At 37.3% G+C, this 57,671-nt stretch carries 47 protein-coding genes (2 of these 47 running past the window's edge); 16 read left to right on the top strand and 31 right to left on the bottom strand.

Annotated elements, in window-relative coordinates:
* The 6 genes from FNN09_RS01515 to FNN09_RS01490 form a co-directional block, all read right to left on the bottom strand.
* Positions 1-630: the start of a hypothetical protein gene (locus FNN09_RS01515; protein ID WP_143299702.1), read on the bottom strand. The gene continues 861 nt to the left of window position 1, outside the view; only the first 630 of its 1,491 coding nucleotides appear in the window; the start codon lies at positions 628-630; the stop codon falls past the left edge of the window.
* Between the two features lie 30 nt (positions 631-660).
* Positions 661-1,608, bottom strand: coding sequence for a PKD domain-containing protein (locus FNN09_RS01510; RefSeq protein ID WP_143299701.1), 948 nt, complete (start codon positions 1,606-1,608; stop codon positions 661-663).
* 21 nt (positions 1,609-1,629) lie between these two features.
* Positions 1,630-3,105 (bottom strand): RagB/SusD family nutrient uptake outer membrane protein, encoded by a 1,476-nt coding sequence (locus FNN09_RS01505; protein WP_143299700.1) that lies wholly within the window; start codon positions 3,103-3,105, stop codon positions 1,630-1,632.
* 15 nt (positions 3,106-3,120) lie between these two features.
* Complete coding sequence (locus tag FNN09_RS01500) at positions 3,121-6,201, bottom strand: TonB-dependent receptor (RefSeq protein WP_143299699.1); 3,081 nt, start codon at positions 6,199-6,201, stop codon at positions 3,121-3,123.
* 241 nt (positions 6,202-6,442) lie between these two features.
* Positions 6,443-7,150 (bottom strand): FadR/GntR family transcriptional regulator, encoded by a 708-nt coding sequence (locus FNN09_RS01495; protein ID WP_143299698.1) that lies wholly within the window; start codon positions 7,148-7,150, stop codon positions 6,443-6,445.
* Between the two features lie 244 nt (positions 7,151-7,394).
* Complete coding sequence (locus FNN09_RS01490; RefSeq protein WP_143299697.1) at positions 7,395-9,164, bottom strand: polysaccharide lyase 6 family protein; 1,770 nt, start codon at positions 9,162-9,164, stop codon at positions 7,395-7,397.
* A 720-nt stretch (positions 9,165-9,884) separates the two neighbouring features.
* On the opposite strand from FNN09_RS01490, the gene FNN09_RS01485 reads away from it, so the two are divergent.
* From FNN09_RS01485 to FNN09_RS01465, 5 genes are all read left to right on the top strand, one after another.
* Entirely contained in the window at positions 9,885-10,565 is a 681-nt protein-coding gene (locus FNN09_RS01485; protein ID WP_143299696.1) for a succinate dehydrogenase cytochrome b subunit, read from the top strand.
* Between the two features lie 22 nt (positions 10,566-10,587).
* Positions 10,588-12,528 carry a fumarate reductase/succinate dehydrogenase flavoprotein subunit gene (locus tag FNN09_RS01480; protein ID WP_143299695.1) on the top strand — a complete coding sequence of 647 codons (1,941 nt, stop codon included), beginning with the start codon at positions 10,588-10,590 and terminating at the stop codon, positions 12,526-12,528.
* Positions 12,529-12,558: 30 nt separating this feature from the next.
* Positions 12,559-13,314 carry a succinate dehydrogenase/fumarate reductase iron-sulfur subunit gene (locus FNN09_RS01475; protein ID WP_143299694.1) on the top strand — a complete coding sequence of 252 codons (756 nt, stop codon included), beginning with the start codon at positions 12,559-12,561 and terminating at the stop codon, positions 13,312-13,314.
* Between the two features lie 206 nt (positions 13,315-13,520).
* Positions 13,521-15,764, top strand: coding sequence for a heparinase II/III family protein (locus FNN09_RS01470; protein WP_143299693.1), 2,244 nt, complete (start codon positions 13,521-13,523; stop codon positions 15,762-15,764).
* Between the two features lie 332 nt (positions 15,765-16,096).
* Positions 16,097-16,795: a hypothetical protein gene (locus FNN09_RS01465; protein WP_143299692.1), complete on the top strand. Its 699-nt coding sequence runs from the start codon at positions 16,097-16,099 to the stop codon at positions 16,793-16,795.
* Here FNN09_RS01465 and FNN09_RS01460 read toward each other — a convergent pair whose 3' ends face one another.
* Genes FNN09_RS01460 through FNN09_RS01445 form a run of 4 tightly spaced genes read right to left on the bottom strand, consistent with a single transcriptional unit; the run spans position 16,796 to position 21,021 of the window.
* Positions 16,796-17,701 carry a CPBP family intramembrane glutamic endopeptidase gene (locus FNN09_RS01460; RefSeq protein ID WP_143299691.1) on the bottom strand — a complete coding sequence of 302 codons (906 nt, stop codon included), beginning with the start codon at positions 17,699-17,701 and terminating at the stop codon, positions 16,796-16,798.
* A 33-nt stretch (positions 17,702-17,734) separates the two neighbouring features.
* Positions 17,735-18,754 carry a PEGA domain-containing protein gene (locus tag FNN09_RS01455; protein WP_143299690.1) on the bottom strand — a complete coding sequence of 340 codons (1,020 nt, stop codon included), beginning with the start codon at positions 18,752-18,754 and terminating at the stop codon, positions 17,735-17,737.
* A 53-nt stretch (positions 18,755-18,807) separates the two neighbouring features.
* On the bottom strand, positions 18,808-19,740 hold the full coding sequence (locus FNN09_RS01450) for a glycosyltransferase family 8 protein (protein ID WP_143299689.1): 933 nt from the start codon (positions 19,738-19,740) through the stop codon (positions 18,808-18,810).
* A gap of 21 nt (positions 19,741-19,761) precedes the next feature.
* Positions 19,762-21,021, bottom strand: coding sequence for an O-antigen translocase (locus FNN09_RS01445; protein ID WP_185968811.1), 1,260 nt, complete (start codon positions 21,019-21,021; stop codon positions 19,762-19,764).
* 117 nt (positions 21,022-21,138) lie between these two features.
* Here FNN09_RS01445 and FNN09_RS01440 point away from each other — a divergent pair, with 117 nt between their 5' ends.
* Entirely contained in the window at positions 21,139-22,086 is a 948-nt protein-coding gene (locus tag FNN09_RS01440; RefSeq protein ID WP_143299687.1) for a glycosyltransferase family 2 protein, read from the top strand.
* On the opposite strand, the gene FNN09_RS01435 is transcribed toward FNN09_RS01440, so the two are convergent.
* The gene (locus FNN09_RS01435) at positions 22,083-22,487 is read right to left on the bottom strand and encodes an FdtA/QdtA family cupin domain-containing protein (RefSeq protein WP_143299686.1); all 405 of its coding nucleotides are present in this window, start codon (positions 22,485-22,487) and stop codon (positions 22,083-22,085) included. The genes FNN09_RS01440 and FNN09_RS01435 overlap by 4 nt on opposite strands.
* 57 nt (positions 22,488-22,544) lie before the next feature.
* On the opposite strand from FNN09_RS01435, the gene FNN09_RS01430 reads away from it, so the two are divergent.
* Entirely contained in the window at positions 22,545-23,666 is a 1,122-nt protein-coding gene (locus tag FNN09_RS01430; protein ID WP_143299685.1) for a DegT/DnrJ/EryC1/StrS aminotransferase family protein, read from the top strand.
* A gap of 48 nt (positions 23,667-23,714) precedes the next feature.
* Positions 23,715-24,368: a uracil phosphoribosyltransferase gene (gene upp / locus FNN09_RS01425; RefSeq protein WP_143299684.1), complete on the top strand. Its 654-nt coding sequence runs from the start codon at positions 23,715-23,717 to the stop codon at positions 24,366-24,368.
* On the opposite strand, the gene folK is transcribed toward upp, so the two are convergent.
* Positions 24,365-24,856 (bottom strand): 2-amino-4-hydroxy-6-hydroxymethyldihydropteridine diphosphokinase, encoded by a 492-nt coding sequence (folK, locus tag FNN09_RS01420; protein WP_143299683.1) that lies wholly within the window; start codon positions 24,854-24,856, stop codon positions 24,365-24,367. The two genes, upp and folK, sit on opposite strands and share 4 nt — an antisense overlap.
* Positions 24,857-25,108: 252 nt before the next feature.
* Between folK and sppA the strand changes: the two genes are divergently transcribed.
* The 3 genes from sppA to FNN09_RS01405 all read left to right on the top strand — a co-directional run bounded on the left by sppA (position 25,109) and on the right by FNN09_RS01405 (position 28,763).
* Positions 25,109-26,869 (top strand): signal peptide peptidase SppA, encoded by a 1,761-nt coding sequence (sppA, locus tag FNN09_RS01415; protein ID WP_143299682.1) that lies wholly within the window; start codon positions 25,109-25,111, stop codon positions 26,867-26,869.
* 69 nt (positions 26,870-26,938) lie between these two features.
* Positions 26,939-27,979, top strand: coding sequence for a tetraacyldisaccharide 4'-kinase (lpxK, locus tag FNN09_RS01410; RefSeq protein ID WP_143299681.1), 1,041 nt, complete (start codon positions 26,939-26,941; stop codon positions 27,977-27,979).
* Complete coding sequence (locus tag FNN09_RS01405) at positions 27,951-28,763, top strand: purine-nucleoside phosphorylase (protein WP_143299680.1); 813 nt, start codon at positions 27,951-27,953, stop codon at positions 28,761-28,763. The genes lpxK and FNN09_RS01405 overlap by 29 nt, the downstream gene beginning before the upstream one ends.
* A gap of 107 nt (positions 28,764-28,870) precedes the next feature.
* Here the strand turns inward: FNN09_RS01405 and FNN09_RS01400 are convergent, their stop codons facing one another.
* From FNN09_RS01400 to FNN09_RS01390, 3 genes are read right to left on the bottom strand one after another with little or no spacing between them, the layout of a single operon-like run.
* Positions 28,871-29,857 (bottom strand): class I SAM-dependent methyltransferase, encoded by a 987-nt coding sequence (locus FNN09_RS01400; protein WP_185968810.1) that lies wholly within the window; start codon positions 29,855-29,857, stop codon positions 28,871-28,873.
* Positions 29,858-29,896: 39 nt separating this feature from the next.
* Positions 29,897-30,889, bottom strand: a complete 993-nt coding sequence (locus FNN09_RS01395) for an NAD-dependent epimerase/dehydratase family protein (protein WP_143299678.1) — start codon at positions 30,887-30,889, stop codon at positions 29,897-29,899.
* Between the two features lie 9 nt (positions 30,890-30,898).
* Complete coding sequence (locus FNN09_RS01390; RefSeq protein WP_143299677.1) at positions 30,899-31,303, bottom strand: OsmC family protein; 405 nt, start codon at positions 31,301-31,303, stop codon at positions 30,899-30,901.
* Between the two features lie 126 nt (positions 31,304-31,429).
* Between FNN09_RS01390 and FNN09_RS01385 the strand changes: the two genes are divergently transcribed.
* Positions 31,430-32,038 carry a riboflavin synthase gene (locus FNN09_RS01385; protein ID WP_143299676.1) on the top strand — a complete coding sequence of 203 codons (609 nt, stop codon included), beginning with the start codon at positions 31,430-31,432 and terminating at the stop codon, positions 32,036-32,038.
* A 269-nt stretch (positions 32,039-32,307) separates the two neighbouring features.
* Here FNN09_RS01385 and FNN09_RS01380 read toward each other — a convergent pair whose 3' ends face one another.
* Genes FNN09_RS01380 through FNN09_RS01365 form a run of 4 tightly spaced genes read right to left on the bottom strand, consistent with a single transcriptional unit; the run spans position 32,308 to position 35,401 of the window.
* Positions 32,308-33,129 carry a purine-nucleoside phosphorylase gene (locus FNN09_RS01380; protein WP_143299675.1) on the bottom strand — a complete coding sequence of 274 codons (822 nt, stop codon included), beginning with the start codon at positions 33,127-33,129 and terminating at the stop codon, positions 32,308-32,310.
* Positions 33,130-33,181: 52 nt separating this feature from the next.
* Positions 33,182-33,862, bottom strand: a complete 681-nt coding sequence (locus tag FNN09_RS01375; protein WP_143299674.1) for a hypothetical protein — start codon at positions 33,860-33,862, stop codon at positions 33,182-33,184.
* 43 nt (positions 33,863-33,905) lie between these two features.
* Positions 33,906-34,664, bottom strand: a complete 759-nt coding sequence (locus FNN09_RS01370; protein ID WP_143299673.1) for an ABC transporter ATP-binding protein — start codon at positions 34,662-34,664, stop codon at positions 33,906-33,908.
* A complete protein-coding gene (locus FNN09_RS01365) occupies positions 34,661-35,401 on the bottom strand; it encodes an ABC transporter permease (protein WP_143299672.1) in 741 nt (246 codons plus the stop codon). Before FNN09_RS01365 ends, FNN09_RS01370 begins: the two co-directional genes overlap by 4 nt.
* Before the next feature lie 101 nt (positions 35,402-35,502).
* On the opposite strand from FNN09_RS01365, the gene FNN09_RS01360 reads away from it, so the two are divergent.
* Positions 35,503-36,582: a mannose-1-phosphate guanylyltransferase gene (locus FNN09_RS01360; RefSeq protein ID WP_143299671.1), complete on the top strand. Its 1,080-nt coding sequence runs from the start codon at positions 35,503-35,505 to the stop codon at positions 36,580-36,582.
* Between the two features lie 86 nt (positions 36,583-36,668).
* On the opposite strand, the gene FNN09_RS01355 is transcribed toward FNN09_RS01360, so the two are convergent.
* The 4 genes from FNN09_RS01355 to FNN09_RS01340 all read right to left on the bottom strand — a co-directional run bounded on the left by FNN09_RS01355 (position 36,669) and on the right by FNN09_RS01340 (position 42,262).
* Entirely contained in the window at positions 36,669-39,065 is a 2,397-nt protein-coding gene (locus FNN09_RS01355) for a penicillin-binding protein 1A (protein ID WP_143299670.1), read from the bottom strand.
* A gap of 79 nt (positions 39,066-39,144) precedes the next feature.
* Positions 39,145-39,786: an HD domain-containing protein gene (locus FNN09_RS01350; RefSeq protein WP_143299669.1), complete on the bottom strand. Its 642-nt coding sequence runs from the start codon at positions 39,784-39,786 to the stop codon at positions 39,145-39,147.
* 394 nt (positions 39,787-40,180) lie between these two features.
* Positions 40,181-41,035 (bottom strand): DUF6599 family protein, encoded by an 855-nt coding sequence (locus FNN09_RS01345; RefSeq protein ID WP_143299668.1) that lies wholly within the window; start codon positions 41,033-41,035, stop codon positions 40,181-40,183.
* A 9-nt stretch (positions 41,036-41,044) separates the two neighbouring features.
* A complete protein-coding gene (locus FNN09_RS01340) occupies positions 41,045-42,262 on the bottom strand; it encodes an aldo/keto reductase (protein WP_143299667.1) in 1,218 nt (405 codons plus the stop codon).
* Between the two features lie 663 nt (positions 42,263-42,925).
* Here FNN09_RS01340 and FNN09_RS01335 point away from each other — a divergent pair.
* Positions 42,926-43,534 carry a hypothetical protein gene (locus tag FNN09_RS01335; protein WP_143299666.1) on the top strand — a complete coding sequence of 203 codons (609 nt, stop codon included), beginning with the start codon at positions 42,926-42,928 and terminating at the stop codon, positions 43,532-43,534.
* 101 nt (positions 43,535-43,635) lie between these two features.
* On the opposite strand, the gene FNN09_RS01330 is transcribed toward FNN09_RS01335, so the two are convergent.
* Together FNN09_RS01330 and FNN09_RS01325 are read right to left on the bottom strand one after the other, a co-directional pair.
* Positions 43,636-44,925: a nucleotide sugar dehydrogenase gene (locus FNN09_RS01330; protein WP_143299665.1), complete on the bottom strand. Its 1,290-nt coding sequence runs from the start codon at positions 44,923-44,925 to the stop codon at positions 43,636-43,638.
* A gap of 148 nt (positions 44,926-45,073) precedes the next feature.
* Positions 45,074-46,708 (bottom strand): hypothetical protein, encoded by a 1,635-nt coding sequence (locus tag FNN09_RS01325; RefSeq protein ID WP_143299664.1) that lies wholly within the window; start codon positions 46,706-46,708, stop codon positions 45,074-45,076.
* 528 nt (positions 46,709-47,236) lie between these two features.
* Here FNN09_RS01325 and frr point away from each other — a divergent pair.
* Entirely contained in the window at positions 47,237-47,800 is a 564-nt protein-coding gene (gene frr / locus FNN09_RS01320; protein ID WP_143299663.1) for a ribosome recycling factor, read from the top strand.
* A gap of 206 nt (positions 47,801-48,006) precedes the next feature.
* On the opposite strand, the gene FNN09_RS01315 is transcribed toward frr, so the two are convergent.
* From FNN09_RS01315 to rsgA, 6 genes are all read right to left on the bottom strand, one after another.
* Positions 48,007-49,005 (bottom strand): beta-ketoacyl-ACP synthase III, encoded by a 999-nt coding sequence (locus FNN09_RS01315; RefSeq protein ID WP_143299662.1) that lies wholly within the window; start codon positions 49,003-49,005, stop codon positions 48,007-48,009.
* 332 nt (positions 49,006-49,337) lie between these two features.
* Positions 49,338-49,523 carry a 50S ribosomal protein L32 gene (gene rpmF / locus FNN09_RS01310; protein ID WP_143299661.1) on the bottom strand — a complete coding sequence of 62 codons (186 nt, stop codon included), beginning with the start codon at positions 49,521-49,523 and terminating at the stop codon, positions 49,338-49,340.
* Between the two features lie 8 nt (positions 49,524-49,531).
* A complete protein-coding gene (locus tag FNN09_RS01305; RefSeq protein WP_143299660.1) occupies positions 49,532-50,083 on the bottom strand; it encodes a DUF177 domain-containing protein in 552 nt (183 codons plus the stop codon).
* Between the two features lie 100 nt (positions 50,084-50,183).
* The gene (locus tag FNN09_RS01300) at positions 50,184-51,338 is read right to left on the bottom strand and encodes a HAMP domain-containing sensor histidine kinase (protein WP_143299659.1); all 1,155 of its coding nucleotides are present in this window, start codon (positions 51,336-51,338) and stop codon (positions 50,184-50,186) included.
* 63 nt (positions 51,339-51,401) lie between these two features.
* The gene (locus FNN09_RS01295; protein ID WP_143299658.1) at positions 51,402-54,206 is read right to left on the bottom strand and encodes a response regulator; all 2,805 of its coding nucleotides are present in this window, start codon (positions 54,204-54,206) and stop codon (positions 51,402-51,404) included.
* 26 nt (positions 54,207-54,232) lie between these two features.
* Positions 54,233-55,159 carry a ribosome small subunit-dependent GTPase A gene (gene rsgA / locus FNN09_RS01290; RefSeq protein ID WP_143299657.1) on the bottom strand — a complete coding sequence of 309 codons (927 nt, stop codon included), beginning with the start codon at positions 55,157-55,159 and terminating at the stop codon, positions 54,233-54,235.
* Positions 55,160-55,399: 240 nt separating this feature from the next.
* Between rsgA and FNN09_RS01285 the strand changes: the two genes are divergently transcribed.
* Positions 55,400-57,671, top strand: the 5' portion of a protein-coding gene (locus tag FNN09_RS01285) for a PAS domain S-box protein (RefSeq protein WP_143299656.1). Its footprint extends 713 nt past the window's final position; 2,272 of the gene's 2,985 nt are visible here — the first part of the coding sequence; it begins with the start codon at positions 55,400-55,402; its stop codon lies beyond the right edge, outside the window.

Below are 57,671 nucleotides of genomic sequence, written 5' to 3'. Positions count from 1 at the left end.
AGATGCTCCAACCTCGCTGCTAATACGAGAATATTGCATTACTTTATTTCCTGATTCCATAGTTACTTCACCCTGCTGAGCAGTTCCTGCAGTAAAATCAACTCCACCCGCTTTATATCTATATGAGATAAAAGCACCATCGTAAACAATCCCGTTAGAATAAATTGATAATACTTCCTCAAGACCTACCGTTGGTGAGTCAGGTGCTGAAGATACCGCTTTCACTTCGTGCTCAACTGTCAAATCTTGTATTTGAGTAACACTTTCCAAAACATCAGATTTAGCGGTTACTGTAATAGTATAAGTCGCTACTTCAACATCGTTAGGATAGTCGTAAGAAGCTGATTCTCCTGCTCCGATAGTTGCAACTGGGTCTCCGTTTCCAAAGTCTACATCATAAGAGTCAACTCCAATAGCTAAGGGCTCAACGGTTACATAAGTACCATCTTCCATACCATCTTCATCAGGGCCAGGTGTTGCAGTAAAACTAGAAAATGTAATTTCAGTTAAACCCTTTCCTACAGAATCTTCATCCTCTGGGAGAATTTCTTTATCCACTTCACATGATGATGCTATAAGAGCTATTATAAATAAGGCAGATATTCCTTTTTTAAATAAATTCATAATCAATTGTTTTATTAATTTTAACACACTACGAAATTATTTTGCTGCATAAACTTTAACATTGTCTACGTACAAATCCACATCGGTAACTGCATAAATCATTATGGCAACTTCACCACTTTCGTTCGTAGTAAATTCTTGTTCAACCAATGTAAAAGATGTCTTCCCTTTAACCTCATCACCAACATATTGACTAAGTGGAGTAGTAGCAACAGCATCGGCACCATCGTCAAAGTGACCATCTAAAATCTCAGAAATGACTCTATTACCTCCCGGCGCAACACCTGCTTGTTCTGTTGGCGTTTTTATCGCATATTCATATTCAAGAATATATTTGACATCACGCTCTACATTAGATGGAGAAACAATAATAGCCTGGTAAGCATATCTTGTATTAGAACTCAAATAGGCTCCAGCAGAAGTGGATTTAGTCCATTTTGCCCCTTTGGTTTTAGATCCATTATCTGTTCCATCGTAATTCAACCAAGAACCGTCAGAACTAGAGTTAAATGGGCTGGTGGTACCTCCAGTAAATGAGGTAAACTTCCAATCATTTTGACTGTCGGTAAAATCGCCATTAAAAATTGTGACTGGAAGCGGCACAAACTTATCTACTACATCAACCATCATGGTTAATGTGTCTGTCTCATCGTTGCCATCAGCAGCAATCAGTGTTACTGGATAAGAACCTTCACCGTCAACAAAAGTATAACTTGGATCTTTATCAGTTGAAGTATTTCCTCCTCCAAAGTCCCAAAAATATTTAATCGACTCTGTTGATAGGTTATTGAATTCTAAAGTTTTAAAATTCTCTGCATTTGGAATATAAGTAAAAGCCGCCACTGGCAAACTCGTATCTTCAATAGAACCAGCTTCTGGTAATTCATACTCAAAAGCGCTCTCACAGCTTACCGATAAAAAAACTACCGATAGGCACACCACCGCCATCATGGTGTATCTGAAAATATTTAATTGATTTTTCATAATTATAATGCTTATAAATTATTATTGAGGATTTTGAGTTAAAATACCATCACTTAAGTTAATTTCCCTTGCAGGAATTGGCAATATTAACCTCCTCATATTATAACTTGTATATCCCATTTCCTCAGCATGTGCACTTAACACATCGTGGGCTACTCCAAATCTCAACAAATCGAAGAAACGATGATTTTCAAAAGCCAACTCTACTCTTCTTTCCAGTAACAAATCATCTATCGTTAAAACATTTGGACGATCATCTACAGCATCAAACCCTGCCCTAGCTCGTACTTTCATATAAGAATCTATTGCACTAGCTTCTGTTGTATTTTGTCCTTCCATAATAGCCTCAGCGTGCATTAATAACACATCAGAGTAACGTAATATAATCCAGTCGTTACCAGCATTTGCAGGTGAATCTCCATAGGTTGGAAGGTCACTGTCAGAAATATCTGAACCATCTGGTAAGAACTTTATTACTTCTGCATTCTCAGGTACAGCTAGGTCTGCATCATCACCAAAAGCAGCATAAGAAACAGCTGTTCTATTTCCTCCATAGGCAATAAAATCTTCAGCAAGATTTGGGTTAACTATATTAAGTCCATCCTGACGGCCTTGGCGTTTATAAGAGGTGAATTCCGATGAAAAACCTTGGCTCTCATCTGGATTTCCAGATAAATACTGAATCGCAAAAATAATTTCGTTGTTTAATTCTTTGTAGAATACATCCCTGAAATTTTCTTCCAACTCTAAATTACCAGTACCAATAATCGCCTCGCATAATTCTTTAGCACCTGCGTAGTTTGGTGTTGGCAAGGTCAAATATACTTTAGCCAACATTCCCTGAGCTGCAGCTTTCGATGCTCTTGACTTATGTTTGTCATCAAGGTGCTGTACACCTTCTTGCAAGTCAGCTATTATTTGCTCATAAACTTTTGACTCTTCAACTCTAGTAAAAAGCAATTCCTTTTCAGTTGGCCCTACTACTGTAGTAACCAATGGAACAGCTCCATAAAGCCTTACTAAGTTAAAATAAGCGTAAGCCCTTAAGAATTTAGCCTCAGCAGAATATTTGTTAAGGTTTGCTTCCTCAGCATTATCTACATATTTTAAAACATTATTTGCTCTAAAAATTATCTCATACATCGACTGCCAATAATCTTCAGATTGAATATTATCATCCTCAACTATATAACGGTGAAAATCAGCTCTAGAACCTTCTAAGGTTTTACTTCTGGTGTTATCAGAACGGTGTTCAGTTAATAAGTACTCTAGCTGCACTCCTCTATTATACCTAGCATTACTTGATTCGGTATTTTCATTAACACCTTGCACAGCATCATAAATCCCTATAAGCCCAGCTAATACATCAGCATCTGACTGAAAAAAAGTTTCAGCAACAATAGCAGAGTCTGGCAATGGATTTAAGAACTCATCTGAATCACAAGAACTAAATAGAAATCCTGTGATAGCTACAATTAAAAATTTTATATATTTCATGATTTCGTTTTTTGATTAAAATTTAACATTTAAACCAAGTGAGTAAGTACTAAACAAAGGTGTACCTGCTCTTTGAGCACCATATGACGTAGGTGTATTATTACTATCAACAAACTCTGGGTTAAAACCATGATAATCATCAGACGTGATGTATAACACATTCTGACCTGTAGCATAAAGTCTTAATGATTCTAATCCTATTCTTGAGATTAAAGTATTCGAAAAAGTATAGCCAATATTTATATTTCTCAATGATAAATATCCTGCACTCATAACCACATCATTCGTGATAACTCTCGGCTTAAGGAAAGAAGCATCAGGTATAATACCAGCATCTACCACCGCTTGCTCATCAGTAGTAGCACCGTTCCAGTGAGAGAAAAAGTATTGATCGCCAATATTCCTCACTTCAGCTCCCTGGCTACCTTGAAACATAAAAGATAAATCGAAATTTTTATATTTGAACTCGTTAGTTATACTCCAGTTAATTTCTGGGTATGGATCGCCTAATATCGTTTTATCATCATCGGTAATTAAACCATCACCATTTAAATCTTTAACGATAACATCTTCTGACACCCCATTAATTGGAAGCCAAGGAGAATCCCAATACTCATCAGGCAATTCCTTACTTTCGTCAACAACAAATCCATAAAAAGAAGATATTGGACTACCCACAGAATTTATCCATTGAGAATTTCTGCCCCATCCATCCTCAGATAATGCGCCATTTGATTCACCGTAATCTAGTAGTTCATTTTTATTTGTTGAGGCTATAAAAGTAGTTTTCCAAAGGAAATTTGCATTTATAATATTTTTGGTTCTTAATTCTAATTCCCAACCACTGTTTTCAACTTTCCCTAAATTGACGATACCTTTATAAAAGCCGGTAACATAAGATACAGGATTGTCGAGTAACAACTTGTCGCTAGTTCTTTTATAATAGTCTAACGAACCTGTAAAACGGTTATTTAAAAACCCAAAATCTATACCAGGGTTAAATTCTTCAGAAGCTTCCCATTGTAATAGAAGGTTAGCAATATTTAAAGGAGAAACACCGGTTGTAATACCTCCGTTAATAATTGCATTGGTATTATCCAATTGCGCTAAATAAGGCCATGCATCGATGATTTCACTCCCTGTATCAAAGTTTTCAGAACCAGTCAGACCATAACTCACTCTAAGCTTTAATTTACTCAAAATGTCGCTTTCACTCAAAAATCCTTCATTATGCATGTTCCATCCCACAGATACTGCAGGGAAGTTACCCCACTTCGATTCTACTCCAAAAACAGAACTACCATCACGTCGAAACGATGCATTAACCAAATACTTATTGGCATAAGCATACGACACTCTACCAAAATAACCTATTTTATTCTTTTCAATATTGAAATCGTCTTCTGCAACTACTGTAGTTGCTCCTTCTAAGCTTTTAAGTAAATCGTTAGTATAACCTGTACCAACAATTTGACTTGTTTCTGATCTTCTTTTTTGTACGGTGAACCCTGCTAAAGCACTAATTTCATGATCACCAATTTGCTTGTTATATGATAAGGTATTATCCGAAATAATTCTCGTTCTATATCTGTTATTTAATAAATATTTAGCTCTACTACTTCCTGATGCATGGTGTTTTGTTCCATCCCATCTCGTTCTTTTTCGTTGTTCCAAAGTTACCCCTAAAGCAGTCTTAGCTGTAAGACCATCTATAATTTTATAACTCAAATAAGAAGAAGTTAATATTTTGGTGTTATACTCATAATGCTCTCTTTCGGCATATTGAGCATAAGGATTTGAATCTCCAGTAGTACGTGGTCTATTATCACTACCATTGCCATCTAAATCCAATTCAACTAAGTGATTTTCGTAAAAATAATCGCCCACTCCCACATTAGGGTAGGCGTCTCTATTTATAAATTGCAATGTTTCCTCGGTGTGATAAATAGGCAACCAAGGCGATTGTCTAATTGGATTATGAACAGAGGTAGGTAATGCTCTTCTTTTTGAGTAAGACGGTGTTGCACTCAAACCAAATTTTAATTTCTTACCTATTTTACTATCTAACTTCAACTTAGCAGAATATAGTTTGTAGTCATCTGTAAGAACAACACCTTCGTCAGATAGGTATCTTAATGAAGTAGAATATTTTGTATCTTTTGTTCCTCCACTTGCTGATATAGAGTGACTGTTAATGATTCCTCCATTGAAGAAAACTTCTTGCCAATCTCTATCAATACCAGTTACATCAACAATTTTTTGTGCATATAGGGTAGCTTCTGAAATTTGACCAGTAGCAGCTAACTCTTGAGCAGACCAATCTGATAGATTTTTCTTATAATCATCGCTTCCAAAGGCAGATTTATATCCAACAAACATGTCATATGAGAATACTGCGTCCCCCTCTTTACCAGTCTTTGTCGTAATCATTATAACACCATTTGACCCTTCACTACCGTAAATTGCTGCAGATGCGGCATCTTTTAGCACCTCAAATGACTCAATATCATTCATATCCAGATTTCCAAGAAAACTTGCATCAACCACAACTCCATCAACAACTACTGCTGGTCCAGAATCTGCTGTTATGGATCCAAAACCTCGAATTGTAATTGTAGGAGCAGCACCTGCCTCAGCAGAGGTTGCCTGAATATTTACACCAGAAACTTGCCCAATCAATGCATCGTCTACCCTTGCAACAGCAACCTGGTCTAGGTTTTCATTCACCACTTTAGAGATTGCTCCAGTAAGATGACTTTTTTTCTGAACACCATAACCCACTACAACAACCTCATCAAGGTCTGAAGCATCTGCTACAAGTTTTACATCAATACTTGTTTGAGTACCTGCTAATACCTCTTGGCTTGAATAGCCGATAAAAGAGTAGACCAGAATACTTGCCTCGTCTTTAACTGTTAAATTATACTCGCCATCTAAGTTTGTTATTGTTCCGTTTGTTGTTCCTTTTTCATAAACATTCACCCCAATAATAGGTGATCCATCAGCTGCATCTGTTACTTTTCCTTTTATATTCACCTGAGCGAATATGGATGTACAAATACAAACCATCATTAAAGTTGATAATAGGATTTTCATTGTAATTTTTTTTCATCAGCTAGCATACGGCCATGTTATTTTAACATAAACTAACACTTGCGTGACAATTAGAAAAAATAGATTTATTAGCTTTGCAGAATCACAATACATACTCTATTCAAACTGTACGTTCCAAGTTAGCAGTTTGATAAAGAGATTCTTCTAAGAAAATTTGTATTGCTGTTGATAGTGCGTGCAAGCGCACTATTTTTTTTATCCAGAGTCTGATTTCATAGTTACGTTATAATTTCGATTTACTGAATTTTAATACTTCTTCAAGGTGCTTTGACATGTGAAGATTTGCCGCTTCAACATCTTGATTTTTAATCGCTTCTAATATAAGACGATGCTCATTAACTGTTTTTGTAAAAGTTGAATCATCACATACATTATCTCTACGATAAATACTCAAAATATCGGGCAAGATTATTAGCATCATTGTTTTAACAACTGAATTATGGCCCGCTTCAGCTATTCTTAAATGAAATGTAAAATCTTCATTTTCTGCAGGAACACCTGTCTTGATCTTTAACTCGTAGGCATTAAGAGCTTGTTCGAGTTTCTCTATATCGTCTTTTGTACGACGCAAGGCAGCTTGTTGTACTGAAAATTTCTCCATCATAACCCTAGTTTCCACGAGTGAAAAGAAGTCGGGTTTTTCAATTTTCATAACGTTTGAGAGTAAACCTTCCATAGCCGAAATATCAACTCCATTGATGATAACTCCACTTTGCGGCAATGTATTGAGTATACCCAAAAACTCTAATTTTTTGATGGCATCACGAATATAAGTTCTCCCTACACCTAATTTTTCCGATAATTTTCGTTCAGATGGTAACTTATCACCTGGCTTTAAATAACCACCTATGATTAGTCCTCTGATCTGACGAATAATCTTATCAACTGGCGTTTCAACTTCTATTGTTTTGAAATTTTCTAACAATTCCATTCTATATTTTTTTAAATATTCTGCCTTTCAAAATTTGGCAACCAAAGATATCAAACACTTGCAAAACAAAATATTTAATAATCGAATTCAAATGTTCTTCTTTAGTCATGAACTTAAGGCTTTTACTAACACTTAAGAAATTCCATAATAGAAATGCACTTGAAAGGTAGTTTAGGCTTGTGCAGCCATAGCTTTTTCGTTTTAGTTTTCATAACTCTAGATTTATATTAATGATTCAATGGTATTAATTTGATAGTCGATTTATTTGATTCTTCAGCAACTTATAGCGCTGAACGTATTGATTCTCCGAATAAAAAATTACTAGATACATCTGAATCTCTTTCATATCGATTGTTAGCTTTTGGCCAAGTTCACCTTGAGCAATTAATCGACCGCTTAGGTCGCTAACCAAATACTTAATTGGTCGATAGTGCTCTTTAAGTATTTTAAAATGACACTTCTCATTTTCCATCTGTGCAATTACCATATCATTTACTTCGGTAATACTTGCGATGGACACATCCTCTTCTTGAGTGCCAGAATAAGGGCCTACATCTTCTTTATTTAGCGGATACCAATCTGCACTTACCTCTCCGTTATCACAGCCAATCGTTTTATTCTCATCACGACTTTGTTCCTCGATATCTGTGGCAACATATTCATAATTCCCAACTGCACTACCCAACAATACATTAGAAGCAGATGGACGCCACATATACGCTTTGTTCTCTAAATTTGGATTAACGAAAGATATTCCACCATTAACGGACTCATCAGATGCGTCTGCATTAATAACATTGCCTTCCCAAAGCATATTTATCGGCTCATCTTCAATAGTGATGTTGTTACTACCTGAGGTTTTATCAATTACATTGTTAGCCATCACACAGTCAAGTGGAGGCAATGTTTTTTCTGAATCTTCACCAGTTCCAATAGATATTGGCATCTTACAATTAACAATGGTATTAAATGCAACCACTGCATCTTTAACCTGAAAATAGCGGTTAAGCGGAGAATTAGGCACACCATTCATTAAGCAAATAGCTGAACGATAATCATCACCCTTTAAACCTTCAAAGTAATTATTATACACCTTATGACGCTCGCCAATAATGCGCACACCCCCCGAAGACTTATTTTCACCAACAAAATAATTTCCATATACCTCACAATCATTACCATGACGCAAGGTTAAACATCCATCATTATTTCTAAATGTATTATAGCGATAGGTGTTAAAGCACGACTTGTTGGATATAATCTCTATCTCACCATCACAAGCTTCAAACAAATTATACTCCACAATGGTACGCGATTCTTTCATGCTATTGGAGCTTGTACCAATACGTATTGCTTCACCACCATTGTAACCTAAATCAGGTCGGGCCCCAAAATAATTATGGTCGATGCTATGGTAATTAGGCTCATCACCAATCCAAATAACCAAAGTAGTCCCAGAGTGTTCTTTACCCTCAAAATGACAATGATCAACGCGATTATTCACTCCATAAACCGATACCCACTTGTAATCTTCATCCTTATCGGCTGGATTATAATTTAAAATTGAAGTATTGGTTAAACGACAATTGGTAGCTAGCTGCGATGAACTCTTTCTAAATTCAACAACTGCTCCGCCATCACTGTATCCATTCTCAAAGCGTAATCCATCAACAGTTAAGTACTCACCATATATCCTTAGTTTTGACGAACCAGTTAGTATGGTTTGTTGCTTACTTTCTACGGATAGAACAATGTTATTTTCTTTTGTTCCTACTCCTGTAAATAATAATTCTTCATTTGTCCAGGTACGTGCACTAAGCTTTACAGTGTCACCAGGATTTAATGAAGATGAAATAGCACTTAATTCTGAAGAGGTATTAATTATATAATTCTTCGCTCCTAAAGAACCAAAATTAAGCAACATGAATACAACTAACGTTAATAGTACAAAATGCCTATTATCGCTTTTGTTCTTATTCACACTACTTAAATTATAATTTAATACTCGTTTCATAAAAATTTGACTTAGTTATAATCAATTGCTTCGACCAACTTACAGTTTGGCATTGCATGCAACTGATTTACCACTCAACTGGTCGACCAATTTATTAACTATTTTATACCTAAACAAATTTTAACACATTAATTTTATATTTAAGTATTGCTAAATCACTGACCAACAGCAATGGAAACCCTTTACACTAGCGCAACAGAAGCATTTACAACATTGTTCAAATTATTTTTTCAGCAACAATATAATTGGTCTACCAATTATTACCAGCATCAGCATCTTCAAATTTTCGAAAACGTATATAGTATCATCAACTTTTAAACGACAACAAATACCAACTTAAGCACATCTTCATCAAATAAAATCATAGCGAGAAAGAGCAATCTTGCACAATTTAAATGAGTAGAAACCATTCAACATTATAAATACACTTCAATTATGTTTTTTTTTAATGACCGTTGGACCATGAAATACTGGCAACTTATAATCAATTTAAATAGAGTAACGGATGTATATATCTTTTATATTTTTCATTAATTTGTAATAATGAATGTTAAAAAGATTTTAAAACAGAATGTATAAATGTGTGGTTAATTAGAATTGATATAAATATAGATTTAATTCTTTAATAAAATTTGCCCAGCGGCCGTTTCAGACCTACATTTGCAGCCTTATTGACAAACAAATTAGTATTAATATAAATAAATAAAAAAAGGGATTCCTATGAGTACTATTTTTGGTTCCTCAATTGGAAGAAAGTTACTGATGAGCTTATCAGGACTTTTTTTGGTGACTTTTTTAATAATTCACCTCTCCATTAACTTGTTGCTGCTTGTTCCAGATGGTGGGCAGATGTTTAATGTCGCTGCCAACTTCATGGCCATGCCATTGATTAAGTATGGTTTGCAGCCTGTTTTAGCATTGGGTTTTATTGTGCATATTGTATATGCAGCAATTATCACTCTGCAAAATAATAAGGCACGTGGTTCAGCCAAGTATGCTTCTGGCAACAATACTAAAGATGTTATGTGGGCTTCGAAAAACATGTTTGTTTTAGGGCTAACAGTAACGGCATTTTTAATTGTTCACCTAGTTGACTATTGGATTCCTTTACAAATTACACACGGAGCTGAATCAATTACAATTGATGGTGTGCAAATGCACAATGCATATGCCTTAGTTAATGCAGCTTTTAGCGAAGCATGGCGTGTAGCTTTGTATGTAGTTGGTTCATTAGGATTAACTATTCACTTAACACATGGTTTCTGGTCTGCTTTCCAAACACTTGGATTGAGTAACAGCATCTGGCGTTGTCGTTGGACAGTAGCAGGTATCGCTTTTGCATGGATAGTAGGACTTGGGTTCGCTGCAATTGCTATTTTACAATTTGCATTCTTTCAATAGTATAGCCTAAAAGTATCACGATATGATTAATTTAGATTCAAAGATACCACAAGGCCCAGTGGCCGAAAAGTGGTCTAATTATAAAGCTAACCAAAAACTGGTTAACCCTGCCAATAAGCGTAAGCTTGATATTATTGTTGTAGGAACAGGACTAGCGGGTGCTTCGGCAGCTGCTTCATTTGGTGAAATGGGGTTCAATGTAAAGAACTTCACTATTCAGGATTCTCCACGTCGTGCGCACTCTATTGCTGCACAGGGAGGTATCAACGCTGCTAAAAATTACCCTAATGATGGTGACTCTGTTCACCGTTTATTTTACGATACAGTAAAAGGTGGTGATTACCGTGCTCGTGAAGCAAACGTTCACCGTTTGGCTGAAGTAAGTAACGACATCATCGACCAATGTGTTGCTCAAGGTGTACCTTTTGCTCGCGAATATGGTGGTTTATTAGATAACCGCTCATTTGGTGGTGCGCAGGTAAGCCGTACTTTTTACGCCAAAGGACAAACTGGTCAGCAGTTATTAATTGGTGCTTACCAAGCCTTAATGCGCCAGGTAAACGCTGGTACTGTTGATTTACATACGCGTACTGAGATTGTTGACATTGTAATGGTTGACGGTAAAGCTCGTGGTGTTATTGCTCGTGACCTTGTAACTGGTGAATTCCAGCGTCATTTCGGTCATGCCGTAGTATTAGCAACAGGTGGATACGGAAACGCATTCTTCTTGTCAACCAACGCAATGGGTTCAAATGGTTCAGCTGCTATTAAAGCTTACCAAAAAGGTGCTGCGTTTGCTAACCCTTGTTTCGCTCAGATTCACCCAACATGTATTCCTGTTCACGGTGAGTTCCAGTCGAAATTAACCTTGATGTCCGAGTCATTACGTAATGATGGTCGTATCTGGGTTCCTGCTAAAAAAGAAGATGCTGAAGCCATTCGTGCTGGCAAATTAAAGCCAACCGAAATTGCCGAAGAAAACAGAGACTATTACTTGGAGCGTCGTTACCCTGCATTTGGTAACTTGGTACCTCGCGATGTTGCGTCTCGTGCTGCTAAAGAGCGTTGCGATGCTGGCTTTGGTGTTGGAACAACTGGTTTAGCTGTTTATCTTGACTTTAAATCATCAATCGAACGTTTGGGTGAAGATGCTATCCGTGCTCGTTACGGAAACTTATTCCAGATGTACGAAAAGATTGTTGATGACAATCCATATGAAACACCAATGATGATTTATCCAGCTATCCACTACACAATGGGTGGTATTTGGGTTGATTACGAATTGCAAACATCTGTACCAGGATTATTTGCTGCTGGTGAAGCTAACTTCTCAGATCACGGTGCGAACCGCTTAGGAGCTTCTGCCTTAATGCAAGGTTTAGCTGATGGATACTTTGTTCTTCCATACACAATTCAGAATTATTTGGCCGATGACATTTCAACACCTCGTATGACTGGTGATGAGAAAGAATTTGTTGAAGCTGAAAAAGAAGCTAAAGAAAAATTTGAGAAACTTCTTTCTATCAAAGGTGAGCGTTCGGTTGACAACCTGCATAAAGAGCTAGGATTAGTAATGTGGGATTTTGTTGGCATGGCTCGTAACAAAGAAGGTTTAGAGCAGGCTATTGAGAAAATTGCTAATATCAAGAAAGAATTCTACAGCAACGTACGTATCCCAGGTTCGGGCGAAGGCATGAATGTAGAGTTAGAAAAAGCATCTCGTTTAGCTGACTTTATTGATATAGGTGATTTGATGGCTCGTGATGCTCTGCACCGCGAGGAATCATGTGGTGGACACTTCCGCGAAGAATACCAAACTGAAGAAGGCGAAGCTCTTCGTCAGGATGATAAATTTGCTTACGCAGGATGTTGGGAATACCAAGGTGAGGACAAAGCACCTGTAATGCATAAAGAAGAATTGACTTTTGAAGTTGTTAAAGTTGCTCAACGTAACTACAAATAATATTAGGTCTTACTAGTTAAACAGAGAAAAATGGAAAATAATATAAGTTTGACTCTAAAGGTTTGGCGTCAGAACGGACCTAAAGAGAAAGGTCGTTTTGAAACTTACAAATTAGAGACAGTTTCTACCGATAGCTCATTCCTTGAGATGATGGACATCTTAAACGAGCAATTAATTAATGATGGTAAAGAACCTGTAGCTTTCGATCACGATTGTCGCGAAGGTATTTGTGGTATGTGTTCGTTATACATCAACGGTCGTCCTCACGGGCCTGATGATGATGTAACAACATGTCAGTTACACATGCGAAAGTTCAAAAATGGCGAAACAATTACCATTGAGCCATGGCGTTCAGCTGGATTCCCAGTAATCAAAGATTTGATTGTGAACCGTAACGCATTTGACACAATTATTGCTTCTGGTGGTTATACATCAATAAGCACTGGTGGTGTACCTGATGCTAACGCAATTCCTATTTCAAAAATTGATGCTGATGAAGCAATGGATGCTGCATCATGTATTGGTTGTGGTGCTTGTGTTGCTACTTGTAAAAATGGTTCAGCCATGTTATTTGTATCTGCTAAAGTAAGTCACTTGGCTTTGTTACCACAAGGGCAAGTTGAAGCAGCTCGCAGAGCTAAAAACATGGTGGCAAAAATGGATGAGCTAGGTTTTGGTAACTGTACCAACACTGGAGCTTGTGAAGTTGAATGTCCAAAAGGTGTTTCAATTTCTAACATTGCTCGCTTAAACCGCGAATTCTTAAAAGCTAAATTAGCTGATTAAGCTATTTTATTATAGAAGATTAAAACGGTCATCTCTTTTGGGGTGACCGTTTTTTTTGCCCTGTATCCTACTTTAAAGTCCTGCTCCACAAACTAAATTAATCCTAATCATTTCACAAAACCTTTGAGATTGTACTCAACATCCGCTATTTTAGCATAAAATCATTAAGGGAAGTATTTTAAAAGATTGAATCAAAAGCTAAGAGCATGAAAGAAATTTTAATTGCTGTGGTGCTAGCTATGTCTTTTTCTGTACTTAACGCTAAGGAAATTCCCACCAATAGAGTTGTTCAGCCAAAAGACTTGCTCAAGTACTTAAAAAAAGAAGCGAAGCAACAAGCATTCGGAAACAACAAAGTGAACGAAGCCAAACTGGCCGCATATTTTCGAAATACGTATTCTAATAGATATTTTTTCAATTGGAACAATTTTGAAGAACGATTTAAAGAATACCAAAGTATCTACCTCGATAAAAAGCAATCGCACCTTGATCGGGCAGAAGATCATATGCAAAAATATGCAGACTCTACCTTGTGGAAATTACCTTTTAACTACCTAAATGGAGAAGCGGTTAATGCTTATGCTCTTCGGCATTTAGCACGACAACACAAAATGGTGGATATTGCGTTTCGTTATTACTATGAGAACAAAAGGCCTGAGTATATCAATTACTTTACAGGCCAAATGCACTCGTTAAATGCAGCTTTAACAAACAATAAATACGAAACAATTGAAGATGGCAACGGCGTTTACGAAGCCTTTCGATCGGGCTACCGCGTTCTTAATTGGCTACAAATACATGGCATGTTCCTTTCTCAAAAACACTATAACGATAGCGACCAATTAACAACGATAGCAACACTTTTACAACACGGTGCTCATTTATACATTAACAACCAAGAGTTTAAATCGGGCAACCATCAAACGCGTGGCCTTTCAGCTCTGGCCATGTTGTCAATTTTATTTCGGGACTTTGAAGGAACAGATAAATGGTATGAAAAAGCCATGTCTCTTCTTGAAGAGCATCTGCAGAAAGAAATAAACGAAGATGGCTTTCAATTTGAACGCTCAGTACATTACCACATGAGCGACATCAACAATTTCTATTACGTTTATCGATTAGCTCAAATTAGCGATTTACCTGTTAGCGACATGTGGACCAACAAAATGGAGTCGCTATTTACAACGCTGGCAAAAATTGCTTACCCCGATAAAAGTGCACCAGTACTCCAAGATGACACAGATATTCCCTGGGGTGAAAAAAATGACATATCGGGTGCTATTACCTTAGGTTACCTTTTGTTTGAAGATCCTGTTCTTGGCCATTTTTCGAATGATAATGTTGATGCTAAAACATACTGGTTCCTGAATAAAGCACAGCTTACAAAGCTAGATAACATCCAATCGGAGGCACCGTCTATGGGCTCTCTATGTTTTCAACAAACAGGTTATTATATAATGCGACAAGGGTGGGATGCCAATGATAAAATGATGATTATAAGTGCTGGACTTGATGATAAAAAACCCGACCACCAACATGGCGACATGCTAGGCATACAGGCGATGGCTAATGGCTCGGTTGTTTTACCTAATTATCAAGTACGTTACTCCCTACCCGATTTGGAGCAATTCAAAAACTCATTAACTAAAAATGTGGCTTTGGTAGATGATGAACTACAAGGTAAAAAATACACATCTAATAAAGGTGGAAGTGGCTTCGGTAAATTTAAGGAGTTGCCAAAACCAAAAACCATTGCCTGGGCAACCAATGAAACATTTGATTTATTCATTGGCACACACAATGGTTTTAACAACGTAGGAGTAGATTATACTCGAAAAGTGATATTTGTGAAAGATGATTTCTGGATTGTGAAAGATGATTTTAAATCCAACAAAGAACATACCTATAAACAAGTTTGGCAGGGACACTATACATCTGAACATAGCCCGCAGATTTTAAGATCATCCTTTGACAATGGTTCGGGATTAGATATTCTTCAACTAACACAAGTTGATAATGCTAAACAATATGGTGCTAGAGGAAAGCATTGGAGCATAATTGAACAGAAATCATCAGGCGATGGTGGTTTTATTACTATTTTACATCCCTTTTCGTCCTACTCAAAACGCATTAATGAACTGGATAGTAACCCTATTGTGGATGGTTGGAAGCATAACTCAGAAGAGTTTGTTTTAACTGGAAGTAACACAACATCAATAAGTAATGATGTATTTTCACTGTTCTTTAATGTTACAAGTATGACATCAAAGGACCTGAAGATTGAATTCGAAGACTTTTCCGATTTTATTATCGAAAGAAAAGGAAATAACGTAAGTATTACATCCACGAGTAGCGAAGCCATTGCATTAAAAGCTACCCTAAAACAACGCAACTCATCGGCTAGAATAACATTAAAGCCAGGAGAAAGTGCCATTCTATTTTCAAATTAATTTTATAATAATATAAATCGATCGACCTCAGACAAATAGTAAATTACGGAACTAGCACTTAGAAGTTATAACACTTTATAAAGCCTCGTTTTTTGCAAAAAGACAGGCTTTGTAATTTTTATTCGACTGATTATTAAGAAAAAAGTAACCTTTTATTAAATAATTCGTTTTTATGAACGAACTCTATTTGTTGATAAACAGATTAGTTTATTCGACGAATGAATTATTAATGATATTCAGAAAATGAAAAACAACAGACTTGTATCAATTTGTTAATGGAAGTTATTTTTTCTATTTTAGATGCGAACAGGTCTCTTTTAATCCAAAACATAATGCCATATCGTCGACTTCCAAATACTGATCAGGCTCGCTTGAGGGCTTTAAAAGCTGCTCTGCAAAAAGGTATGCAACTCAGTCCCTTTGACTTAGCATACAGCCAAAAGCTTTTTTTGGAACTTCAGTCATTTCTTCCTCAGTACGAACAGGCCATTAATCAATATAATTTCAGCAAGGAAAGACAAGCTAAATACGGAAAACTGTTAGGCGATCAATTTAAAATAACACGTTTATATGTTTCTCATTTTATTCAGGTACTGAATTTTTGCATTATTCGCGGCGAAATAAAACCAGAGGTTCGAAAATTATTTGGTTTCGACATTGATGACAAAGCAGTTCCTGAAATGGGCACTGAGCAGCAATTATTACAAATAGGAAAACAAGTTGTTGAAGGAGAAGAAAAAAGAGGCATGATGGGTGGTTCACGCATTTATAACCCGTCAATTGCAATGGTTAAAATTAAGTATGAGAAATTTGTTGAGTACTTTAATAACCATAAAAATTTGTTAGTGACAACTCAAAAAATGCATGATAAAGTTACTGAACTAAGAAATGCAGCTGATAGAATTGTACTAAACATTTGGAATGATATTGAAGGTCATTTCGACAATTATGAGGCTGATGAGAAAAGGGATAAATGTTCCAACTATGGTGTTGTTTATCTACTCCGTAAACATGAGAAAGAGGTTCAATAGTTATACTTCTGGCTCTTTTAAATAACTCAGCCTAATCACATACAGGCATCCTATTATTGCTATAAAACTAAAAATCACCCCAGCTCCCAAAGGGTTCTCAATTGGGATATCAAAAGGCGATTCGCTACTTTCTTTAGCCATAAGCATATAGAGCATGAGTGCCATAAAGTTATTGGTAAAATGTGCAATAACAGAGAGCCACAAATTCCCTGACAATACAAAAATATAGCCTAATATTATTCCTAGGGCAAATCGCGGTAAAAACGTCAGAAATTGCATATGTATGGCACTAAAAATTATTGCCGTAATAACAATTGCAAGGTGCTTATTCTTAAAAAAACCTATCAATTCCCGCTGCAGTATACCTCTAAAAATCCATTCCTCTCCAATAGCAGGCAATACACTCATCATTAGTATTGTAATCGATACCTGAAACCAGTTATCAAAACGAATTAAATTCCTTGTTAATTCTCCTGCTTCAGCTTCTTTGGCCGTCATCCATTGACAAATTCCCTGCATCGATTCTGGCAATTCTAATTGATGATTTAACCAGCCTGTGTAGCTTATAAAAGCCTGGCTTAATATTATTAATCCAACACATGCCACAAGAGCTCTAAAAGACAAAATATTACTACCACTTATCCCATTTTGAAATGAATTATATAAGTAATAAAAGGCAATTAGAGATGGAAGAACAAACAAACAAATGCTTTGTAGAATTTGAAATGTTTGCATGAATGACGCATTGCTTTGCATCGAAGCTAAGGATTGCATGTCTACATTAAACAAAGGATTTGCAACTACATGCATTATTAGGGCCGATAAAGAGCCTAATAATAACATGGCGGTAAACACCAGTGTTAATTTCAAAATTGGTGGTAAGTTCGACAAGCTCCCTTGGGTCATATACTGTTTTTTTGGTAAAAGTAAACATTCTAATCAAAATGCTACACGAATACCAACCCACGCACTACCAGCACTAAAACTATTGTACTTCTGCTCCCATAATTCAATCGTCTCTTCATTCTCTTCATCGTCAACAAAACCAAATTCAAACTCCCCAAATATTTGAAAATGCTTACTAGGCTTTATACTAACACCAGCCCCTAAAGTCACGAAATTAATTGAAGTCTTACTAAATGAATCTTCCGGTACAAATGAGCGACTTACAACGCCTCCTTTCAAAAACAGTGCAGCTCCACCTAAATCCATTGGAAGGATGCCTTCAAAACCAATACCACTAACATCCGATTTTTTATTTGATTCGCCCCACAATCGTAAATAGTTAAATAAATCAGCTCCATAACGATATGTTGCACCTTCAAACCCAGTGGTACCGATCATGGTATAAAAACCAACACTTCCAAAACCTCCACCAGGTGTTTCATCAGACTCATCGCTCAATTGAGCAGTTTCGCTTTCATAACTTGAAATCTGTGGAATACTATAGGCCATATTATTTAAATCATCAGCACGGGTAAAATCCTTGGTCACTATCACGGGCTTTTCTTCATCAACAACATACGTTTGCTGCCATGTTCCATATTCTGAACTAACCAAGGTTATCACATTGCTTCCGCATGAAATAGGAAAATCAACCATGGGTGTATAACCCACTTTTTGCTGATTGATGTATACTTCGGCACCAGTTGGTGATGAGTAAATATTAGCACTACCTGTTTTCGGAGTCATCTGAAAGTGATAATTCACGGTCTTATTTGAGAGGCATTCAACAATTGTATCGATTGTTTGGTAGTTGCGTTTTGAAATTTTAAGTAGGTAGCGAATTGCCTTATAATCATTAAATGTTGCGGGCGACTTTTTACGGACATCAGGAAATTCACTAAGCTCGATGTTTGCCGAAGAAGGCTCAGTGGAGATGAAAAAGTTGCCTTTTTCTTGACAAAAACTATTTAAGGTAAAAAGAATTAAAATGGTGACTAGGGTAAGTTTGTTCATCTTGTAATTTGTTAGATACAAGTATGACAAATGAAAATGGATGAGCACTTAAATTACTTTAGTTTATGGCTTTTAAATAGAAAAATGAAATAGTTTTTTAAAGTGATGATGTGATATAGTCCAAGTTTTTTTAATAATTGACCAAGTTTTAAGTGTGAGCCAATATCTTTAAAGGCTTCTGCTTGGTAGTTAAGGTAGTATTCTCTTTTATAGAAATTAGATTTCTTATAATAGTGCCACCAAACATCTCCAAATGGTCTTGGTGTATTCCAGGGTTTATCCATCGTATAATGAATAATAGCGGGGGCATCGCATACTAATCCATCTATTAGTTTTTGATAGGAGTAGTTGTACTTGTGTTCAAGATGTTGAATGTCGTCTTTAAAAATGATATTTAATATGTCCTGATCTTGATACATTAGTTTGAGCTTCGATAAATCGCTAACTTTTTTATTAAAGATGTTTATTTCTGCTCTTATCTTTTTTAGGTTAAAGACTAATATACCTGCATTAATATAGTCTTTCGGCGATAAAGAAAGAGAAATGATATGCTTTTGTTGAAAAACCTCCGCTTTCTCAACAAACTCAGGAACACCTGCTAAACAATTTTCTTTTAGATCAGTATTATATAGTTTACTTAAGTCTATTTTTACAATTGTGTCAATATCAAGATAAATAACTTTTTTTTTATCCTTAAAAATATTGGGAATCAATAAACGATAATAAGATTCTATCGTCACATTTCTTACCTCATATGATTCTTTAAATTCATTTTTAACATCAATAAATTTAATTGAAATATTTTCGTATTGCTCTTCCAGCTTTTTTATTAATTCTTTATTTTCATTGCTTAGTCTCGAGCTTGAATGTAAAACAAATACATCATATATCGTCTCAGGATTCGCATTTATACAAAGTGAGGTAAGACAAACTCCTGCTGGGATTGTAAAATTATCATTAAAACTTATTACGATTGGGATTGTCATGATAATGATTCTATTATAAAACTATTTCTTACTCCAATAATATGCAAAAACTCCGCAAAGCACAGAAAAGCTAAGTGTATTTTCTAAAAAATATGCAATCGTACTTCCTTCAATTCCTAACCTTGGAATTAATAGATAAGCTGTACTAATGAATATGATTCCAGACAATAATTCGGTTGCAATAAATGCAAGCACTTTTTCTTTAGCAATTAGTAGCAAACCTAAGAGCCAACAAAGAACTTTAAAGCCATCACCCATTATTTGCCAGTTAATTATTAATGAAGCTTCACTAAATTCTCGCGAAAGCATTAATTGTATAATTAAAATTCGACTAGCATATATACCAAACCCAACGATTAACAACAGGGGTACCAAGATTAGAATGGTCCGTTTAACCTCATCTCTAATCTCTTGCGCGTCTGTTAATCTGGAAAATGTTGGTAAAAAATAATAGCTAAAAGGCAATGTTGCAATCCCTATATAACTTGTACTTATTTTAAGCACTCCATCCCAAATACCTGCCTCATGAACAGACAATTCTTGTATTATTAATTTTCTGATTATGATTACAACGAATGGTGTTATAAGACCAGATATTAAAGCCATTAAAGAAAACTTACTTAATTTAACCGCAATCTGTCTATAAAAAAACAACTTCACCTTAAACCCAAGTTGTCGTAACTTTAATATACCTAACGAAAATGCGATAATCGATTGAAACAATACTGCCCAAAGTGCCCCATTTAAACCTAAAAAGTAAATTGAAATAATAAATATAAGAAAGCCACTAGTAAAATAAATGATATTTAGAACAACAAAAATCCTTAACTTTTGAAGGCCATTAATAATCGATAAAACTAAATTGAATAATGATGTAGAAATAATGTATATAGCAGCAAAAAAAATGACTTTTGAATAGTCTCTAGAATCAAAAAGGTAAATTGAAACAAAATCGTTAAAAAAAGCGATGATACCACTAACAACAACCGATACAACTATCACAATTGTGAAGCTTGTATTTATAATTGCCTGCTTATGGTTAGAGCTTTTATCAAGTTTAGAAACATGCTTAACAACTCCGCTATTAATACCAGCCCCTGCTAAATTTACTGAAAGCTGCAAAAAGTTCTGTAATTGACTAACTAACGCCAATCCAGTAGGACCAAGAAGTAAGGCTATAAGCTTAATATTTATAATTCCTATAAAAACCCTTACAAGTACTTGTGAAGAATTTTTAAGGGAAATAGATAAAAAAGCACTTTTTTTAAAAATGTTTATCATTGTTAATAACATAGCGTTATCTACATTAACGATAGCTCCCTTAAATTATTTGAATTTTGATATAACAAAAGCAATAATTTCCATAATGGAACGTGATATAAGGAAACTAAAAAGACTATGATACTTTCAGTGCTAATTATATGTTACAATCAAAAAGATTTTATTGCTTCCGCAATAAATTCTGTTCTGGAGCAAAAAACAAGTTTCGACTTTGAGATAATTGTTGGCGATGATAGTTCAACAGATGGTACCTCGGAAATAATTAAAAGTTTCGTTAAATCCAATGCTAACATTAAGCACTTCAGGCACGATTCCAACCTAGGACTAATGAAAAACTATTCTTATTGCCATAGTATTGCGAATGGGAAATACATTGCCTCTCTAGATGGTGATGATTATTGGATTGATTCATATAAGCTAGAGAAACAAGTAAATATTTTAGAATCTGATGAAAATATTGGGCTTGTTCATACCCAATATGACATCAATTATATGTACCCAAAATTTTTGGGAAAAAGATATGTTACTAAAGTTCTGTCAAAAACGAGTTTAGTCGAAAACTCAACTTTTAACGGCATTTACTCTAATAGCTCTATATGCTCTTCAACAGTCTGTTATAGGAAATCCATTATTGATAAAAGTCAACTAATGGATAAATTTGATAATGCCTTTTTTAAAATGGAAGACGGTCCAATTCATTTGCAATGTGCATTAAATCATAGCGTAAAGCATATTAATCATTCTACGACTGTATACAGAGTCCATAAACAATCTGTATCACATTTCACCAATGGTTCAAAACGTCTACAATTTATACAAGAAACACGGCAAATTAGAGATTACTTCTCAACCATAAAAAAAATTGACGACAAAACTCAATATGCTCTTGATCATAACAACAACCTAAGCCTTGCACACCACTATTATAAGAGTAATAACCTACCAGAATTTAAGCGAACATATAAGAAAATAAATCACAAGCCTTTAGCTATACGAGTAATGCATGCATTGTTATGGCTAAAAAACAAAAAGCTACTTAGGAACGAAAACATCTTTAAACATTAGCGGTCGATAAATTGTGAATAATCAGAGATGTAATCCGCCGAATCGTATTTACATGAAGAAAGAGCCAATAGAACGCAATCACAGCTAAAGTTTGTCAACTCATGCCAAATACCTGGTTTAATATGAAGTCCATTAAACGGTTTATTTAATGAAATTATTTGTTTCTCCCCTCTATAGTCTAAAATTACATCCAAACTTCCATTCAAAGCAATTAACAGTTCATGCTGCTCATAGTGCGCATGCCCGCCCCTTTCTGCACCACTCGGAATATCATAAGTATAATAAACACGTTTAATGTCAAATGGAACGTGTTCATTTTCTTCAATAAAACTTAAATTACCTCTTGAATCTGTTATTTTTGGCAATGTAATAAGTTGATACAGGTCTTTGAGTTCACTCATGCTTGTTTTCTAAATCATTTTGCTAATTTAAACTCAAATATTCAATAAATATTGTTCATGCATATCCCATTTCTAAGTCTTCGGCAAATAAATCAAATTTATCAACCTGATATTGAGAAAGCTCTCCAAAGGGTTATCGATTCTGGGTGGTACTTACAAGGCCAAGAAAACAAAGCATTTGAACATAAATTATCAACACTAACTGGGTGCACACATATAATTGGAACAGGCAATGGACTTGATGCATTGCGTTTAATCTTTAGAGCGTATACCGAATTAAACAAACTTCAGCCCGGCGATGAAGTTCTTGTACCGGCCAACACCTATATCGCATCAGTCTTATCTATTACTGAAAATAGGCTCAAACCAATATTTATAGAACCCGAAATAGACACTTTTAATATCAATCCGCAAGCGATTGAAGGGAATATAACCCACAGAACAAAAGCCATCTTGCTTGTACACCTATACGGCTTAGCATGCAACATGGACGAAATTAATTTCATTGCTAAAAAAAATAAACTGTTTGTTATTGAAGATAATGCACAAGCCATTGGCGCCAGCTATAAAGGCGCACCAACTGGAAGTTTAGGCCATGCAGCAGCATTTAGTTTTTATCCGGGAAAGAACATTGGCGCTTTGGGTGATGCCGGAGCTGTTAGCACCAATGACAAACAACTGGCAGATACCATCAGAGCAATTGCGAACTACGGTTCAGAAAAAAAGTACGTCAACAAATTCAAAGGGCTCAATTCCCGTATGGATGAGTTACAAGCCGCTATTTTAAACATTAAACTTAATGATTTAGAGCGCCTAACTCTTAAACGACAACAAATTGCCAAGTATTATTCCGATAAAATCAATTCACGATACATTGAATGTCCTATCATCCCATTGGACGAAAAGCAACATGCTTGGCACCTATATGTTATCAAAACACCTCATCGCCACAAACTAATTAACTATTTGGATAGTAAAGGTATTGGCACGATGATACATTACCCTACTCCTCCACATCAACAAGAGGCTTATGCGGAATTTAACCACTTGCATTTACCCATAACAGAACAAATCCATCAGACCGCGCTCAGCATTCCTTTGCACCAGTGTTTATCCACCGTTGAGATTGATTTTATAGTCTCAACACTCAATGCTTTTGACCCTAATACTGTTGAATAACAGTATTACTCTCCTCTTTTTTTATTTACTTTGCAAACAAAATTTCCAATGCAAACAACGATATTCAACCAACAGCAAAGCATTTTCAACCGCTTTGTAGCAGAAATTCGTGACACCTCGGTTCAGACTGACCCAATGCGTTTTAGAAGAAACATAGAGCGTATGGGCGAAATAATGGCTTACGAAATTAGCAAAGTATTACCGCATGAGGTAAAGGATTTCACAACGCCATTAGGCGTTGCCCAAGAGAATGTAATGAATGAAGAGCCTGTTATTGCTTCAATTTTACGTGCAGGCTTACCAATGCACCAAGGTCTGTTAAATTATTTCGACCGTGCCGAGAATGCCTTTGTATCAGCCTATCGCAAATACAACGAAAAAGGTGATTTCGATATTCACATCGAATACATCTCATCTCCATCATTAGACGATAAAATTGTGATTCTAAGCGATCCAATGTTGGCAACAGGTACTTCAATTGAATTGGCCTACAAAGCACTTTTGCACAAGGGCAAACCAAAGCATGTACATATAGCATCGTTAATTGCCAGCGAAGCGGGTGTGCAGTATGTACAAAACATGTTTAAGGACGAACCTGTAACCCTATGGCTTGGGGCTGTTGATGCGGAGTTAAATGCCAAATCGTACATTGTACCAGGTATTGGCGATGCAGGCGATTTAGCATACGGTAGCAAAATCTAACGATCGAATCGTTTCACACATCCAGCATCGGCGCAAAGCTCATTTAATTGCCGAATTGTTTGATTAAGTGTAGGGTGCAATAATTCCGACCAATGATCCATAAGGGGCAAGAGGGTAAAACGCCGCTCATGTAATTTAGAATGAGGAACTGTTAAGCGAGGAGTACTAATTTGTACATCATCGATAAACAAAATATCAATATCAATAGGCCGGGATTCGTAATGAGTTCCGGTCTTTGCTTTTCTACCCAATGTCTTTTCAATCGACTGTGTAAAATCAAGTAGTACCAAAGGAGATAGGCCAGACCTAAACTCCACCACCTGATTTATAAAATTTTGTGATGCCTCAAAGCCCCAAGGTTCACTTTCGTAATAAGCCGATTGAAGCATAGGCTTACCCAAACTTTCACTCAACAGATCAATTGCATCTTTTAAAGACTCAAGCACATTACCTTGATTCCCTCCTAACAATAATATTTGCCTATTCATGTGTTTATATTTAGTTATTTTATTGCCACATGGAACTCTCAAGTAATTTTTATCATCCACCTGTGTGCCGATTTGGATGCTCAAATTGACATGGTTGTTTCATATTATACTTTAACTATTTACGAACAAAAACCGACCAATTGGTTGGTGAATTTTACATTCAAATAAAAAACAATTTTGTAAGTATTTTTTTAATACTTTTGTTTTACTGCTGTTGAACAACTCAACACCACTAAACTCAAGTCTATTGTTATGGCAAAATTTTTCAAATACCTACTCGCCACCTTTGCTGGAGGTATTATTGCGGCTTTTATGCTGATCATTATTCTTATCAGCATGTTTTCGGCCATGGCCGCAATGGGCGATAAAGAAACAAAAATAAGTGAAAATACCATTTTACTACTAGATCTTAACGGGCCAATTGTTGATCGCGTTACCGAAGATCCTTTTGCTGATGCATTTGCTTCGATAACAGGTGAACCAACGCCTGAAGGCTTAAACCGCCTGCTTAAAAACATTGAAAAGGCAAAACGCGACGAAAACATATCTGGTATCGTATTGGAATCGGGCATGCTTATGGCAGGCTACGCAACCATTGAAGAAATACGAAATGCCCTGATTGATTTTAAAACTTCTGGCAAATTTATTTACAGCTTTGCCCCTATTTACACGCAAAAGGCTTATTACTTGGCTTCTGTGGCCGATAAGGTGTATTTAAACCCATCGGGTATGTTGGAGCTAAAAGGAATGTATGCCGAACGTACTTTCTTCAAAAAAGCACTTGAGAAGATTGGCGTTGAAGTGCAGGTATTCAAGCATGGTAAATTTAAGTCAGCTGTTGAACCATTTTTATTGGAAGAAATGAGTCAGCCATCACGCCTGCAAACTGAGGTTTACCTCAACTCAATGTGGGATCATGTAAAAGCAGGCATTGCCGAAGCACGCGGTTTAACTCCTGAGCAGGTATCTGACCTGGCCGATGATATGCCTATGTTTAACACTGATGAATCATTAATTGAAGCTGGTTTAATCGACGGTTTAAAGTATAAGGATGAAGTAATTTCGGAGTTAAAACAGTTGGTTGATGTTGATGAAAATGACGATTTAGAGGCTATTAAAAGCAACAAATATGCAAAAGTATATGTCTCAAACGGAAAAGGTTTTATCAGAGAAAAGATAGCCGTAATATATGCCGAAGGCGATATCGATGGCACCTCTGCAGATGGTATTAAATCAGGCAAACTATCAAAAACCATACGTAAAGCTCGTCGCGACAGCTCAATTAAAGCCATTGTATTTCGTGTCAACTCGCCAGGAGGATCAGCGCTTGGATCTGAAATTATATGGCGCGAAGTAGAACTGGCACAACAAGTAAAACCAGTCATCGTTTCAATGGGTAATTATGCAGCATCGGGCGGTTACTACATTGCTTGTGCAGCCGATAAAATTGTGGCTAACCCAACAACATTAACAGGCTCCATTGGTATTTTTGGTATGATACCAAATGCCGAAGGCTTAACAAAAAAGCTTGGTGTAAGCTTTGACGGTGTTAAAACCAATGAATTTGCCGATATGCCAAGTATCACACGTCCTTTCCGCAAAGAAGAAAAGGCCCTTTTACAGGCCTACATTGTTAAAGGTTACGATACCTTTATTGGCCGTTGTGCCGACGGACGATCGACAAGCAAAGAGGCAATTGATGAGATTGGACAAGGTCGGGTTTGGAGTGGCGTTAATGCCATTGACATTGATTTAGTTGATGAAATAGGTGGCCTAAACAGAGCTATTGAATTAGCGAAAGAAGCCGCCGAAATGGAAGAATACCGCATTGTTGAATTACCAAAAGCTGAAGACCCGGTTGAGCAGTTTATGAAAGAACTGACAGGCGAAGCACGTATGTTTGTTGGCAAATCGTTAATGGGCGAAGAATATAAATACATCCAAACGCTGGAAAACCTTAAGAATGGTTATCAAATTCAGGCGCGTATTCCTTACAACCTTGAAATAAAATAATAAGCGACATACTCAAATGGCAGGTTGCCTCCTTGGCAGCCTGTTTTTGTGTTCACTCAATTGCTAATAATGAAAATACGCAAACTGTTATTTCCTTTTACATGGCTATACAGCGCCATTACTAGTCTACGAAATTTACTTTTCGACCTAGGCTTTTTGCGTTCGCACAGCTACGCCACTCCTATCATATCAGTTGGCAACATAACAGTTGGAGGAACAGGAAAAACACCTTTAAGTGAATACATCATCCGCTTATTTAAAGAGAATTATAAAATATGTTTGTTAAGCCGAGGGTACAAAAGGCAGACTAAAGGAGCCCTTATAGCTAATAATAGTAGTACGGCCAGTACTATTGGAGACGAGCCTTTCCAAATCATGAGTAAGTTTCCAGAGATAAATGTTTGTGTTGCTGAGAAGCGAGTGGAAGGCATGGAAATGATCTTAAAAAACACAAATACCAATCTGGTGTTAATGGATGATGCCTACCAACACCGCCATGTTAAACCAGGCTTATCGTTGTTAGTGATCGACTACAACCGTCCGCTATGGAAAGATTGCCCTTTCCCCGCTGGCGACCTGCGCGAAACCCGAGCAGGTAAAAAACGCGCTCACATTATTGTGGTCAATAAATGTCCACTTTCATTATCGGAAGATGAGCGGGCCTATTGGCTAAAAAAGATAAAAGCAAAAGCTCATCAACAAGTATATTTCACAAGCATTAATTACGGTTTACCCACTCCTTTTTTAAACGACAATAAAATTAGTTTTCCTGGAGGATTACCAATATTAGCTTTGGCAGGCATTGCTCAACCACAGGGATTTTTTAATCATCTGGACAAGAACTTTAAAGTAAAAGAAAAACTTAGCTATGCTGATCATCATCACTTTTCGGATGATGAGCTCTCCAACATTTCGGAAAAAGTGCTAAGTGACGAAATTAAAGCATTAGTTACAACGGAAAAGGATGCTGTACGCTTGAGTAAACTACCACAAGATGTACTTGAGAAATGCTGGTACATACCTATTCAACTCAAGGTATTATTTAACGAAGAAGAACAATTTGACAATACAATACGCAACTATGTTAGAGACAATTCAAACCACAGCTGATTATCTTACTTCACAAAGTTCGATAAAACCCGTCATCGGCATAATATTAGGAACTGGCTTAGGCGGTTTAGTAAACGAAATTAAGATTGAGAAATCAATTTCATACGAAGAGATCCCCAATTTTCCTGTATCAACAGTAGAGGGACATAGCGGAAGACTCATATTCGGCACCATTAACGAAGTGCCAATTTTAGCAATGCAAGGCCGCTTCCATTACTACGAAGGTTACGACATGAAAGAAGTGACGTTCCCTGTTAGGGTGATGAAACAAATGGGAATTAATACGCTTTTTGTATCCAATGCCAGTGGCGGTTTAAACCCTGACTATGTTGTTGGAGACATTATGGTGATTAACGACCACATTAATATGTTTGGCGATAATCCTTTAATTGGTAAGAATAACAATAAGCTTGGGCCACGCTTCCCCGATATGAGCGAACCATATAGCAAACAGCTTATTGCAAAAGCAATGGAAATTGGTAAAAAAAATAACATCGACCTAAAGCAAGGAGTTTACGTTGGTACAACAGGCCCAACATTTGAAACACCTGCTGAATACAAGATGTTCCGAATTCTGGGAGCCGATGCTGTTGGCATGTCAACCGTGCCTGAAGTTATCGTAGCTCGTCACATGAATATGCAATGCTTTGGCATTTCCATCATTACCGATTCGGGTGTTCCAGGACAAATAGTGGAGGTGTCACACGAAGAAGTTCAGGAAGTAGCTGCTGCTGCCGAACCTAATATGACCCGTGTAATTAAGGAGTTGGTCAGTTTAGCTTAGATTTATACTACACTCAGTTTATCATTACACTATAAAACACTAGGATAAAACCTTATTTGAATGACAATACCAATAGATTAACGAAAGTACATCGTGAAATACGTTCGTTAATTTATTGGTTTTTTTATGTTCTTTTTTTGATAAACTCCAAAAACAAAGTCCGAATGGTTATTTAATAAATAATTATCCTCAAATAAAAATAACTCTTTTAAAACTTCCTTTTTTTCCTTATCCAAGTCATAAAAATTATGAGCGATATCCTTAAGAGCATTCATAAGTATATTACCGCCGTATGGCTTCTCTATAATTGGCTCAAAATACTTATGCACAGCACTCATTATACTAATGGAATCTATACACTCCGAGGGATCAGCAATAATCATTCGCAGATAACCAGAGCCACTAAAACTCCGTTTATATAATGAAGATTTATACCTTCTCCGGTATTTTTTAGGAATTAATTTGATTGCTTCATTAACTCGAATAATCTGTTCTTTAGGAAATTGAAGTCTATTGGGACCAACAAATTCATTTATCACCAATAGGCCTGAATCTTTGAGGTAATTTATCACTTCATTTGATAATAAAGAATCAACATCTTTAAAATGATGAAGTGAGGCATTAAATAACACAATATCAAAACTTTTGCTATTCAAATTAAGTTCCTTTATATCAGAGCAAATAAAATCGATATCCTGTATCTGTTTCTTTTGAGCTGCAGCTTTTGCTTCTGCAATGCTCGATGCCGACAAATCAACACATGTTATTCTTTTAAACTTTTTATACTTCGCCAACTCTATTTCATGTTCACATGTACCACTTCCAAGAGAGAGCAACGTAAGCTCACTTCTACCACTCAATACCGTTTGAATTAAGTACTGCTCATAGCTGGTGTTTTCAGATCCGGTGATCTTTTCATTCCACCTCAATCGCACAGAAGGTATATCCCACCAATTAGAACTCTGCTTTGCAGTTTCATTAAAAGCACTTTGCGTTCGAGCTAATCCCGAAAATGTAAACTTTGAGAGTATAAATTTAATTCCTCTCTGTCTTCCTTTTAGAAAGATATCAATGATATCATCTTTAGTAATCACCCTTAGCATACTCCTCATTACATTCCCTTAGTTCATCAATTACCTTCCCTTATAACTCTTCACATTCTCCAATGCCTCTTCAATGGAGAACATATTAATCTTCATCTCGCCATGTAATTTGTCAGCTGAGTATTTCGATTGATTTTGCGATGTGCGGGCTGTTTCTTTGGTCATTTTAGGCGCTTGCCCCCAAAGCATATATTTCAATCGCTCTAATCGCCAGGCAATGCCAGTTAATATACGGTTGGCTTTTACTGTTGGTGCTTTCACATCGAAAACTTTAGCAGCCGTTTGCATCAAGGTCTGATAACTCAGATTCTCGCCGTTAACAATAAAACGCTCATTCACTTTGCCAGACTGCGCAACAGCAATCATGGCATCCACCACGTTGCGTACATCAACAAAACCAGTACCGCCACCAGTATAAAAGGTCATGTTTTTACTCAAGCTATGAATCAATTGACCTGAACTTTTATCATCGGCACAAGGACCAATAATAACCGACGGATTCAGCACCACAGCCTTTAAACCCTCTTTAGTCCCTCGCCACACCTCCATTTCGGATTGGAACTTGCTTTGCGAATACACCGAGTGGTTATCATCGTTCTGCCAAAATGATGACTCATCAATTAACTCGCCATTAAGCGATTTACCCAAGGTAGCGATGGAGCTAACATGGCAAAAACATTCCGTTTTACTTTCAATGGCAGCATTTACCAGGTTAGCCGTTCCTTCCACATTCACATTAAACATGGCTTTACGGTCGCTTGGCTTAAATGAAACCATGGCCGCACAATGATAGATGACTGATACATCCTTAAGAGCATCCATTAACAGAAAGTAATCCATTAAATCGCCTTTGAGCCATTCAATTTTTTCGAAACCCTCTACTTTGTAATAAGAAAAAAGCTCTTCAACACCTTTTCTCGTTTTCTGCGAACGATAAAGAGCACGAACGAATGAGCCGTTTTTAATTAGTTCAATTAACAAGTGTGATCCAACAAGCCCAGTTGCTCCAGTAACCAATATCATACTTAGCAATTACCAGTTAAAACGGATGGTTTGTTTCAAATCAGGATGCACACTTAAAGGCACAGGACTCGTACCTGCTACACTTTCAATCAGCGCTTTTTCCTCCATCGAATATGCTTTATTGGGAAAGTTAAATTCCATAATCACTTCAGATACGCGACGTGGATTCTCAGCCATAATTTTAGTAATATCCAATTCAGTGCCTTCAATATCAATATTATTGTCCATGGCTTTAATCCCCATAATGGTCATAATACAATTACCCAAAGCCGTAGCTAACATGTCTGTCGGCGAAAAAGACTCGCCTTTACCGCGGTTATCACATGGGGCATCGGTAATAATTTTGGTGCCTGATTGAACATGAATATTCTCGGTTCTAAGACCTCCTATGTATTTTGTTTTTACAGTCGTCATGCTACTAAAGTAATTGGTTGATGATTGTCATTACGGATTTGCTTATCAAGCTCCGAAAAATACGAATAATATCTGTATTTTAGCGGTTCAGATAATCAGATAGTTTCTAACATAAAGAGCTTTAAAATGTTTTCAGGTATTGTAGAAGAAGCTGCCGTAGTGGTGGGCTTAGAGCAAGATAAGGGAAATCTTCATGTAACCATGGAGTGTTCATTTACTGATGAGTTAAAAATTGACCAAAGTATAGCGCACAATGGAGTGTGTTTAACCGTGGTTAAAAAGGAGGGCAAAGCCTACACGGTAACAGCCATTAAAGAAACACTTGAGAAGTCGAACCTAGGTTTGCTTAAGATTGGTGACAAGGTAAACCTTGAGCGTAGCATGATTATGAATGGTCGTTTGGACGGACACATTGTGCAGGGCCACGTAGACCAAACAGCAAAATGCCTGGAAGTAAAAGAAGCTGACGGAAGCTGGTATTACACATTCCAATATGTGATTGATAAAGAAAAAGCAGCCGAAGGATACATGACTGTTGAAAAAGGATCGGTTACGGTTAATGGTGTTAGCTTAACAGTTGTTAATAGCAAGGATGACCAATTCTCAGTAGCTATCATCCCTTACACGCACGACTTTACTAACTTCCACCAGATTGAAGCTGGCTCAACCATCAACATCGAATTCGATATTCTTGGTAAGTACATTAGCCGCATTATGGCTATTCAGAATAAGTAAACGAAACGCTAAAATATTGAAAGGACTGCATGCTTAACGTGACTACAACGTTATGTTGCAGTCCTTTTTTTTGCCGCAATGGGCAGCATGACTTCCAAACATTTGGAAATAGCCCTGCCTTCGGCAGCATCGTTTCCAAACATTTGGAAATGTTCCTGCGCTCGGCAGGACGACTTTCAAACGTTTGGAAACGTTCTCGCTCACGGCAGGACGGTTTCCAAATGCATGGAAAGCTTCTCGCCGAGGGCAGGAGAATAATTTATTATTGACTATAACTGCGCCACTAGGCGTTTAAACAGCTTAATCAAGCCTTTTTCGGCCGATGCTGCCACATCTAAAATCTCTTGCAAACTTACAGGATGTAGATTATCTGGATCGCACTCATCGGTTAATACCGATACGGCAATACAAGGCAAGCCCATGTGATTAGCCACAATAACCTCGGGCACCGTTGACATACCCACTGCATCAGAACCAATGGATTTAATGTATCGGTATTCTGCACGTGTTTCCAAATTTGGACCAGGCACCGATGCATACACACCTTGATGCAATACTACTGCTTCCTCTTTGGCTGCCGCTAGCATTAGTTCATTCAATTGCTTATTAAATGGCTGACTCATATCGGGAAAACGAGGCCCCAATTCATCAATATTTTTACCAGTTAAAGGATTTTCTGGCAGTAAATTAATGTGGTCATCCAACAACATTAGCGTCCCTTTCTTATACCTAAGGTTAACCGCACCTGCTGCATTGGATATTAATAGATTTTGAACACCCAACAGTTTCATTACCCTAACTGGGAGCGTAATTTGTTGCATGCTGTAACCCTCGTAATAATGAAAACGCCCCGACATGGCCAGCACACTTTTACCAGCCAGCTCGCCATAAATGAGCTTTCCCTTGTGCGATTCTACTGTAGAAACAGGAAAATGCGGTATATCGGCATAATCAATCTCTTTTTGAATTGTGATATCTTTAATTAAGCCACCTAATCCAGTACCTAAAATAATACCCACCTGAGGCTTGTCAATACCTGCCGACTGAATAAAGGCAGCCGATTCCTGCATTTGTTTGAATGATATATCCATTGCTTGTTTTTGTTTGTAAAGGTATGCTCTACCCCCGAAAGTTCAAACACAATTATTGTTGCTTCAATAATTTAATGAGGTAGTGAGATAATAAATACTCCCTTTCAGTAGAAGTTAAAGTTTGTAGGCGTGATAGGTGCTTTTGCAAAGCTTTTATCCAGGCATCAACACCATTACGTTTTTCCATAAAAAAGTCGAAGGCTGAATAAGATATTTCTTTTAAATCCATGCCAAACCACTCATACAACTGATGAAAAGCAAGAGGCGAAATGTGCGTGATACTTACCTCATCGTACCAACGATCTAACTCATCCATGTCAATGGCTGATACATTTTCACACGACTGCAAATGTTGAGATATGGCTTGCCAATTGGGCAGCTCAGTTTCTTCGTAAAAAAACTGTTGCTGCACTTGCTCCCATGCTAAACCTCCATCAATTTTTAAAATAAATAGCATCAATGGCCAAAACGAAACTTTGTAATCTGTCCACACAACGCCTCCTTTGGTTTGGGCTTGCTGCCCATTTTTAAAAGGGTAAGTTGATGGCAGTAACAAACGTTGTGTCCAAGTGATACTTTGTTTAGGCACAAAGCGTTTCTGCTTGTTGACAAGATGTGGTGCTTTCTGTTGTAACATTTCAATCAATTGCATCGACTCCTCCACTTGTTTGGGCGCAGGCATTGCATCACACTCATGTGGCCACAGTAAAAAATAAGATGCTTGATTAATCACGTAGAAGCAGTTTACTTAGAAATGTAAATAGTTTATAATGGGACTACTTCCCATTGTTATCCCTAACCTTTTTAAAGAGTTTTGAGGCAAAAATAAAATCTTCCAAGGCCTTGTTTTGCACATGAAAAATATCGTCTTTGGTTCCCTCCCAAAGTTTTTCGCCCTTGTAGATAAACACAATATTCTCGCCTATTCCCATAACTGAATTCATGTCATGGGTATTAACAATGGTTGTCATGCCAAACTCCACGGTTATCTCATGGATAAGTTCGTCTATCACTATGGATGTGCGCGGATCGAGTCCTGAATTAGGTTCATCGCAAAACAAGTACTTTGGATTAAGAGCTATGGCACGGGCTATGGCCACTCGTTTTTGCATACCCCCACTTATCTCCGACGGGAATTTAGCGTTGGCATTTTCCAAGTTCACACGATCGATACAAAAGTTAGCTCTTTCGCGTCGCTTTTCCATACTCCAATCGGTAAACATATCAAGCGGAAAACGAATATTCTCTTCCACCGTTAATGAATCAAATAAGGCAGAACCCTGGAATAGCATGCCAATATCCTGTCGTAAGCGTTTTTTGCTTTTATTATTCAACTCAAGAAAGCTATTACCATCGTAACGAATATCGCCCGAGGTAACATCGTGCAAACCCACCAATGACTTAAGCAAAACGGTTTTTCCCGATCCACTTTGTCCGATAATTAAGTTCGTCTTTCCTTTTTCAAAAACAGTTGAAATACCTTTTAATACTTCTTTATCGCCAAAGGATTTATGTACATCAATCGCTTCTATCATGCTAACAATAATTGTGTAAGGATAAGGTTGAATAACAAAATTTGAATACTACTTGACACCACAGCTTTGGTACTGGCGGCTCCAACTTCAAGGGCTCCTCCACTCACATGGTATCCCCAATATGCCGAAATAGTAGAAATAATAAAGCCAAACACCACTGATTTTATTAAAGCATAGACAATGTAAAAAGGAATAAAAGCATATTGTATCCCATAAATATATTCGGGACCAGGCACTTCGCCAGTAAGCGAACCCGCAACAAAACCTCCTAATATTCCAATTCCCATACTAATAATCACAAGAAAAGGAATGATAAAAACAAAAGCTAAGACCTTAGGCAACACCAGATAGCCTGCCGGGTTAATACCCATTATCTCCAAAGCATCAATTTGCTCTGTTACACGCATGGTACCAATTTCGGAGGCAATGTTTGAACCTACCTTACCAGCTAGTATCAAGCCAACGATAGTGGATGAGAACTCAAGAAGTATAGAGTCACGAGCTGCCAATCCAATGGTGTATTTAGGTATGATGGGCATTTCAAGATTATAGGCTGTTTGAAGCGTGATTACAGCACCCATAAAAACAGAAATAATCATAACAATACCCAGTGAGTCAATACCTAGCTTATCAACTTCGCGAATAATCTGCTTGACAAAAACACTGTGCTTCTCAGGTTTTCCGAATACTTTTTTTAAAAAGAGCGTGTAACGACCCAGGTGGTAAAATATTCTCATTGCGATATGAAAAATAGTCCGTAATTTAGTGTGATAAAAGTAATAATAATCCTAGTTACTGAAGCAAGATACAACATTCGTATTTGTAAATAAACAAATCTATGAATAACAACACACACTGTGTAATAATGGCAGGCGGCGTAGGTAGTCGCTTTTGGCCTTTAAGCACCACCCAAACACCCAAACAATTCCTCGATATTCTTGGCACTGGCAAATCACTTCTACGTCAAACTTTCGAACGTTTTGTATCCATTTGCCCCATCAACAACTTTTTAGTTGTTACCAGCCATAGCTACAAAAACTTAGTACTTGAGCAGCTACCAGAATTAAAGCCCGAACAAGTATTATCAGAACCCTTACGCCGCAATACTGCTCCATGCATTGCCTTTGCTAATGCAGTTATTAAAACGCAAAACCCAGAAGCCAATGTGGTGGTCACTCCTGCTGATCATTTAATATTAAACGAAACAGTATTTAGAGATAAAATTACTGAAGGGCTGAAGTTTGTAGAGGACAAAGACACCTTACTTACCTTGGGCATTAAACCCAGCAGGCCCGAAACAGGTTATGGATATATTCAGGTGGAAGAAAAGGAAGGTCTGCCTGATAATTTCAATAAGGTCAAAACATTTACCGAGAAACCCAACCTGGAAATGGCCAAGATACTGCTCGATAGCGGAGAGTTCTTTTGGAACTCTGGTATCTTTATTTGGTCGCTAAAGAGTATTGAAAAAGCCTATAACAAACACCTAAAAGAGATTGCCAGTTTATTTACGGCTTATGGCCCTAATATAGGTACGGACAAAGAAGAACAGAGCTTGTACGACACCTATATGGACTGTAAGAATATTTCCATTGATTACGGTGTAATGGAAAAGGCCAATAATGTATATGTTCAAATAGTTGACTTCGGATGGTCTGACCTGGGAACATGGACATCGCTACACGAAAACTCGGAGCGAAACAACCGCGACAATGCCGTCCTAAGTGGTAAGGTATTACTTTACGATACCGAAGGCAGTGTGGTTCACTTACCCAAAGATAAGGTGGGCGTCATACAAGGGCTCAAGAACTACATTATTGTGCAGTCGGATAAATCGTTATTGATATGCCCCAAGGAGAATGAGCAACAAATACGACAATTTACCACCGACTTAAAAACAGAGTTTGGTTCGAAATAGAGGAGTTTTACAGAGACTTAAAAAACGGATGCCATCTTTATTTGCTTTATGCCAATAAAGATGGCATCCGTGCTTTTTGTACGATATTACTTTTTCTTAAATAAGTCTTTCATTTTCTGAAGAACACTTTTGTGATCTTTCTTCTTCTGGTCTTTTTTAGCCTTTTTCTCTTGCTGCTTCTTAAGTTTAAGCGAGTCGGGCTTATCAAATCCCTCCAATAAACTATCGAAAAAGCCTTTATCAGGATCTTCCTCAGCGAAATCGTCACACATTAATTGTTTTTGTAAACGCGATGGCACCACATAAAATGATCCTTTATGGTATTGGTAGCGACTACGATCTTTCTCAAGGCGCTGCATAAAACGGGCAAATATTGGCAAGGCCATGTGCCCGCCACTACCTAAAGCCGTTGAGCGAAAACGAATGCTGGGTTGATCGTTCCCCACCCAGGCACCAGCCACAATATTTGGGGTGTAACCAATAAACCATCCGTCGGAATTATCCTGGGTTGTTCCTGTTTTACCTGCCAGGTCGCTTTTAAGGTTAAAAACACTGCGAAGAGAATTGGCCGTTCCTCGTTCCACAACTCCGCGCATCAATTCCACTGCGAAATAGGCCACATCATCGTCATAAACCTCATCTTTTGGCAAATGCCCCTCATTCTGATAAAGCACATTGCCATTCCTGTCTTCAATTTTTAATAACATGGTTGGCTCAACAGGGCGACCGTAGTTAGGAAATGTCGTATAGGCACTTACCATATCAAGCAAGGATAATTCAGCTGTACCCAAGGCTATAGAGGGATAATAAGGAATATCCTCTTCAATACCCATATCCTCGGCCAGGTTGACCACCTCGCTCACACCAATTTGCGTAATTAATTTAGCACTTACCGTATTAACCGAATTGGCCAATCCGCCTTTTACCGAGTAGTAGCCCTCGTGCTTGCCATTGCTATTGGATGGAGCCCAATCATCATAATCCTCATACACCACCTGTTCATTGGATATAAAATCACAAGGCGACACCCCATCCTGCATAGCTGCCGCATAGACAATGGGTTTAAAAGTAGAGCCTACCGGGCGACGCGATGTAACATGGTCGTATTGGTACGTTTTATGATCGATGCCTCCCACCCAAGCCAACACATGGCCATTACGCGGGTTCATGGCCACAAAACCAGTATTAAGCAGCATCAGATAGTGCTTAACCGAATCAACCGGACTCATGGTCACCCTTTTTTCACCAGCATGAGTAAAAATGGTCATGGGCACTTTCTTCTCCATCGCTTTAAATATCTTCTCATCGCTGTGCCCAGCATCTTTCATTTTTTGGTAGCGGCGCGACTGCCGCAAGGCATTGGTATAAACTTGTGGATGCTTGGCCCAGGGCGAACGTCCTTTCCAATGATTATCAAATTCGCCTTGTAAACGATTCATCTGCTGATCTACCGCCTTTTCGGCATATTCCTGCAAGCCAGCATCAATGGTCGTATATATCTTTAGGCCATCGGAATAAATATCGTATTCATCACCATATTCATCTTCCAATATTTGCTGAGCCTGTACTCTAATCTTCTCTCTAAAATAAGGTGCGATACCTGTGTTGTGATCAATCCTACGGTAGTTCAGCACAATCTTACTCTGTTGCCATTTACGATACTCTACCTCCGAAATGGCACCATGATCACGCATTCTTTTCAGCACAATATTGCGACGTTTAATACTTCGCTCAGGATTTAAACGAGGATTATAGGCTGTGTTGGCTGCCAACATTCCTACCAAGGTGGCCGCTTCAGCTGGGTTTAAGTTTTTCGACTTCTTTCCAAAAAAGCGTTTGGAAGCCATTTCAATACCGTATATATCCTCACCAAATGGAACTGTATTGAGGTAAAGAGCAAGTATGTCGTCTTTTGAGTATACGTTTTCTAAGCGGGCAGCCGTAAATATCTCTTTGGTTTTACCCACAGGTAAACTCAAAAATCCCAATCGCATACGCGGATAAAGGTTTTTGGCCAACTGCTGACTAATGGTGCTTCCGCCGCCTTGTGCCCTGTCTCCAAAAATAATGGTACGCACCACCACACGCCCCAAACTAATAACATCTAAGCCATTGTGCTCAAAAAAACGGCTATCCTCAGTGGCCACCAAGGCATCTTTTATGTAAGGAGATATTTGATCGTTGGCAATGGTAAGGCGATGTTCGATATAATAACGCCCCATCAGTTCGTCATCAATAGAATAGACTTCAGAGGCCGAATGGTTCTGAATCTTCGACAATTCTTCTTCGCCTGGTATAGCGCCAAATAATCCCAAGTACACAAAAAGGCAAAATACAAATACACCGGCTATACTTAGTACTCCAGCTTTTAGAAGAAATAAAAACAGACGCTTTTTAAAACTCCTCTTTGTTTTAGCTTTTTTACGAACGGCAGTCTTCTTTTTGGATGCTGATTTCTTAGGACTTTGCTTTTTTACGGCCATTGAGCATTAGGATTTTTAGAGAGCGTGAAAATAATTATTAATTTTCAATGCAGCATGATGCAAAACTCATCGTCATTAATTATTCTCCCCATTCTTTAAAAAACTGCTTTAAATACTCTTCCATAAACTGATGCCGTTGAGCAGCCATTGCCATTCCGCTTTTGGTATTCATCTTATCCTTTAGCAACAATAACTTTTCGTAAAAATGATTAATGGTAGGACTATTACTGTTCCTATACTCATCGGCACTAGCATATTCTTGTGGAGGTATGGCAGGGTTATAGAAATCGCGACCCTTATGTCCGCCATAGCTAAATGCACGGGCCACTCCCACAGCTCCAATGGCATCTAAACGATCCGCATCTTGCACCACACTCAGCTCCAGCGAAGTAAAAGATGTATCACACCATTGTTTAGAAAACGATAAGTTTTGGATTATTTTAATTACATGGTCGAGCACTTCAGCATCAATATGGTGTTCTTTAAGCTTTCGCTCGATCAGCATTAGAGATTCTACCTCATCAAAAAACTTGGTGTCGGCAATGTCGTGCAGTATTACAGCCAGCAAAATGGTATTCCAATCGCCGCCCTCAATAGCATGAACTGCTTTTGCATTATTTCGAACACGTATTATGTGCCACCAATCATGTCCGGCATCGCAATCGGCTAACATTTGTTTGGCCCATTGCTCTATTTCAAACAGTATTTTATCGTTAATCATGAGTTTAATATGTAGGATGATGAATTAAAAGTCAATGTAATTATAATTAATTTCTTCAATTGGGCTATCCGCCCAAACTGGACTTACTTTTTGTTCTTGATCACAAAAACTAAGGAAAAAGGATCAAGGCTTCTTTTTAAATAACTTTCTTTTTTAACTCAAACTTAAGTTCGGCTGGGCGATTTCCGAAACAAGTTCGGAACTTCCCAGTCTCTCTAAAGTTTTCAATAAAACAAAAGCCATTTAAAAATAGGCCACACTGTACAACTTTTAAAAAGCAATAGTCAAAAAATTATATTTTATCCAATAATCATTTAACACACTTATGAATTAAAAATAATAAAAAAAGGGAAGCTATAAAGCCTCCCAATTTAAATCCCACCTAAAAACCTCCTTAATATCGTTGTATATTATTGGCGATTTCATTCAATAATTGTTCACTCATTTCCTGAGTAAGGTCACCACGGGAACACAGTATGTAATTCCCAACCTGCATCAAACCAATATCTCCATTATACCGATCATTGATAGATATAAACTGATTCTTTGCAACATCCTTAATCATTTTGCTTGCTTCCAAGTAAGCCTGTAACATTCGACAAGCTCCATCCTCGGTGTCACTTTTAAGCATAAACAAGGTGTATTCTTTTTCGCCATTGCGGTACTTCACTTCAAAAGAATGTTGAAGAAATGAATAGGCCATCACACTCACATTAATGTATCTCTCACTAAACCTTACCTTATTTTTCGTAGGAAAGTAGTTGAATTCCTCAGGAAAGACAGCCTCACCGTTTAGGTTCTTCTCCAGTTTTGAGATGATTGCTTGCATGGCATCTTTACTTTCATCGGTCACTTTTAAAGCACGCACCTTTATGTAGTATTGTCCAGCTACAAAATAAGTATAATCGGATTCACCAAAACCTTGCACACCAATATCGAGGTATTTATCCTCCTGCGGTCGTTCCATGCTGTAAACACCAAAAGCATCAATAGGCGAGGCATGCTTATACAACTCTACGGTAATATAATTGTCGTTGTGCAGATAGTCGGCCGTGGTCATTCCTTCAAAATTATATTTTAGGTATAACTCAGAACCACCATTAATGGCATTGTACAAGGTATTGGTATTGTAATGGTCTATTTCGCCAATTTCCCAATAATCAATTTTAGGAAACAACTTAAAAGGCTCCGATGCCAATACCGTATTTAATAAAGATGCATAAAAGAGAATCATCACATATTTAGTCATAGAAATACATTAAGCGTGTTGAAAGTTTAATTCTTTAAGGGCTTCAATTCGTTGCGATAAGTTAAGTGAACGCTTGCATTGGGCACTGCATTGACCACAATCTTTACAGTTGGCTAAACCATATTTTCTAGGCATTGCCTTTTCGGTGGCAAGTGCTTGTTGCATATTGTCGTACTGATAGGCATACATATAAGTACGCATAAGCGTTGGAATATCGTTACGATGAGGACAAGAGTTAACGCATTGCGAGCATTGAACACAAAACGATTGCGCCAATTGCACATGCGCTTTATCCAGAAAATCGCGCTCTTGCGTTGTAAATGCCAAATTATCGGCGACCGAAAAATTTTCGTCCAATTGCTCATAAGTTGTATAACCTGGTATGGCCGTAGCAATATAATCGTGCTGCAACACCCACTTCAACATGGCAGTATGGTTTAACGTACCAATGGACTGCCGACTATCTTCGTGTTTTTCCCACCACATGTATCCACCGCCACCACATTGTGTTTTCATGGCTATTATTCCATGCCCCGCTTCGGCCGCCTTTTGCATTGCTGTTTGTAAACGCAAATCATCGGCATACGCGATGTTAAACATCACCATAATAATATCGTAGAAGCCTTTTTCGCGCACATCGTCAATCAAGGCAGCATCATCGCCATGCAACGAAACCGCACAATGCTTGTACTTACCTGCTGCTTTTAATTCAGTCAAAGCCTCTATAATGAATGGATTATTCTGCTCTTCAATGGTACTTGCAGCATGATATATAAGTACATCTACATAATCGGTTTTTAATCGTCGAAGACTTTCTTCAAAGCGTTCAATAAACACGGCTTTTATCTCGGGCTGATATAAGTCGCGTTCAGTTTCTTTCAAATAGACTTTGGTAACTATCTTCACATCATCACGCAGCTTATGCTTATCCAAAGTTTCACCCAGCATTTTCTCGTTCATCCCGTTCTGGTAATACCAAGCAGTATCAAACAGTCGGATTCCCTTATCGTATGAGCGAACAATTAATCCAGGTATATTCGCATTCATTACGCCCATGCTAACAACAGGAACTTGCAAACCTGTTCGTCCTAAGGTGCGATAAATAATGTCTTCGGGTGCTACATTCTTATACTCTTTCGAAAGTGTGGGAGCTGCACTCGCTAAGCCAGCTACATTTAGTAAAGCCAAAGATTGGCCCGTTCGGGTAAGAAACTTTCGTCTGTCCATAATGAGGGTTATTTGTGATTATGAGCTTGAATTTAATCACAATAAACACTCACACTTAAGCTGATAGACGTATGGTATAATTAAGAAGATGAAAAGCCGAATTATTAGCATGAATGTTTTCATGAAACTTAGCTGTTTACACTTCTATCAATCTAATTTTTCTACCTTTTAGATTTCTAGCCTTAAAACAACATCTGAAATCACTTTTACTTTAAAGGAAAGAATAAATTTCTTTGTGATAATTCGAAAGATATTCATCCATTCGCCTTTCTATATGTAATTATTTTATGGGATTTTTACACCTTTTTAACACTTACTTAATGAACAAATGGTTTTTATACACTATTTGAGATCATTTAAATGATTCTTGAAAAGTCAATAAAACGACATTGAGGTATGAAATACATGTTTTCAACTTAAAAAGCAGTAAGAAAATAAGATTTTCAATCATCACCCCCCTAAAAAAGCATCAAATTCATATAAAAATCACCAAAACAACTCAACACCCCCTATTTTGGTCGTCGAAAATTGTTGTTTTTATATTTTTAACAAAAATACCCCCTAATTTTTACACATAGTCTCAAAAAACATTCTACTTTTGTACCGTACCCCACTCAGAAAAGGGGTCATAAATAATTATTAACTATTAAAAACTATTTTACGATGAAAAAAGTAAATGTATTAAGGAGGTTGTTGCCAGTAGCTGTATTGGCCTTATTGTCCACAGGAGCATTCGGAAAAGGAAAAATCTTTATCAATTCTTATTTGAAAACGGATTATGCCGTTATAACCGCACGTTATGATGCCGCAGAGAATTTCCGCCTTAAAATTGTTGATCAGGATGGTTCAGAACTTTACTCTAGTTCACGCATTAACGGAGCCAGCTCATTTCAGAAACTATTTGATTTATCATCGCTTGAAGATGGCGAATACACCATTGAATTGACTAGTAAAAATGAAAAATCAAGTGAAAAATTCATTATTACTAATCACGAACTGATTAAAGCAGATAGTAAAGAATCTGAAAACGAAGCACTAAATGCTTTCTTTAGAGTAGCCGAAAACAAGCTTTATGTAAGTCATATGAACTTCGACAAAGCAGCTTTAAGTATTAAAATTGACGATAAATTTGGAACAGAGATTTACAACTCGAGCCTACCAACAAAAGACACGTATTCTGGTATGTTTGACTTGAGTAAACTACCATCAGGCGAGTATCAGGTATCCCTTGTTTCGGGTAATAAAGAATACAGTTATGGATTTGATAAGTAATGATGAAAGTGACCAAGTAGACCAACAGAACTGGTTTGCAGAACGAATAAACGGTGTAACCAAAATTTAGGTACACCGTTTTTTTTGTTTTAAAATGTAGCTTATAAACTCCAGTAAGTCAAATCCTTTATCGCTCCTTTATAAATTCCCTTTACATCGACAAAAAGCCCTTGCTCAACCATAATTGATTTAAAGTAATCCTCATTGAGTTGAATGTATTCATTGTGATTTACAGCAACAATAACAGCCTGATACCTTTCATCAATCTGGTCGATTAAGCCGTAGCCATATTCATGTTGTAGTTCTTCGGATGAAGCATGCGGATCAACAACTTCCACATCAATACTAAAAGATTTAAGCTCGTTTACCACATCGGCCACTTTGGAATTTCGTATGTCGCTCACATTCTCTTTAAAAGTAGCGCCCATAATTAACACCTTAGCTCCGTTAATTTTAATACCATTGGAGATTAACTTCTTCACTACATTCTTTGCGACATAACTACCCATCGAATCATTAATGTACCGTCCTCCCGTAATTATTTTCGAATGATAGCCCAACTCATTGGCCTTGTAGGTAAGGTAGTAAGGGTCAACTCCAATACAATGCCCTCCCACAAGCCCTGGAAAGAAGCGCAGGAAATTCCATTTAGTACCTGCAGCTTCCAACACTTCAAAAGTATTGATATCCATTTTATTAAAGATAATCGACAACTCATTCATCAAGGCAATATTCACATCACGCTGCGTGTTTTCGATGATTTTTGCTGCCTCAGCTACTTTAATACAACTGGCCTTATGAATTCCTGCTGTAATAATACTAGCATAAACATCTTCAATCACTTCAGCCGACTCATCATCGCTACCAGATACAATTTTTAGAATTTTGGTTAAGGTATGCTCCTTATCACCAGGATTAATTCGCTCAGGACTAAAGCCTACTTTAAAATCGGTATTTAGCTTCAAACCTGATTCAGCTTCCAATATGGGCACACAATCATCTTCGGTACAACCCGGATAAACGGTTGATTCAAAAACCACATAATCTCCTTTTTTAAGAACCTTACCAACCGCACGCGTAGCGCTCAAAAGTGGCGTTAAATTAGGTAAGTTATGTTTGTTAATAGGCGTAGGCACCGCAACCACATGAAAATCAGCCTCCTTTAAATCACCGGCATTACTTGTATATTTTATATCGCAACCCACAAACGCTTCCGATTCCAATTCGTTACTTGGGTCAATTCCATTTCGCATCAAGTCAACACGGTCTTCTTTTATATCAAAACCAATAACTGACATTTTGCGCGCAAACTCCAGAGCAATAGGCAATCCAACATAACCTAATCCTATAACTGACAACTTTTTCTTTTTGGCTAATAGTTCTTTTAACATAGTTGTATGTATTTAAAAAGTGGGTTAGTATTTATCACATAAACCTCTCAAGCTATACCCATAGAGGCAAAGAGACTAAAGTTTAGCTTTTAAAATTACCGCGAATGTTGTTAAGGCGCAACGGCAACATTCTAAACCTGTCTTATTATCAGAACCCAAAATTCATCCCAAAGGAAAATATATTATCTCCTTTCAAATAGTAGGGATTGGTATATAGATCTTTATCGGGTCCACCAAAGCTATTATTCGTTGCTTCAACAAAAATAAATCCATCATTAATAATCTGGTAAGAAGCCTTAAATGTGATGCTTTGATTAGAATACCGCTCTTCATTAATAAAAGGCAAGCCCCACCGTTCTTCATCGGGATTAATTTCGGGATGCTCATCAATCTCGCCATCGTTTAATATTTGCATATAATCCTTACCGCGTCGCATGCTTGTGTATGTGGCCTGTAAATCCAAACCCCTGATAGGCTTATAGCCAATAGCCAGATACAACTCCTCTGCATTATCGCGCATATAGCTCCCAAGCATAAAATCATTACTTCGAAAAGTGATGCTCGGCACAAAATTATCGTAGGTCATCGGACGAACACGTGTGTATTCGGCAGTTAAAGATACATCGGGCAATAAGTCATTTACCTTTGCTCCAAACTTAATGGCCAGGTGATTCGACTGCAGCTCTTCATCAAACATCCGCTCCAAGGATATTTCATCGATAAACAAAGACATGTACAAATGAAGATTTTTGATTTGCCGACTGCTCACATCTAAATACATTTGAGCATTATGTCCAACCCAATTATCCCATGAATTATAAGTATGATCGGCTGATTTATAAAAAAGGAATGGCACCATAAAAGTGGGGTTAAAATCAGTATCTCCAACAATAATAGAGTTACCAAATGAAATATTCAGCTTTTTCATCGGCTTTATGGTAAACATATTGGCCGATATAAATTTATTAGCATATACATTTCTATCATTGCCATAAACAGGATAAGTGCGAGACGAATCAATAACTTCGCTCACCAGCCAACCATGCATATAATTAAACTCCAACCATTTTACTGGATTCATCTTGAACGAAATGTAGCCATACGATGGCGCCAAACCGCTTAATATAATGGCATCACTATAACCACTTCCCCACACCACATGATCTTTGTGTAAACCAAGGCTACCCCATTTCCACGAATAAGTTATACCACCGCGTGTTTCTGAGTAATCTTTATCATCGTAATCGCCTTTATAAACCGCACCAGGCCTTTTACTAATATATTCGCTTCCGCCTAAAAATTGCGATTCATGGTTATCTCTTAAACTCCCATAGATACCAACATTCTTACCTATGCTTCCGTAAAATTCAGCACCGCCCCAACGATGATACACCAGATCATCGCCATTATGAAAAAATTGCCCGCCTAGTATAGGATTAACAGTTACTTTAAACAGAGAATCGCTGTAATAAAACACATCGAAACGTTTGTCAAAGTCTTTTCCAATGGTCAATTCCTTGCTAAAGTCCTTGAGGTAAAATGCAAGTTCTTTTTGCTGCCTTTTTGTGAGCGAAGCGTGTCCATTGGCTTGCTGAAGAGCTTTCGCAATAGTTAACCTCGAATAGGGCTTAATGGTGCTATTAATTTCGATAATTCCTTTATTGGCCAATTCATCAATAAAATCGTAAATAGCCTTATTGCTGATGTGATGCATTACTTCTTGTGCCGCAGAAGTTGAAATATAAAACACCAATAATAAAAAGGTAATGATTGTTTTTTGCATTAGAGATTGCTTTGATAAGTTCGAATGTAACCAAAAGTCATTATCAAATCAAATAGAGCTACTTAGCTTTATCACACAAAACCGATGAATAATCAGTTGGAATCATCGCTTCAACCTAGCCAATGCCTAATTCGCCAAAAAAATACAACTCGCATGCTAAATTCAACCCCACTTATCTTTTGAGTGCAAGCTACTAGAGTTAAATCCGCTTATTCATGTGATATATTTTGCTTTCTATTGCCACATGGAACTTGCCAAAACAAATCATGCTCCTGTGTGTGAAGCTATTCTCACGGCTCGTTTCAAATCACATAAATTTAGTTTTTAGATGATTCCCTACTTCTCAACGAGCGCTTTCATGATCATAAATATTCATCTCTAATTTATACATGAGGTCACCAATTCATCAATAATCAAACACTTATATTTCAACTACTTTGGCAACTGCTTAGTACTGTTTTTTCATTTTCATGTAAAGTTTTCTATTTTTGTAAAAGAACAGGTTAAAAACAATCATATATTCTGACCATGCAAGAAGAAGTAGATTTGATATTGGACGATGCCAAAGAAAGAATGGCGAAAGGAATTGAACACCTTGACAACGAACTAGGTAAGATTCGTGCAGGTAAAGCTAACACAAAAATGCTTGAGGGTGTTTTAGTAGATTATTACGGTAGCATGACGCCACTTTCACAAGTTGCCAACCTTAGTACTCCTGACCCTCGCACCATTGCCATTCAGCCATGGGAAAAACAATTAATTGGTGAGATTGAAAAAGCAATTATGGGAGCCAACTTGGGCTTAAACCCAGATAACAACGGTGACCTTATTCGCATTAACATTCCTCCGTTAACAGAAGAACGTCGTAAAGACCTTGTTAAACAAGCAAAAGCGGAGTGTGAAGATGCTAAAATAAGCTTCCGCAACACCCGTCGTGACTGTAACGAAGAATTAAAAAAATTAAAAAAGGAAGGTTTATCTGAAGATCTTGAAAAAGATGCAGAAGCCGAAGTACAGAATATCACAAACGACTACTCAAAGAAAGTGGACGTTATGTTTGAAGCTAAAGAAAAAGATATTTTAACTGTTTAAGTTGAATATCGTTAAGAATACAAAAGAGGCTGTTTCATTATTTGAGATAGCCTCTTTTTTTGTGCATAACTTGCTAATTGCTTTGATGCAGCATTGCATTATCGACTAACAGTTCATCATAACAATCTCAACATCTTTTGACTTGACAAAAAAAAGGGAGAGACAATTCATTTGTCTCTCCCTTTATTCCATCTATAATATTGTTATTATTTGGTATCGTAGCCCCATTTAATATAAATAGAACCCCAGGTAAATCCAGCACCGAATGCCGCCAAAATAATATTATCTCCCTTTTTCAAATTCTTTTCCCACTCCCACAAGCAAAGCGGAATAGTTGCCGATGTCGTATTACCATATCGCTCAATATTTACCATCACTTTTTCTTTTGGTAAATTCATACGATCGCCTGTTGCACCAATGATACGCAAATTAGCTTGGTGCGGCACAAGCCATGAAACATCATCAGCTGTAAGGTTGTTGCGCTCCATAATCTCAACTGAAACGTCAGCCATTTTAGATACAGCATTTTTAAATACAGGTTGCCCCTCTTGGTAAACTGTGTGTAGTTTATTATCCACCGTTTCGTGCGATGCAGGCATAACAGATCCACCCGCTTTCATGTGTAAATGTACACGACCAAAACCATCACTACGCAAAATACTATCACGAACACCAATCTCTTCTTCAGTTGGTTCAACCAAAACTGCCGCTGCTGCATCACCAAAAAGTACACATGTGGTACGATCAGTGTAATCAACTATCGACGACATTTTTTCAGCACCAACAACTATAATTTTCTTTTTAGTACCAGCTTTTATAAACTGAGTAGCCGTATCTAATCCGTATAAGAAACCAGAACATGCGCCATTTAAGTCAAAACCATGGCCATTTTTTATGCCACATTTATCAGCAATAATATTAGCTGTTGCAGGGAACGGATGATCAGGAGTAACAGTTGTACAAATTACCAAATCAATTTCCTCAGGCTTTACACCTGTTTTTCTGAAAATATCTTTAATTGCTTCAACACCCATGTCCGAAGCACCAAGTCCTTCGCCCTTTTGAATGTGTCGTTCCTTAATACCCACTCGGGTCATGATCCACTCGTCGGTGGTATCCACCATAGTGCTCAATTCTTGATTGTCAAGAATATAGTCAGGTGCATACCCCCCAACTGCTGTAATTACTGCATTGGTTGTTTTCATTTGACTTTCTATTTTTTTCTTGCACATGCTATTCTTCAACAACAGCACAAGTACATGGAAACATTAAAAAATGAATAATTAAACTCCTTTAATGAATTACTTTTTCCTGTTTCCTATATTTTCAATACATCGTAAATAACACCACACATGTCACTTACGACAAAAATATTTGATTTTAAACTAAGCTAATAGACTTATTAACGTTTGGTTTGGGCAACTACAAATGTAAGAAAACAGCCATATTATCCAAACGAATAATTCAAATGCCCAAAAACAAAATTTGCCCTCAAATTTCTTTGAGGGCAAATTTTATTGAATGCGAATTCAATAAATTATGCTGTTACATCTTTTTCAACAGCTAATTTTCCACGGTAATATCCGCACTCGCCACAAACTGTATGCAACTTCACTGTAGCGCCACAGTTTGAACATACTCCCAATGCAGGTGCTACTGCTTTGTAGTGTGTTCTTCTCTTGTCTCTTCTCGTTTTCGAGATCTTTCGTTTAGGATGTGCCATTTTTCAACCTATTTACTTGATTTATCTACTAAATTTTTCAGAGCCGCCCAACGCGGATCTATATCATCGGCCTGCTCCTCTTCCGTTCTTTCCTCAACCAAATAATTATCCAATTGATTCAGCATTTCAGCATTACAGGTTACGCTGCCATCTTCATTTTCGGGGTGTACATGCCTAATTGGCAAAACAACACAAATAAACTCATAAATCAATTGTGCTACATTGATTTCATTCTCTTCGTGCGGTAAAACTATAATCTCATCTGTTGGTTCATCATATTCCTCGCCAAACTTAATGTACATTAGCGATTCATTTTCAACAGGAAGAGTTAAAGTTTCCAAGCAATTGTCACAAACGGTCTCAACCTCACCTTTAACTTTAAAGGTTAATGTTAATAAGGCAGAACTTTTATTCAGCTCTACATCAGCTATCAACTTTCCTTTTTCGATTAATGGCTGTTCAAACAATTCGAAAAATTCAGCACCTATCTCATAGTTAAACAGGTGTTTACCTTCTTTTAATCCTTTGAACGAAATGCCGTAGTTTCTCAATCTGTCCACATTTCCCTTTCTAAAAACTGTGCAAAAGTATAAAATAAACCAACGTGAGAAAAGAAAAGCACTCTTTTTTCCTTGTCTATTTTTAATAAGTGATGAAACATCAAGCTTTTGGCAGAGTTATTCTAAAGGTTGTTCCCTTACCAATTTCGGATTCTTTAACAAACAACTTACCTCCATGATAACCCTGAACAATACGCTTAGCTAATGATAAGCCAAGTCCCCAACCTCGTAACTTGGTTGTGTAGCCAGGCTTAAACACTGTAGCAAACTGATTTCTATTTAGTCCTTTGCCTGTATCTTTTATATCAATATGCACGTGCCCATTATTGCGATGTATTTTAATAATAATTGAACCTTCTCCACCAATAGCATCAACAGCATTTTTACAGATATTCTCTATTACCCACTGAAAAAGTACCTTATTAATATTTACCATTAAATAAGGCACATCGCCAGCATCCACCGAAATGTTGATATTCGAAGCCGTTCGCCTACTTAAATAATCAACAATCTCATTTATTGTAAGTATCAATGGCTGCTCTTTTAACTCTGGCTTAGAACCGATCTTTGAAAAACGATCAGTAATTACCTGCAATCGCTCCACATCCTTTTCAAGCTCAGTTGTAATGTCTTCATTCCCCTCTTTAAGCTTAAGCAGATCGACCCAGCCTAACAACGATGACGTTGGCGTACCAAGCTGATGAGCTGTTTCTTTTGACATACCAACCCACACCTGATCTTGTTCTGCCTTACGAGCCCCATTAAAAGCGATGTAGGCAATAATAATAAATAGAGCGACGATAGACAGCTGCACAATAGGAAACCATCCTAGCTTTTTGATCAGTATTGAATCATCGTAATACAAATACTGAATCTCATTTTCGCCCAAATCAATAATTAGAGGTTCTGTTTTCTCCATTAACCTCTGCAATTCTTTCTGAAGAGCAGCATCTTGCTCTTTTTGTGGCAAATCTATGTTACGATGAGAGTTAATGCTTGAATCTGCTTCAACAATTATAATTGGGATAGTGGTATTCTGACTAATGATTTCAAGCGTTAAACCCAATTCATCTTCACCCGTTCCACTTTGAGTAATTTGCTTTATGGCCTGAATCCATATTTCAACACTTTTGCGCTCTTCCTCTTTTAACTCGTTTGTTAAATCATCGGTATAAACCAAGGTAAAAAAGCCAATGGTAATGGCTCCTATGAGGAGGAATAATTTCCAGATACGCTTGTGTGTATAAAAGCTCATTTTCTATTCTGTTAGAAGTATATAACTGGAAACGTGTTGCTTTTGTAATTATTGTTAGAGCTGTTAAACATGACACCATTTCGCAATCATACGAGAAAGATCCTCGGCTTTGGTTGGCTTGGTTATGAAATCATCCATACCAGCATCCAAAACTCTATCGCGTTCACTCTCCTCAACACTAGCAGTCATTGCAATTACCGGGCATGTTTTATTACCCGATCGAAGTTTTTGAATAGCTTCAATACCATCCATTTCAGGCATTAAAACATCCATAAAAACGATGTCGTATTGAGTCTGATTAATCTTATTAATAGCTTCTAAACCATTATTGGCTATGTCAATTTTATAACCCATTTTACTAAAAAGGCTTTTAGCCACACGCTGATTCAAAACATTATCTTCAGCAACCAATACTTTTAAATTGCTGGATCGGTTTACCCCCAAGAGTACTGGTTTTTTATCCTGTATTTTAGGAAAGAAAGTTATTATATACTCCCTTAGTGTTTTTAATTCGACAGGTTTGCGCAGGTAAATATCAGCCCCTAGTTTCTTAGCCAACGATGTATTAGAAGGTTCGAAATCCGAACTTTGCATAATAATAGGCATACGCCTGTGCAAGCGATGATTATAAACATTCTGCAAAAACTCCAATCCGTTAAAATCAGGACGATGATCAACAATTAATAGATGGTGTTTACTATCGGTTCTGATAATATCAATCGATTCATTGGAAGGCGGCAGAACCTTATAATCGATATGCAAGGATGCCAGGTTTTTCATCAAAATACGCACCTGCAAGGGCTCATCCGATATAACAAAAGCTCTTACTTTTTTCAATGAGCCAATATGATTGTAATTAAAGCTTTTGTTATGAGTCTTAGTTCGGTATGGGATTATAAAAGCAAACTCAGCGCCCGGAGCATCACTATCTTTTGACAAACCAGATGGGCTGTTCACCCATATTTCGCCACCCATCATATTTACCAACTGCTTAGATATGGTAATACCTAAACCACTACCGCCATACTTACGTGTTGTACTCTCATCTTCCTGTGAAAAAGATTGAAATATTGAAGATAACTTATCTACCTTAATACCTATGCCTGTATCCTTAAGCGAAAATTGTATGGCAGGGGATCCATTTATACCACGTGTGGGTTTCACGCTCAAATGAATACGACCATGATCGGTAAACTTTATAGCGTTACTTATCAAATTATTAAGCACTTGTCGGATACGAATTTGATCGCCTAAATAATGCTCTGGCAAATCTACCATCGATGTCCATGTGAGCTTCAAACCTTTTTCATTTGCCTTAGGCAGAAATGATTGTATCGTACTTTCAATTTCTTCACCCAGATCAAAAGGGATCGCCTCTATCTCAAATCTTCCAGCTTCAATTTTAGAAAAGTCAAGTATATCATTTATAAGCAACAGGAGGGTGTCGGCAGAACGTTTAACAATCGACAAGAGGTGGCGATCACTATCATCTTTCTCAGATGACAACAAAATATCAGTCATACCAATTATACCATTAAGCGGCGTTCTTAATTCGTGGCTGATATTGGCAATAAAAGTGGATTTAGCCTTATTGGCCATTTCTTCGCTTTTACGCTCTTTTTCTAAGGATGAAACCTCAACAAAAACCTGAATAGAATACTTCTCACGCAAGAGATGAAATGGAATTTGCTCGTGCAAAACAACCGACTCTTCGTTGGTTTTACTTTTTAGTATGTACTTATTGGAATGGGCCGAATAGGTTGTTTTATCCAAGCGTATTTTGTTCTCAAATAAGATTTGGTCACTGGCAATACGCCCTACCAACTGGTCTTCATCATCAAAAGAAAATAATTTTAAGGCAGCCTTATTAACTTGTCTGATACGGTTTTTGCTATCCATCAAAACCACACCAACGGGCATATAATACACCATTTTCCTTAGTGCTTGTTCCGATTTCTTCAATGATTTTTCATCATCGGCACTTCTGCGCAAATAGATACTGAAAACAAATACAATTAAACAAATAATAAAAAGCGAAATACCACCAACCAGAAACGAATAGCGCGCAATAGACGCTGTTATGATATTCTGTGGCATTGAAAAAGCCAAATAATAACCAACACTATTAAAATAAAGCTTACTAAACATGGTTAGCACCTTTATTTGCTCACCGTTAATTTTAACGCGATGCACTTTTGCAAAATAATCTTCTTTACCAATATGCTGGTCTACATCGGGTAAAATAGGAATAAACTTATTTTGCTGAAGTGTATTGTAAACAACTTCTCCATTGGGTTTCATTACCCACTGATAGTGAATGTCTTCAACATGAAAATTATGAAATATAGAATTAAAGAACTTATCCAAGTCCATGTCGAACTTGATATATCCTATTGTTTCATCTTCATCCCACAAAGGCTGTAGGTAAGTAATGCAAGTGCCCTGGGGGTTTATCAAAACTTTAGCCTCACGAATATTTATTTGATCAGTATGAGTGAAGGCTGAAATGAATGTACCACTACCAGAGCGCTTCAACTCAAAGGCATTGCCCATGGTGTCATAAACAGTTAACTCATTTAGGTGCTCACTAAATTCGTTGAACAAGAGCTGCAGCCTCTTTTGAATTTCGATGGATTGACCGCGGTCAACAAATAAGCTTTCAAGTTCTTTTTGAGCTATTAAAACAGAAATGCCCGTATGTGTTTTATCGGCAAATTGACTCAGCTTGTCGCGAACCATCAGCGACTGCTTTAGAAGGATATCCTTTTGCGTATCGATCTGCCAACGATAGGTATCTAGGTAGTAATAGACATTTGATACAATCAAAAATGCTATACTGATAAACGCTATAACAAAGGCTTTCTTCATTGGCTCTTGATTGATCGCAATCGTCTTTATCTATATTTTTCGTTTCGGTCCAATAATATACTCAAGTAGCTTTCATAACGTGAATAGGCAATTTGTCCATTCTCAACCGCCTCTTTTACCGAGCATTTGGGTTCGCTGTAATGTGTACAATTATTAAAGCGACAATCTTGAGCGTACTCAAAAATTTCTTTGAAATAATGGTATAGTTCTTCTTTTTCAATGTGAATCAATCCAAAACCACGAATACCTGGTGTATCAATAATAAAACCTCCAAATTTAAGAGGATGCATTTCGGCAAATGTGGTTGTATGCTTACCAGACTGATGACTCGATGAGATTTCGGCAGTTTTAATGTTAAGATTAGGTTCAATTCGGTTAATCAAAGTAGATTTACCAACACCCGAATGACCACTTAAAACCGAAACTTTATCTTTTAAGAGCATTTCCACTTCGCTTAAATCAGCTTGTTTTTTAGCCGACACAGCCAGTGTTTTATAACCAATGCTTTCATAGAGTTCACGCCATTCCGATAATATTTTTTGATGCTCCGGATCGTAGCGATCAGTTTTATTAAAAATAAGAGTCACCGGAATACCATAAGCTTCAGAAGCCGCTATAAAACGATCAACAAAAACTCGCGATGTCATTGGATAGTTTATGGTCACAATTAATACCGCCTGATCCACATTAGCCGCTATAATATGTGATTCTTTAGATAGGTTAGTGGCTTTTCGAATAATATAATTCTTTCGCTCCTTAATTTCACTTATCACCCCCTCTTGCTCTTCTTGCTCGTAAATCACATGATCACCCACCGAAATAGGATTAGTACTTTTAATACCCTGCAGGCGTATTTTACCTCTTATCTGACAAACAATTACCTTACCATCATCAGATAAAACCATATAGCGACTACCAGTAGATTTAATTACTAATCCATTCTTTTTTTCCATCCAAAAAACATTTTTCTCAAAAATAAACGAATGATTTTAAAATTAACCATTTTACAATAAATCTTTTAAATGAAAGAATATAAAAAGAGAGCCTCATGGGACCTGACATGGTAAATAGTTCAATATTTTACACCAACTGCCAAATTTCGTTTAGCAATGAATGCGTAAGCGCTTATGAATTAATTATTTTTGTCATAAGATTATTACCATTACGCATCGACACACATCACATATTTTAAAGTGGAAATTAACAAAGAACAAGCGTTATTAGCAGAGAATGCACGACTCAAGCGCATCATGAAAAGGATGTATCAAGGAGCATGGGGCTTGCCATTCGTTTCAAAAAACAATGAAACGATTTCGGGAGGTAATCTTCCGCTATACCTATCTTCTTTATTAGCTTCTAATGTGCCATTTAAAGAACGTGTAAATCAAACGCTTTCTGAGCTAGGCCGCTTTGCCGATGTGAGTCGTATCTATATTTTTGAAAACCAGACTAACTCAGAATTATTCTCAAACAGCTATGAATGGTGTAATGACGGTGTTCAGTCGACAAAGGCCGATTTACAAGACCTAAGCTACAGCCATTTTACCGAATGGAGACGTTTGCTTGTTGAAGATGGCAGTATCCAGGCATCTGACATACATACATTACCCGAAGAGGTAAGAAACACATTATCAGATCAGGGCATTTTGTCAATACTCGTATATCCTTTGTGGGTCAAAGACGAATTCTATGGTTTTATTGGATTTGACGAATGTAGTTTTAACCGCGAATGGATGCCCCACGAAACCGACTTACTACAACTGGCAGCACGACTTATTGCAAATGCCATTGAGCGCGAAGCAGTAACCAATGAAATACGTGAGAACCATCTTAAGCTCATACAAGTAAATGAAGAACTGGCCGACAAGGAGCGCTTTTTGCAAAACATACTAACATCTGCCCCACTTGGCATTATATTGGTGCGTAAGCGAAAAATAGAATACATCAATAATGCAACCATTGCCCAGTCGGGATACACTCAAGAAGAACTGGTAGGGAAATCATTAAGTGAATTGTATTTTGATGGAAAGGAAGATCACGAACAGATACAAAGATTTTACAACGAAATAGATAAAAATGGTGTTGCCAGTTTAGAGGCACACATGAAAAGTAAACACAACGACGAGTTAATTCTTCGCGTTCTAGGAACACCTGCACCGCAAAGCGCAGGAACAGGCTCTTATTTGCTAATTGGAGAAGATATTACGCACGTCAAAAATACCGAGTCGCACCTGCGAGAAAGCGAAGAGCGTAACCGAAAATTAATTGAAGCCACTAATGATGGTATTTTCATCATCAACGATAAAATGCAGTTGGTTTATGCCAATACATCGGCTTGCGAAATGTTGCAGCACACACACGAAGACATATTCTTACTAAATGTGGAGGATATTTTTCCATCAAAAGAATTTATAGAGCGCTTTTACCATACTATTAAAAGAGTAAATGATGGCGTTGATTATAAGGGCGATACCCAACTAATCAATAGTCAAAAGGAAATAGTTCATGCCGAGATTTATGTTACCAACCTCAACCTTGAAGGCAACCTGCATTATTATGTTTCCATCCATAATATTACAAAACGGAAACGCAATGAAGCTTCGTTAAAAGGTAGCGAACAAAAATTTAGGGCATTGACTGAAAATTCGCCTGATCATATTTTACGCATCGATAACGATGGAATATTATCCTATTGCAACTCGGCCTTTTATAATGACTTTAAGCTAAGCGCCCTTCAGTGCATTGATAAAGAGCTCAACGAAGTTCATGAACTACCAAAGGAACTGGTTGACGGCTTAAAAGCTAAAGTAAACGAGGTACTACAAACAAAAATGGCCACCAACCTTGAATTGGAATATCGTTTTGAAGATACCATTAAAGCATTTGACTGGACCATTACTCCAGAAACAAGCAACTCGCAGCTATCGTCAATTTTAATAGTGGGGCGCGATTACACGCAAAAGAAAAAAGCTGAACAAGAGCTACTCATTGCCAAAGAAAAAGCGGTAGGTGCCGATCGATTAAAGTCAGCTTTCTTGGCGAATATGAGTCATGAAATACGCACGCCTTTGAATGCCATTGTTGGCTTTACCAACCTATTGAAAGAAGATAACATATCGGAAGCCGAGAAAATAGAATACATTGACATTGTCAATAAAAGCTCTGAAAACCTGATGGAGCTGATTAATGACATTGTAGATTTGGCAAAAATAGAAAGCGGCGAACTACGCCTAACAAATGAAGAGTTCAATGTAATAGAATTACTTCAGGAGCTACACCTTGTGTTTGAGAAGCGCATGGCTATTGACCGTAAAATGCATTTGAAGTTTTACATTAATCTACCCGATCAACGACAAACTCTTCAGTTAAAAAGTGACCACCGCAGGCTACGTCAGGTATTTATTAATCTACTGGGTAACGCCTTTAAGTTTACGCAAAAAGGATTTATTGAATTTGGTTATGAAT

Source organism: Carboxylicivirga sp. M1479 (assembly GCF_007097485.1).
Taxonomy (GTDB): domain Bacteria; phylum Bacteroidota; class Bacteroidia; order Bacteroidales; family Marinilabiliaceae; genus Carboxylicivirga.
The sequence above is the reverse complement of the archived record's forward strand: the minus strand, read 5'-3'. Positions and strand labels throughout refer to the sequence as shown.

Excerpts from the sequence above, each read along its gene's own strand:
- FNN09_RS01315 (WP_143299662.1), bottom strand. The coding sequence starts at position 49,005 with ATGAAAACAACCAATGCAGTAATTACAGCAGTTGGGGGGTATGCACCT.
- FNN09_RS01430 (WP_143299685.1), top strand. The coding sequence starts at position 22,545 with ATGCATATCCCATTTCTAAGTCTTCGGCAAATAAATCAAATTTATCAA.
- FNN09_RS01480 (WP_143299695.1), top strand. The coding sequence starts at position 10,588 with ATGATTAATTTAGATTCAAAGATACCACAAGGCCCAGTGGCCGAAAAG.
- folK (WP_143299683.1), bottom strand. The coding sequence starts at position 24,856 with ATGAATAGGCAAATATTATTGTTAGGAGGGAATCAAGGTAATGTGCTT.
- sppA (WP_143299682.1), top strand. The coding sequence starts at position 25,109 with ATGGCAAAATTTTTCAAATACCTACTCGCCACCTTTGCTGGAGGTATT.
- FNN09_RS01300 (WP_143299659.1), bottom strand. The coding sequence starts at position 51,338 with ATGAGCTTTTATACACACAAGCGTATCTGGAAATTATTCCTCCTCATA.
- FNN09_RS01355 (WP_143299670.1), bottom strand. The coding sequence starts at position 39,065 with ATGGCCGTAAAAAAGCAAAGTCCTAAGAAATCAGCATCCAAAAAGAAG.
- FNN09_RS01440 (WP_143299687.1), top strand. The coding sequence starts at position 21,139 with ATGATACTTTCAGTGCTAATTATATGTTACAATCAAAAAGATTTTATT.
- FNN09_RS01445 (WP_185968811.1), bottom strand. The coding sequence starts at position 21,021 with ATGATAAACATTTTTAAAAAAAGTGCTTTTTTATCTATTTCCCTTAAA.
- FNN09_RS01500 (WP_143299699.1), bottom strand. The coding sequence starts at position 6,201 with ATGAAAATCCTATTATCAACTTTAATGATGGTTTGTATTTGTACATCC.
- rsgA (WP_143299657.1), bottom strand. The coding sequence starts at position 55,159 with ATGGAAAAAAAGAATGGATTAGTAATTAAATCTACTGGTAGTCGCTAT.
- upp (WP_143299684.1), top strand. The coding sequence starts at position 23,715 with ATGCAAACAACGATATTCAACCAACAGCAAAGCATTTTCAACCGCTTT.
- FNN09_RS01475 (WP_143299694.1), top strand. The coding sequence starts at position 12,559 with ATGGAAAATAATATAAGTTTGACTCTAAAGGTTTGGCGTCAGAACGGA.
- FNN09_RS01390 (WP_143299677.1), bottom strand. The coding sequence starts at position 31,303 with ATGACGACTGTAAAAACAAAATACATAGGAGGTCTTAGAACCGAGAAT.
- FNN09_RS01340 (WP_143299667.1), bottom strand. The coding sequence starts at position 42,262 with ATGGACAGACGAAAGTTTCTTACCCGAACGGGCCAATCTTTGGCTTTA.
- FNN09_RS01330 (WP_143299665.1), bottom strand. The coding sequence starts at position 44,925 with ATGTTAAAAGAACTATTAGCCAAAAAGAAAAAGTTGTCAGTTATAGGA.
- FNN09_RS01405 (WP_143299680.1), top strand. The coding sequence starts at position 27,951 with ATGTTAGAGACAATTCAAACCACAGCTGATTATCTTACTTCACAAAGT.
- FNN09_RS01435 (WP_143299686.1), bottom strand. The coding sequence starts at position 22,487 with ATGAGTGAACTCAAAGACCTGTATCAACTTATTACATTGCCAAAAATA.
- FNN09_RS01380 (WP_143299675.1), bottom strand. The coding sequence starts at position 33,129 with ATGGATATATCATTCAAACAAATGCAGGAATCGGCTGCCTTTATTCAG.
- FNN09_RS01485 (WP_143299696.1), top strand. The coding sequence starts at position 9,885 with ATGAGTACTATTTTTGGTTCCTCAATTGGAAGAAAGTTACTGATGAGC.
- FNN09_RS01395 (WP_143299678.1), bottom strand. The coding sequence starts at position 30,889 with ATGATATTGGTTACTGGAGCAACTGGGCTTGTTGGATCACACTTGTTA.
- FNN09_RS01325 (WP_143299664.1), bottom strand. The coding sequence starts at position 46,708 with ATGCAAAAAACAATCATTACCTTTTTATTATTGGTGTTTTATATTTCA.
- lpxK (WP_143299681.1), top strand. The coding sequence starts at position 26,939 with ATGAAAATACGCAAACTGTTATTTCCTTTTACATGGCTATACAGCGCC.
- FNN09_RS01495 (WP_143299698.1), bottom strand. The coding sequence starts at position 7,150 with ATGGAATTGTTAGAAAATTTCAAAACAATAGAAGTTGAAACGCCAGTT.
- FNN09_RS01490 (WP_143299697.1), bottom strand. The coding sequence starts at position 9,164 with ATGAAACGAGTATTAAATTATAATTTAAGTAGTGTGAATAAGAACAAA.
- FNN09_RS01455 (WP_143299690.1), bottom strand. The coding sequence starts at position 18,754 with ATGAACAAACTTACCCTAGTCACCATTTTAATTCTTTTTACCTTAAAT.
- rpmF (WP_143299661.1), bottom strand. The coding sequence starts at position 49,523 with ATGGCACATCCTAAACGAAAGATCTCGAAAACGAGAAGAGACAAGAGA.
- FNN09_RS01510 (WP_143299701.1), bottom strand. The coding sequence starts at position 1,608 with ATGAAAAATCAATTAAATATTTTCAGATACACCATGATGGCGGTGGTG.
- FNN09_RS01465 (WP_143299692.1), top strand. The coding sequence starts at position 16,097 with ATGCCATATCGTCGACTTCCAAATACTGATCAGGCTCGCTTGAGGGCT.
- FNN09_RS01450 (WP_143299689.1), bottom strand. The coding sequence starts at position 19,740 with ATGACAATCCCAATCGTAATAAGTTTTAATGATAATTTTACAATCCCA.
- frr (WP_143299663.1), top strand. The coding sequence starts at position 47,237 with ATGCAAGAAGAAGTAGATTTGATATTGGACGATGCCAAAGAAAGAATG.
- FNN09_RS01470 (WP_143299693.1), top strand. The coding sequence starts at position 13,521 with ATGAAAGAAATTTTAATTGCTGTGGTGCTAGCTATGTCTTTTTCTGTA.
- FNN09_RS01360 (WP_143299671.1), top strand. The coding sequence starts at position 35,503 with ATGAATAACAACACACACTGTGTAATAATGGCAGGCGGCGTAGGTAGT.
- FNN09_RS01505 (WP_143299700.1), bottom strand. The coding sequence starts at position 3,105 with ATGAAATATATAAAATTTTTAATTGTAGCTATCACAGGATTTCTATTT.
- FNN09_RS01460 (WP_143299691.1), bottom strand. The coding sequence starts at position 17,701 with ATGACCCAAGGGAGCTTGTCGAACTTACCACCAATTTTGAAATTAACA.
- FNN09_RS01370 (WP_143299673.1), bottom strand. The coding sequence starts at position 34,664 with ATGATAGAAGCGATTGATGTACATAAATCCTTTGGCGATAAAGAAGTA.
- FNN09_RS01335 (WP_143299666.1), top strand. The coding sequence starts at position 42,926 with ATGAAAAAAGTAAATGTATTAAGGAGGTTGTTGCCAGTAGCTGTATTG.
- FNN09_RS01345 (WP_143299668.1), bottom strand. The coding sequence starts at position 41,035 with ATGACTAAATATGTGATGATTCTCTTTTATGCATCTTTATTAAATACG.
- FNN09_RS01350 (WP_143299669.1), bottom strand. The coding sequence starts at position 39,786 with ATGATTAACGATAAAATACTGTTTGAAATAGAGCAATGGGCCAAACAA.
- FNN09_RS01385 (WP_143299676.1), top strand. The coding sequence starts at position 31,430 with ATGTTTTCAGGTATTGTAGAAGAAGCTGCCGTAGTGGTGGGCTTAGAG.
- FNN09_RS01295 (WP_143299658.1), bottom strand. The coding sequence starts at position 54,206 with ATGAAGAAAGCCTTTGTTATAGCGTTTATCAGTATAGCATTTTTGATT.
- FNN09_RS01365 (WP_143299672.1), bottom strand. The coding sequence starts at position 35,401 with ATGAGAATATTTTACCACCTGGGTCGTTACACGCTCTTTTTAAAAAAA.